The following is a 52,286-nucleotide window of genomic DNA, read 5'->3' as shown; positions in this document are numbered from 1 at the left end:
GTACTGCAGGGGGGACCCTGTGGGAGAGTAGGACACCGCCGAACAATTTTTGGGGAAACCCCCGCACCTTCGGGTGCGGGGGTTTTCTGCGTTATAGCCCCCCGCGGCACGTCCCAAAAGAACGTGGCGGGAAAAGCCCTCAGAGCCGGCCCGCCGCTTTCAACGCCAGATACGCGTCCGCAAGCGCCGGCGCGAGATCCTCCGGAGTCGCGTCCACCACCGTCACCCCATGACGTCGGAGCTGCTCCGCGGTGCGTCGGCGCTCGTCTTGGGCGCGAGCCGCCGCTGCCGCCTCGTACACGGCCTCCACATTCCCCCGCGCCCGCGCCATGCGAGCGATGTGCGGATCCGCCACCGACGCGACCAGAACCGTATGGCGCTGAGTGAGCTGCGGGAGCACGGGCAGCAAGCCCTGCTCCACCGGCGCCGCGTCCAGCGACGTGAGAAGCACGACCAGGGAACGCCGAGGCGCGGTGCGCAGAGCGGCGGCGCTGAGACCCCGCGCGTCGGTCTCGACCAGCTCCGGCTCAAGCGTGGCCATCGCGTCGACCAGAGAAGGCAGCACATCGCCGGCCGTACGGCCCTGGACCAGTGCGCGCACCCGGCGGTCGTAGGCCAGCAACGCCACCCGGTCGCCGGCGCGTGAGGCGAGGGCCGCCAGCAGCAGGGCCGCGTCCATGGAAGCGTCCAGGCGCGGCGCGTCGCCCACCCGGCCGGCCGAGGTGCGACCGGTGTCCAGCACCAGCAGGATGTGCCGGTCGCGTTCGGGGCGCCAGGTGCGCACGGCGACAGCGGACTGCCGGGCCGTGGCACGCCAGTCGATGGAGCGGGTGTCGTCCCCGGGGACGTACTCGCGCAGGCTGTCGAACTCCGTCCCCTCCCCCCGCGTCAGCACGCTGGTGCGGCCGTCGAGTTCGCGCAATCGGGCGAGCTTCGACGGGAGGTGCTTGCGGCTGGTGAACGGGGGCAGGACTCGTACGGTCCAGGGAACCTGGTGGGTTCCCTGGCGGGTGAACAGTCCGAGAGGGCCGTAGGAGCGAATGGTCACGCGGTCGGCCTCGCGGTCCCCCCGGCGGGTGGGGCGCAGTGTGGTCGTCACGCGTCGGCGCTCGCCCGGGGGCACGGTCAGCGGGTGCCGGGAAGCCCCGGTCTCGGTCCCCGGCTGCCAGGCGCTCGGTGGCCAGGCGTCACGGAGCCGGGCCCGAAGGGGCCGGCGGCTCGGGTTCGTGACCGTCAGGGTGACGCTGGCGGGGTCGCCGAGACGGACGGTGGTGTCGCCGGAGCGGGTCAGGCGCAGGTGACGCACCGGCGCGGCCAGTGCGTAGTCGCAGGCGCAGGCCAGGGCGAGAGAGCCGTTGACGGCGAGGATGCCCGTCCAGCCCGGCTCCAGGAGTCCTACGGGGAGGGAGCCGAGGGCCGCGAGGAGAGCGGCGCGTCCGGTGAGTGCCATCAGCGGGGGACCGGGACGTGGGCGAGGACGGCGTTGACGACCGAGTCGGCGGTCACGCCCTCCATCTCGGCCTCGGGGCGAAGTTGCACGCGGTGCCGCAGGGTCGGCAGGGCCAGGGCCTTCACATCGTCGGGGATGACGTAGTCGCGGCCCGTCAGCCAGGCCCAGGCGCGTGAGGTGGCGAGCAGGGCGGTGGCGCCGCGCGGGGAGACGCCCAGGGCGAGGGACGGCGACTCGCGGGTGGCGCGGCAGATGTCCACGACGTAGGCGGTGATCTCGGGAGACACGGTCGTCTTGGCGACCGCGGCGCGGGCCACCGCCAGATCGGCGGGGCCGGCGACCGGTCGTACGCCGGCGGCGCGCAGGTCGCGCGGGTCGAAGCCCGAGGCGTGCCGGGTCAGGACGTCGATCTCGTCCTGGCGGGAGGGCAGGGGGATGGTCAGCTTCAGCAGGAACCGGTCCAGCTGGGCTTCCGGGAGCGGGTAGGTGCCCTCGTACTCCACCGGGTTCTGGGTCGCGGCGACCAGGAACGGATCGGGGAGCGGGCGCGGGGTGCCGTCGACCGTGACCTGGCGTTCCTCCATGGCCTCCAGCAGCGAGGACTGGGTCTTGGGCGGAGTGCGGTTGATCTCGTCCGCGAGGAGGAGGTTGGTGAAGACCGGGCCGGGCTGGAAGGAGAACTCGGCGGTGCGGGCGTCGTAGACGAGGGAGCCGGTGACGTCACTCGGCATCAGGTCCGGCGTGAACTGAACGCGCTTGGTGTCGAGTTCCAGCGCGGATGCGAGGGCGCGGACGAGCAACGTTTTGGCGACCCCGGGGACTCCTTCCAGTAGGACGTGTCCGCGGCAGAGGAGGGCGACGACGAGGCCGGTCACGGCGGGGTCCTGGCCGACCACGGCTTTGGCGATCTCGGCGCGCAGGGTTTCCAGCGCGGCGCGGGCGGTGGCCGCGTCCCCGCCCCGCCCGGCGTTGTCGGCGGTCGGTTCCATCATGAACGGCGTACCTCTCTTTCGAGGGCGTCGAGTTGATCGGTGAGGGCGATGAGGGCCGCGTCGTCGCCGGGCGGCGGTCCGAAGAGGAGGGGATGCAGCGTCCGTCCGTCGCCGGAGAGGCGGGCGGAAAGGGCCGGGAGCAGGGCTTCCGGCGTGTGCGCCTGGGTGGCGGGGACGCCGGCAAGGGAGGCGAGGCGGGCGCGGGTGGCGGAGCGCAGGGCGTCTGCCGCGCGGTCGCGGGCGTTCGCCTTGCGGTAGAGGCGGGCGCGGCCTTCGGTGGTCTCGGAGGCGCGGATGGCGACGGGGAGTTTCTCGGCCACGAGAGGGCCGAAGCGGCGGGCCCGCCAGAAGGCGGCGAGTGCCGCTGCGACGAGGAGTTGCAGGGTGGCCCAGAGCCACCCCGTGGGGAGCAGGTCGAAAAGGCCCTTCTGGTCGTCCGTCCGGGCACCGGAGGCGTCGGACAGCGAGGGGAGGTACCAGACCAGATGCGGGCGGGAGCCGAGGAGTTGAAGGGCCAGCGAGGCGTTGCCCTGCTCGTCGAGGCGGTCGTTGTAGAGGATGTCGGGCGCACCGAGCACGACGGTGTCGCCGCCCCCGGAGGGCGTGGGGACGCGCAGCAGGGTGGCGAGGCGCTCGCTGGGGTAGCAGGAGTCGGCGTCGAGGCGGGTGGTGGTGTAGCGGACGCCGCCGGTGTCGGCGGTGCCCGCGCGCCGGGCCTCGGGCAGCGCGCAGTGCGGGGTAAGCGCGGAGTCGCCGCTGGTGGCGGGGTCCGCGGTGACCCCGGGGGCGAGTCGCTCGACGGACCAGCTGCCGGCCGCGACCAGGACGGTGCGCCCGCCGGAGGTCGCCGTGGCCGTGCGCAGCCGCGTCTGCTGACCATGGGTCAGCCGGTCGGGCACGGCGACCAGCAGGGTGGTGTCGGGGCCGGTGGCGGAGCGTGCCGCTTCGAGGGTGGTCACCACGCGCGTCGAGACGCCCCGCCGGCCGATGAGTTCGGCGACGGCGCGACTGCCGTGGGGATCGGCGGAGCGCGGGTCCAGTTCGCCGTGATGGGCGGTGGAGCGTACGGCGGCCATGGCGACGGCCGCGGCCAGGATCAGGACGGCGGCGAGCGCGAGGCCGCGCGTGCGGGTCCACACCTGGCGGCCGGTGGGTGCGGTGGAGGTGGTGGCCGGCGGGGCGTCGGTGGTCACTCGGCTGCCCCCTGGCGGGTGCTGTGGGCCGTGCTGGTGGCGCTGTCCGCGAGGACGGGCCGGGTGTTCGCCAGGTCGTGGTCGAGGCCGGCGAGACGGCGGTACGACTGTTCGCCGGCGCCGCGCCCGCCGTATGTGACGTCGTCGAACTCGCGGGCCGCGGTGCGCAGCCGGTCCGCGTGCGCGGGCAGGGTGCGGCCGGCCTCGGCGGCGGCTTCGTCGGCGGTGCGGCCGGGGCGTACGTCGAGCAGGGCGCGTTCCTCCAGGGACCGGACCACGGCGCGCATGCGCTCCTGGACGGCCTGGTTCCAGTGGCCCTGGGCCGCGTGTGCCTCGGCGGCCGCGCGGTGTTCGGCGGCGCTGCGGACGTGCTCGTCGAACAGGACCGCCGCGGTGGCGGGCCGGCGGCGGGGGGTGCCGAGGCGCCACCAGAGGGCGGCCAGGACGGCGACGACGACCAGGATGACGACGACCAGGCCGACCACACCGCCCGGCGTGGCGGACGCGGCCGTGCCGAACAGCCGGCCGAGCCAGTCCCAGAACGCGTTCAGGGCGCGCTGGAACAGGCTGGGGTCGTTCTCGTGGTACATCCCCTTGGACAGCTCGCGCCGGGCCGCCTCCCGAGCGGGATCGCGCGGGACGGTCACCGGCGGCTCGTCGCCCGAGCCGCCGGCCGCCAGGACCGCACGGCCTGGCGCGCGTGACAGGCGAGCGATCGTGGCGGCGCCCGATGGGAGCGCCGCCGTGAGAACTCCCCCCGCGAGGCTCACCGCATCAGCTCCCGGGGACGGGGCCGGGGGCGCCGTTGCCGAAGCCCTGGACACCGGCGGCGCGGGCCAGCTCGAGGTCGAGGGCCTCGCGGCGGATGCGCTGGTCGATGTAGAGGAGCGCGGTGACGCCGGCGCTGATCGGAAGGGTGAGCGTGGTGCCGACCAGGGAGCCGATGCCCCGGATGATCAGGAAGGCCCAGCCGACGTCGCCGCTGTTGGTGGCGAGGAAGTCGGCCATGCCGTCGCCGCCCGCCGCCGCGCCGATGACGGCGAAGGGGATGGTCACGATCGCCGAGACGATGTTCGTGATCAGTCCGGCCAGCAGCTGGATGCCGAAGACGCGCCACCAGGAGCCCCGCACCAGCTTGACGGAACGGCTCATGGACTTCTTGATGCCCTGCCGCTCCAGCATGAGGGCGGGAGCGGCCAGGTAGAAGCGGACGCTCAGCCACACCGCGACGACGATGGCGGCGAGGATGCCGAGGACCAGCAGCGCGGCCCCCGCGGCATCGCTGCCGCCGCCGGCCAGGACCAGGATGCCGGGCAGTGCCCCGACGGCGAGGACGCCGAAGACGATCAGGCCGAGCAGGATGAGCAGACCGCACAGCCTGAGCAGTTGCGGGCGGGACTCACGCCACGCCTCGCCGGTGCTGACCGGTTTGCCCAGTACGGCACGGCTGGTGATGGTGGTGAGCAGGGCGGTCGCGACGAGCATGGCCGCCGCGGAGACCACCGTGAGGAGTCCGGTGCCGATCACGGTGTCGCGCAGGCTGCGGAGGACCTCGCCGGGGGTGGCGGTCCGGCTGTCGAGCGTGGTGTCGGTGAGGGCGTCGTTCAGGACGAAGCCCTGCAGGAGGACCAGGCCGACCTCGGTGAGCAGGGCGACCGCCAGCGAGATGCCGAGGACCGAGCGCCAGTAGGTGCGCATCGTGGAGACGGCGCCGTCGAGGATCTCGCCGACGCCGAGCGGGCGCAGCGGGATGACACCGGGCTTGGCGGCGGGGGGCGGTCCGCCCCAGCCGCCGCCCCAGGCCGGATAACCGCCGTAGCCGCCGGGAGGGCCGCCGTAGCCGCCACCGCCCTGGCCTCCGTGGCCGCCGGGGGGCTGTCCGCCCCAGCCGGGGCCGGGCGGCGGGGGCGGTGGGGCCTGGTGCGGGCCGGGGGCACCGGTGGGCGCCGACCACTGCCCGGGTGGCGGCTGCTCCTTGGACCATGTGCCGCCTGGGCCCTGCGGGTCCGGGCCCGGCTGCGGCGCGGGCTCGGCGGGGCCGGGGCGGCCGGCGGGCTCGGCGGGGCCGGACGCACCGGGTTCCCGCCCCTCGGACGACGGGGCGGATCCGGGCGAGGCCCAGCCCGGAGTGTCAGTCATCGAAACTCCTTCTCGGTGCCCGTCCGCGGTCGCGGCGGCGGGTTGGCAGCCATCGTGCCATGGGCCGGTCATCGGGGTACGGGCCGCAGTGGGGGCGGGACTTCTTCAATTGTCCGCCGGATCCGGGGCAGACTGACGGCATGGCTGAGCAGCAGGCGCGAACCGGCGTGGACAAACGGCCGACGGGGATACCGGCGATCCGATGGGAGGAACCACCAGAGGGCCCCGTACTGGTCCTCCTCGATCAGACGAGGCTTCCGGCCGAAGAGGTCGAATTGGTGTGCACGGACGCGTCGGCGCTGGTGGAGGCGATCCGCTCGCTCGCCGTGCGCGGTGCGCCGTTGCTCGGGATCGCGGGTGCGTACGGTGTCGCGCTCGCCGCCGCGCGCGGCTTCGACGTGCCCGAGGCGGCGCGCGTGCTGGAAGGGGCCAGGCCCACCGCGGTGAACCTGTCCGTCGGCGTGCGCCGGGCCGAGACCGCTCACCAGGCGGCGCTGGCCCGGACCGGTGACCCGACCGCGGCGGCCGTGGCGGCCCTGGCGGCGGCGCGGGCGCTGCACCGGGAGGACGCCGAGGCCAGCGCCCGGATGGCGGCCCACGGGCTGGCACTGCTGGACGAGCTGCTGCCGGCCGGCGGGCACCGGATCCTGACCCATTGCAACACCGGCTCGCTCGTGTCGGGCGGGGAGGGCACGGCCTTCGCGGTGGCGCTCGGTGCGCACCGGGCGGGGCGGCTGCGGCGGCTGTGGGTGGACGAGACGCGGCCGTTGCTCCAGGGCGCGCGTCTGACGGCGTACGAGGCGGCCCGCAGCGGTATGGCGTACACCCTGCTCACCGACAACGCGGCGGGCTCGCTGTTCGCGGCGGGCGAGGTGGACGCGGTGCTGATCGGGGCGGACCGGATCGCGGCCGACGGCTCGGTGGCGAACAAGGTCGGCAGCTATCCGCTGGCCGTGCTCGCCCGCTACCACCACGTGCCGTTCATCGTGGTGGCGCCGGTGACGACGGTCGACCGGGACACCCCCGACGGGGCGTCCATCGAGGTCGAGCAGCGCCCGGGCTTCGAGGTCACCGAGGTCATGGCACCGCAGGTGGCGGCGGCCGGGGCGGCGGCCGGGATCGCGGTGGCACCGCTGGGGACACAGGCGTACAACCCGGCGTTCGACGTGACGCCCCCCGAACTGGTGACGGCCATCGTCACCGAGGAGGGGGTCGTCTCCCCGGTGACCGCGGAGTCCCTCGCCGAGGTCTGCGCCCGTTCACGCCGCACCGCGGATCCCGCATGATCAAGCCGCTCCCGGCGGCCGGGGGCAGACAGTGACGGCCCGGTACGACTAGGGTCACCGGCCAGTGACCTGCCTCACCAGCGCGCCTGTCACTGTTACGAGAATGGGATGATGTCGTTTATGAAGGGACGAGTCCTTGTCGTCGACGACGACACCGCACTGGCCGAGATGCTCGGCATCGTGCTGCGTGGTGAAGGTTTTGAGCCGTCTTTCGTAGCCGACGGCGACAAGGCGCTGGCCGCTTTCCGTGAGAGCAAGCCCGATCTGGTGCTGCTCGACCTGATGCTGCCCGGGCGGGACGGCATCGAGGTGTGCCGGCTGATCCGGGCGGAGTCCGGGGTGCCGATCGTGATGCTCACGGCCAAGAGCGACACCGTCGATGTGGTGGTGGGCCTGGAGTCGGGGGCCGACGACTACATCGTCAAGCCGTTCAAGCCGAAGGAGCTGGTGGCGCGGATCCGGGCGCGGCTGCGCAGGTCTGAGGAGCCGGCGCCGGAGCAGCTCACCATCGGTGACCTGGTCATCGATGTCGCCGGGCACTCGGTGAAGCGGGACGGGCAGTCGATCGCGCTGACCCCGCTGGAGTTCGACCTGCTGGTCGCGCTCGCGCGCAAGCCGTGGCAGGTGTTCACGCGTGAGGTGCTGCTCGAGCAGGTCTGGGGCTACCGGCACGCGGCCGACACGCGGCTCGTCAACGTGCACGTCCAGCGGCTGCGGTCCAAGGTCGAGAAGGACCCGGAGCGGCCGGAGATCGTGGTGACCGTCCGTGGTGTCGGTTACAAGGCCGGGCCGAGCTGACATGTCCGGGGACAGTGCCGCTTCGGCTCCCGGCGGGCCCGGGAACCGTCCGGGGCGGCCTGTCGGCCGGACGGCGGTGGGTGCGCGCCTGAGGAGGCTGTTCGAGGGCGGGTTGGTGCGGGGCGGGGTGCAGGGCAGCCCGGTCGTGCGGCTGTTCCCGCGCTGGGTGCGCCGTCCACTGCTGCCCGTGATGCGGCTGTGGCGGCGCAACATCCAGCTCAGGGTCGTCGCCACGACCCTGGTGATGTCGCTGGGCGTCGTCCTGCTGCTGGGCTTCGTCGTCATCGGGCAGGTCCGCAACGGACTGCTGGACGCGAAGGTGAAGGCGTCGCAGAGCCAGGCCACCGGCGGATTCGCGGTGGCCAGGCAGAAGGCCGACGAGGCGGCGGGCGGCACGGGCGCCGGCGGGACGGCCGGTACCGGTGACGGGACGGCGACCGCGGACGGACGGCAGTCGCAGAATGTCATCCAGTGGATGAGCGACCTCGTGGAGTCGCTGTCCAGCGGTGGCGCGGGCGCCTTCGACGTGGTGACGCTGCCCGTCGGCGACGACAGCGGCGGCGGACGCAGCCCGCGCGGCTCCGGGAACGTCAACCCGACGTCCAGCGTGCCCGTCGAGCTGCGCGAGCGGGTCAACGGCGGTACGACGGCCGTACAGAGCAACACGCGGATCGTCTACTTCGGCGGCAAGGAGTCGCAGCCGGGCCTGGCCATCGGCAAGCAGGTCAACGACCCCAACGGCCGCCCGTACGAGCTGTACTACCTCTTCCCGCTCACGCAGGAGGAGAAGTCCCTGAGCCTGGTCAAGGGCACCCTGGCCACGGCGGGGCTGTTCGTCGTCGTCCTGCTCGGCGCCATCGCCTGGCTGGTGGTGCGGCAGGTCGTCACGCCGGTGCGGATGGCGGCCGGGATCGCGGAGCGGCTGTCCGCCGGGCGGTTGCAGGAGCGGATGAAGGTCACCGGCGAGGACGACATCGCGCGCCTGGGCGAGGCCTTCAACAAGATGGCGCAGAACCTCCAGGTCAAGATCCAGCAGCTGGAGGATCTGTCGCGGATGCAGCGGCGGTTCGTCTCCGACGTCTCGCACGAGCTGCGCACCCCGCTGACCACGGTCCGGATGGCCGCGGACGTCATCCACGAGGCGCGCGAGGACTTCGACCCGGTGACGGCGCGGTCCGCCGAGCTGCTCGCCGACCAGCTGGACCGGTTCGAGTCGCTGCTCGCGGACCTGCTGGAGATCAGCCGGTTCGACGCCGGCGCCGCCGCGCTGGAGGCCGAGCCGATAGACCTCAGGGAGGTCGTCCGGCGGGTGGTGAGCGGCGCCGAGCCGCTCGCCGAGCGCAAGGGCACGCGCATACGGGTGGTCGGTGACCAGCAGCCCGTCGTCGCCGAGGCGGACGCCCGGCGCGTGGAGCGCGTCCTGCGCAACCTGGTCGTCAACGCGGTCGAGCACGGCGAGGGCAGGGACGTCGTCGTCAGGCTCGCCGCGGCGGGCGGGGCGGTGGCCGTCGCCGTACGCGACTACGGCGTGGGTCTGAAGCCGGGCGAGGCCACCCGGGTCTTCAGCCGCTTCTGGCGGGCCGACCCGGCACGCGCGCGGACCACCGGCGGTACGGGTCTCGGGCTGTCGATCGCGCTGGAGGACGCGCGGTTGCACGGCGGCTGGCTGCAGGCCTGGGGCGAGCCCGGTGGCGGCTCCCAGTTCCGGCTGACGCTGCCGAGGACCGCGGACGAGCCGCTGCGGGGCTCGCCGATACCGCTGGAGCCGAAGGACTCCCGCCGCAACCGCGGCCTCGACGAGGCCGGCCGGGCGCGCGGGAGCGAGGAGAAACGGGCGACCGTTCCGGTGCAGCAGGCCGCCCAGGCGTCCGCGCTGCCGCCGCGGGCGCCGATCGCGCCGGGGCTGGGCGGCGGTGCCCCGGCCGCCGACCCGACCGCCCTGCCCGGCAACGGCGCACGCGTGGTGCCCCGGCCCACCGGCGGCGCACGGCGTCCCGCCGACGGCCCGGCCGCGCGTCCGGCGCCCGGCGCGGGACCGGTCCGGCCGGAGGCCGCGCCGCAGGACTCGACCGAGCCAGGGGAGGCATTTCGTGGCCGCTGACCGCGAGGGGGGCGCACGGCGGCGGCCGTGGCGCGCGGTGGCGTACGCCGCCTTGGGCGTGGTCCTGCTGGCCGGGTGTGCCTCGATGCCCGACAGCGGGGACCTGCGGGATGTGGAGTCCACGCCGCGGCGGGACACCGGGGTTCGGGTCTTCGCCATGCCGCCGGCCGACGGCGCCGGGCCGGGCGAGATCATGCAGGGCTTCCTGGAGGCGCTGACCAGCGACGACCCTGAGTACGACACGGCGCGCAAGTACCTGACGGCCGAGACGGCGGGCAGCTGGCGGCCGGAGCGGTCGACCACCGTCCTGGCGAACGGGCCGAGCATCGAGACCGACTGCAGCCCGGGCGGCCGGGAGGAGACCAACAGCGTCACCTGCGTGCTGACCGGCACCCGGGTCGCCACGGTCGACGCACAGCAGGCCTACCAGCCCGCCGGCGGCCCCTACCGCACGAAGCTGCACCTCACGAAGGACCCCGAGAACAGGCAGTGGCGCATCGACGGGCTGCCCGACGGCGTCGTCATGGGCAAGTCGGACTTCCAGCGCAACTACACGTCCGTCGACAAGTACTACTTCGCCTCCCACACGTCGGTCGGGGCGGGCGGGCAGCCGGTGGCGGTCGCCGATCCGGTGTTCGTGCGCAGCAAGGTGGACCCGATGACGCAGATGGTCCGGTCGCTGCTGAACGGGCCCACGGACTGGCTCGGGCCGGTGGCCAGGTCCAGCTTCCCGACCGGTACGGAGCTGCGGAAGGGCGCGTCCGGGCTGGCCCCCGACGACCAGAACAAGCTGACCGTGCCGCTGAACCTCAAGGCGTCCCGGGTCACGTCCGGCAAGTGCACCGAGATGGCGGCACAGGTGCTGTTCACCCTGCGGAACCTGGCGCCGACGCTGGAGTCCGTCGAGCTGCGCGGCACCGGCGGCGACCGGCTGTGCGAACTGTCCAAGGAACGCGCCGAGTCCGCCGCCTGGCACGGATCGTCCAAGCGCCCCGAGTACGTGTACTTCATCGACGGCAGGCACCGGGCGGTGCGGATGCCGACCGGGAGCACCGGTACGGGCTCGGTCCCGGTGCCCGGTCCGCTCGGCGAGGGCGGCAAGGAGCTGCGGTCGGTTGCGGTGTCGCGCGACGAGCACACCGCGGCCGGGGTCGCCGACGACGGCGGGTCGCTGTACGTCGCCTCGCTGGCGTCGGGCGGTTCGCTCGACGCGCCGCTGGTCACCAGCGGCGGCGCCACCCCCGACGAGCGGCTGACCACCCCGAGCTGGGACGCCCGGGGCGACCTGTGGGTGGCCGACCGCGACCACCGCCGGCCCGGTCTGTACGTCCTGGAAGAGGGGGAGAAGGAAGCGGTGCGCGTCGCCGTCCCCGACCTTCCCGGGCGGATCACGGACGCCCGGGTGGCCGCCGACGGAGTGCGGATCGCGCTGGTCGTGGCCAAGGACGGCAAGCAGTCCCTGTACATCGGCCGGATCCAGCGCGACGACGGCACCGGGCAGGGCATCTCGGTGGACGGGCTGCGCTCGGCGACCCCGGACCTGGAGCAGGTCAGCGCCATCTCCTGGGCCGGGGACAGCAGGCTGCTCGTCGTCGGCCAGGAGCAGGGGGGCGTGCAGCAGATGCGGTACGTCCAGGTCGACGGGTCCACGCTGGACGGCCCGGCCCCGGGCGCGCTCACCAGCGTCAAGGCGGTCGCCGCGTCCGAGGACGAGCGGGTGCCGCTGGTGGCCTACTCGGAGGACGGGATCGTCCGGCTGCCGTCCGGGGCGCAGTGGCAGAAAGTCGACAAGGACGGGTCGGCGCCGGTCTACCCGGGTTGATGACACTTGCTCTGACCAGCTGGTTCCGAGTTTTCCACAGGGGTGGCGGGCCGGTGGCGGCGCGGGCACAGTGGGGGCATGCGGGGCTGGTGGCAGGACCTCACCGACCTGGTGCTGCCGGCCGACTGCGCGGGCTGCGGGGCACCTCGAACGGCACTGTGCCCGCGGTGCCGGGCCACACTGGACGGGGGTGTGCCGCGGCGGGCGCGGCCGGATCCGGAGCCGGCCGGGCTGCCGGCCGTGCACGCGGTGGCTCCCTACGCGACGGAGGTGCGGGCGCTGCTCCTCGCCCACAAGGAGCGCGGCGCGCTGGCCCTCGCGGCAACGCTGGGCGCGGCGCTGGCGCGGGCCGTGCGGGCGGGCCTCGGCACGGACGCGATGGCGGCCGAGGGCGGGTCGCACGCGGGCGGCCGCGGTGCGGAGACCGTCGACGCGCGCGGCCCCGGTACGGGCGGCGGTCACGGGGGAGTCCGCTTCGGTGCCGACGGCAGGAATGCCGCTGCCGGTGCCGCTGTAGGTCCCGGCGGCGCTGGTGGCGGCGGTGAAGGTGGCGGACCGGCGGCGCCCTCCTGGCGGGAGCCCGTGCTGCTGGTTCCCGTGCCCTCCGCCCGGTGGGCCGTGCGGGCGCGTGGGCACGATCCGGTGCGGCGGATGACGCTCGCGGCGGCGCGGGAGCTGCGGCGCACCGGGACGCCGGCCCGGGTGGCGGCCGTGCTGCGGCAGCGGCGGGCCGTGGCCGACCAGGCGGGGCTGGACGCGTCGCGGCGGCTGGCGAACCTCGCCGGGGCGCTGGAGGTGACCGCGGGCGGGGACCGGCTGCTCGGCGACGGTCGGCACGTCGTGCTCGTCGACGACCTCATGACGACGGGCGCCAGTCTCGCGGAGGCGGCGCGTGCCCTGCGGGAGGCCGGGGTGTCCCGCGCCAATGGCGGAACGGCCGTGTATCGGGCCATAACCCGGGAAGGTAGGGAGGAACGACGGATCGGTGTACGGCAGGAGAGGACGGAGCCGGTGCACGGTGCAGCGGAAAAGGTGGTGCCGATCGCCCTCGGGCCGATGTTGCGCGCCGCTGTGGTCGCCGCTCCCGCCGATTCTTTCGAAATGAACAGGAACTGATCGTCAACGTGCATCGTTGCAGGTAGTGAGAGCCTCAATTCAGCTGAACGGAGGTGCGGCGTCAGAGAGGGTGACGACATCGCTCCGGGCGAGATATGTTCGGTTGTGAGGAAAGGCGCAGGCCACGCCTCGCATATCCGAATGCCGTGCCGCAGGTATTCCGTAATCACCCGCGGCGATGGGGTGGAGATCTCGCCCATGGGGGAGGTGGAAGTCACCGAGTCCGAAGGTCCGGTGATCACCGGACCTGGTGCGAAAGGGAGACGCTCCGCCGACGCGGTGGAGCGATCCGGGAACGGAGTTCTGCGTGGACATCGTCGTCAAAGGCCGCAAGACCGAGGTGCCCGACCGGTTCCGCAAGCACGTGGCCGAGAAGCTGAAGCTGGAGAAGATCCAGAGGCTCGATGCCAAGGTGATCAGCCTCGACGTCGAGGTGTCCAAGGAGCCCAACCCCCGACAGGCCGACCGCTGTGACCGGGTGGAGATCACGCTCCGCTCCCGCGGTCCGGTGATCCGGGCGGAGGCGGCGGCCAGCGACCCGTACGCGGCACTCGACCTGGCGGCCGAGAAGCTGGACGCGCGGTTGCGCAAGCAGCACGACAAGCGGTTCTCGCGCCGAGGCGCGCGCCGGATCTCGGCGGCCGAGGTCCCCGACCACGTCCCGGGCGCGGCGACCCTGAACGGCAACGGCTTCGCCACCCCGGAGGAGGAGTCCGACGGCGTGCCGACGAAGAAGATCGGCTCCCTGGAGGTCAAGGGCGAAGGCCCCCTCGTCGTCCGCGAGAAGACCCATGTCGCCGCCCCGATGACCCTCGACCAGGCCCTCTACGAGATGGAGCTGGTCGGCCACGACTTCTACTTGTTCGTCGACTCCGAGACGAAGGAACCGAGCGTCGTCTACCGGCGGCACGCCTATGACTACGGCGTGATCCATCTCAGCACGGACCCGATGGTCGCCGAGGCGCAGGCCCCCACGGCGGGGGGCACGCTGGGCGGCTGACCCACCCGGCTGAAGCCGAGCCGGTGCCCCTGGATCGCGTGTGCGCCCCCAGGGGCACCGGCGTGCGACCAGTTCGCGCCCCGCACGTCACCTCGGTGCCGTCCGGGCATGAAATCATGGCCGCACCGGCCCAACCGGTGGGCCGTTGCCTTGGGTTGGCGATGGCACAGGACCACAGGCCACAGCCTTCAGGGGGAGGAACGATGGCGGACACCTTCGGACCGATGCGGGACGGGGACGCCGACGACGAAGTCATCGGCAGGGACCCGGGCGTGGACGTGCCGCGCAAGGAGCCGATCAGAGTCCTGGTCGTGGACGACCACGCCCTCTTCCGGCGCGGCCTGGAGATCGTGCTCGCGGCCGAGGAGGACATCCAGGTCGTCGGCGAGGCGGGCGACGGGGCCGAGGCCGTCGACAAGGCCGCCGACCTGCTCCCCGACATCGTGCTGATGGACGTCCGCATGCCCAAGCGCGGCGGGATCGAGGCCTGCACCTCCATCAAGGAGGTCGCCCCCAGCGCGAAGATCATCATGCTGACGATCAGCGACGAGGAGGCCGACCTCTACGACGCGATCAAGGCGGGCGCGACCGGATATCTCCTCAAGGAGATCTCCACCGACGAGGTGGCCACCGCCATTCGCGCGGTCGCCGACGGGCAGTCGCAGATCAGCCCGTCGATGGCGTCCAAACTCCTCACCGAGTTCAAGTCGATGATCCAGCGCACCGACGAGCGCCGGCTGGTGCCCGCGCCCCGGCTCACCGACCGGGAACTGGAAGTCCTCAAACTCGTCGCCACGGGCATGAACAACCGGGACATCGCCAAGGAGTTGTTCATCTCCGAGAACACCGTGAAGAACCACGTCCGCAACATCCTGGAGAAGCTCCAGCTGCACTCCAGGATGGAGGCCGTGGTCTACGCGATGCGGGAGAAGATCCTGGAGATCCGCTGACGCCCGCGAGCGCCTAACCGAGCAGCGCGGCGAGTTCCCTGGTGAGGGGCTCGCGCAGCTCCGGCCGGGCGGTGCGCTCGACGCGGACGTCGGTGCAGTCCACCCACGACGCCGCCTCGGCCAGGGCACGGGCCACCGCCGGGACCGCCTTCGGGCCGTCCAGGGTGACCTGCTTGGCCACCAGCGTGCGCCCCTGCCGCGCCGGGTCGACCCGGCCGACCAGCCGGCCGCCGGACAGCACCGGCATCGCGAAGTACCCGTACACCCGCTTGGGCCTCGGCACGTACGCCTCCAGCCGGTGGGTGAAGCCGAAGATCCGCTCCGTGCGCGCCCGCTCCCAGATCAGGGAGTCGAACGGCGAGAGCAGCGTGGTGCGGTGCCGGCCGCGCGGTGGCGTCGCCAGGGCCGCCGGATCGGCCCACGCCGCCCGGCCCCAGCCCTCCACCTCGACCGGCACCAGACCCGAGTCCGCGATCACCGAGTCCACCTGCTCGCCCTTGAGCCGGTGGTAGTCGGCGATGTCCGCGCGCGTGCCCACGCCGAGCGCCTCGCCCGCCAGCCGCACCAGACGCCGCAGGCACTCGGCGTCGTCCAGCTCGTCGTGCAGCAGGGCGGCCGGGACCGCGCGCTCGGCGAGGTCGTACACCCGCTTCCAGCCGCGCCGCTCCACGCAGACCACCTCGCCGTACATCAAGGCCCGCTCCACGGCGACCTTCGTACCGGACCAGTCCCACCAGTCGTTCGTCTTCTTCGCGCCGCCCAGCTCCGTCGCGGTCAGCGGGCCCTCCGCGCGCAGTTGCTTGATGACCTGGTCGTAGACGCCGTCGGGGAGGTCGTGGTGCCAGTGCGGGCGGTCGCGGTAGGCGCGGCGGCGGAAGGCGAAGTGGGGCCACTCCTCGACGGGCAGCAGGCAGGCCGCGTGCGACCAGTACTCGAAGGCGTGCGTGTCCGTCCAGTACGCGTCCTCCACCGTCCTGCGGCCGACCGCGCCGAGCCGGGCGTACGGCACGAGTTCGTGGGAACGGGCCAGGACCGAGATCGTGTCGAGCTGGACCGCGCCGAGACGGCGCAGCACCCCGCGGACCCCCGCGCGCCGGTCGGGCGCGCCGAGCAGGCCCTGGGCCCGCAGGACTATCCGGCGGGCGTCGTCCGCGGAGAGGGTGGCGAGGGGACGCGGAAGGGTCGTCATGCCCCGGACGATAGAGGGTGGCACCGACAGTCCGCGACGAGCGGCGCGTCCGCCTCCCGGAGCGCCTCAGGGGCGCGCGGGCAGGTACGGGGCCGTGGACGGCAGACCGAGGTCCGAGGGGAGCAGCGAGCCGACCCAGCAGTCCCGGCGCACCCCCTTGTTGACGACGCCGGAGCGCAGGACGCCCTCGACGGTGAAACCCGCGCGCTCGGCCACCGCGCGGGAGGCGTGGTTGCCGACCTCGGCGCGCCACTCGACCCGGTCCGCGCCGGTCTCGGCGAAGCCCCACCGGCAGGCGGCGCACGCGGCCTCCACCACATAGCCCCGGCCGCGGTGCTCCCTGGCCGCCCAGAACCCGATCTCGGCCGTACCCGGCGAGCGCGCCGTCAGGGCGAGCATGCCGGCCAGCTCCCCGCCGGCGAGGAACACGCCGAAGGTGAACATCGTGCCCTGCGCCCACCCGTCGGGGACGATCCGCTCCGTGAAGCCGACCGCGTGCTCGGGCAGATAGGGCGAGGGAACCGTCGTCCAGCGCTGGATGTCGGGATCCTGCGCGGCCGCGTACACCGCGTCGGTGTCCCCGGGGCCGACCGGGCGCAGCAGCAGACGGTCCGTGGTGAGCGTGACAGGGTCCATCACCCGATTCTGCTCGGGGCACCCGGCCGGGGCCACGGATTTCCGCGCCGCGTGAGCGCGTGATCACAATTCGCGTAATTCCCGGCACCGGCGCGGCACCATCCGGACGCCCCGGCCGTTGTCCTCGGTGAAGCAGCCACCGGGCCGCCAGGCCTCCCGGCGCGGCCGGGTCCTCGCATACGATGGCCGTTGCTCAGTACGTCAGAAGGAAAACCGACCGTCCCAGGCCCGACCGGCAAGGAGACCAGCCCCCGTGTCCGTCCTCTCGAAGATCATGCGTGCAGGCGAAGGCAAGATCCTGCGCAAGCTGCACCGCATCGCGGACCAGGTCAACTCCATCGAAGAGGACTTCGTCGACCTCTCCGACGCCGAGCTGCGCGCCCTCACCGAGGAGTACAAGCAGCGGTACGCCGACGGTGAGAGCCTGGACGACCTGCTCCCCGAGGCGTTCGCCACGGTCCGCGAGGCCGCCAAGCGCGTCCTCGGCCAGCGTCACTACGACGTGCAGATGATGGGCGGCGCCGCGCTCCACCTCGGCTATGTCGCCGAGATGAAGACCGGTGAGGGCAAGACCCTCGTCGGCACCCTGCCCGCGTATCTGAACGCCCTGTCCGGGGACGGCGTCCACCTCATCACGGTCAACGACTACCTGGCCGAGCGCGACTCCGAGATGATGGGCCGCGTCCACAAGTTCCTGGGCCTGAGCGTCGGCTGCATCCTCGCCAACATGACGCCGGCCCAGCGCCGCGAGCAGTACGCGTGCGACATCACCTACGGCACGAACAACGAGTTCGGCTTCGACTACCTGCGCGACAACATGGCGTGGTCGAAGGACGAGCTGGTGCAGCGCGGCCACAACTTCGCCATCGTGGACGAGGTCGACTCCATCCTCATCGACGAGGCCCGCACCCCGCTGATCATCTCCGGTCCGGCCGACCAGGCCACCAAGTGGTACGGCGACTTCGCCAAGCTGGTCACCCGCCTCAAGCGCGGCGAGGCCGGCAACCCGCTCAAGGGCATGGAGGAGACCGGGGACTACGACGTCGACGAGAAGAAGCGCACGGTCGCCATCCACGAGTCCGGCGTCGGCAAGGTCGAGGACTGGCTGGGCATCGACAACCTCTACGAGTCGGTGAACACCCCGCTCGTGGGCTATCTGAACAACGCCATCAAGGCCAAGGAACTGTTCAAGCGCGACAAGGACTACGTCGTCATCGACGGCGAAGTCATGATCGTCGACGAGCACACCGGCCGTATCCTCGCCGGCCGCCGCTACAACGAGGGCATGCACCAGGCGATCGAGGCGAAGGAAGGGGTGGAGATCAAGGACGAGAACCAGACGCTCGCCACGATCACCCTGCAGAACTTCTTCCGCCTCTACAAGAAGCTGTCCGGCATGACCGGTACGGCGATGACCGAGGCCGCCGAGTTCCACCAGATCTACAAGCTCGGCGTGGTCCCGATCCCGACCAACAGGCCGATGGTCCGCAAGGACCAGTCGGACCTGATCTACCGCACCGAGGTGGCCAAGTTCGAGGCGGTCGTGGACGACATCGCCGAGAAGAACGAGAAGGGCCAGCCGATCCTCGTCGGCACGACCTCCGTCGAGAAGTCGGAGTACCTCTCGCAGCAGCTCAGCAAGCGCGGCATCCAGCACGAGGTGCTGAACGCCAAGCACCACGAGCGCGAGGCGCAGATCGTCGCCCAGGCGGGCCGCAAGGGCGCGGTGACGGTGGCCACCAACATGGCCGGCCGTGGTACGGACATCAAGCTCGGCGGCAACCCCGAGGACCTCGCCGAGGCGGAGCTGCGCCAGCGCGGCCTCGACCCCGAGGAGCACATCGAGGAGTGGGCCGCGGCCCTGCCCGCCGCCCTGCAGAAGGCCGAGCAGGCCGTCAAGGCGGAGAAGGAGGAGGTCGAGGCGCTCGGCGGTCTCTACGTCCTCGGCACCGAGCGGCACGAGTCGCGGCGCATCGACAACCAGCTGCGCGGCCGTTCCGGCCGTCAGGGCGACCCGGGCGAGTCCCGCTTCTACCTCTCGCTGGGCGACGACCTGATGCGCCTGTTCAAGGCCCAGATGGTCGAGCGCGTGATGTCCATGGCGAACGTGCCGGACGACGTGCCGATCGAGAACAAGATGGTCACCCGCGCGATCGCGTCCGCGCAGGCCCAGGTCGAGACGCAGAACTTCGAGACCCGTAAGAACGTCCTGAAGTACGACGAGGTGCTCAACCGGCAGCGCGAGGTCATCTACGGCGAGCGCCGCCGCGTCCTGGAGGGCGAGGACCTGCACGAGCAGATCCGGCACTTCATGGACGACACGATCGAGGCGTACGTCACCGCGGAGACCTCCGAGGGCTTCCCCGAGGACTGGGACCTGGACCGGCTGTGGGGCGCGTTCAGGCAGCTGTACCCGGTGAAGGTCACCATCGAGGAGCTGGAGGAGGCGGCCGGCGACCGCGCCGGTCTGACCGCCGAGTTCATCACCGAGTCCATCAAGGAAGACATCCACGAGCAGTACGAGGCCCGCGAGGCGCAGCTCGGCTCCGAGATCATGCGCGAGCTGGAGCGCCGGGTCGTGCTGTCGGTCCTGGACCGCAAGTGGCGCGAGCACCTCTACGAGATGGACTACCTCCAGGAGGGCATCGGCCTGCGCGCGATGGCGCAGAAGGACCCGCTGGTCGAGTACCAGCGCGAGGGCTTCGACATGTTCACCGCGATGATGGACGGCATCAAGGAGGAGTCCGTCGGCTACCTGTTCAACCTGGAGGTCCAGGTCGAGCAGCAGGTCGAGGAGGTCCCCGTCGAGGCGCAGGCCGCCGGCGAGGGCGTACAGGACACCGTGCCGGCGCAGGCGGGCGGGCGCCCGGAGATCCGCGCGAAGGGTCTGGACGTGCCGCAGCGCCGGGAACTGCACTTCTCCGCGCCGACGGTCGACGGCGAGGGCGGCATCGTCGAGCGGGACCTGGAGGACGAGGAGCCGGTGCGGTCGGAGTCGGACGGGCTGACCCGCGCGGAGCGGCGGCGGCAGGCCAAGGGCGGCCGGCGTCGCAAGAAGTAGCGCGCAGGCCCGGGAAGGGCCGACGTTCTCGGAAGGGCCGGGTCTCCGTTTTCGGAGCCCGGCCCTTCCGGCGTCCGGGGGTGGTGGGCCGGCGGGGGAGTCACCTGGGGCCCGTTTCCACCGCCGTGCAGCGCCAGCGGAGGTCCCGGCCCCGCTCCAGGCGGAAGGCCATGGCGCGCAGGCGGTCGCCGGTGGCGATGCGGGCGAAGACCTCCAGGGAGCCCTCGCCGGCGACGTAGTAGCCGATGTCGTGGACGACCGGGCGGGTGCCGCGGGTGCGCAGCGGGCTGCGTTCGGCCAGGCGGGCCAGGTCGTCGTAGGCGCGGCCGGCCGTGTGGCGGAGCATCCAGTGGACGGGCCGCTGGCCGCTCAGGACGGCGAGCAGGCGGTCGGCGAAGACGTCGGTGGGGCGGGGCTGCCGTACGGCCGTCTCCGGCGCCGGACGGGGGCTCTCGGCGCGGGTGGCCGCCGGGCGGCTGGGCGTGCGGGGCGGGGCGCCGCCGGGGCGGCGGGTGTCCCGGCGGGTCGGCGGACGGTGGCGCGGGCGGGGCTGGACGGCACGGCTCATGACCTTGTTCATGGGGAACCCCGTTCGGCGGGCCCGGGGGATACCGGGCGGTAACCAGGTGGTGGGGATCTTGTACGGGGTGCGGGTGGCGCGGGCAAGCGGGGCACGGCCGGCGGGCGGGGCCCGGAAAGTTCACCTATCAGGGTGAGAGGAGCGGCACGGAGCCCGTGGGGAAGCGGGCGGAGGGGGTGAATCGGGGGCCGGGAGGTGACGGTTCGGCGGGGGTGGGGAGGGGCTCGAAAGGGGACGGGCGCACGTATCCTGAAGGCCCGCCGGGAGACGCGCCCGCCGCTCTCCCCGGGGCCCCAGCGGAGCCTTTGACCAGGAAAGGCGGCCAGCATGCGCGTCTACGTCCCCCTGACCCTCACCGCTCTCGCCGAGGCGCACAGGACGGGCGGGCTGGGGAACGCCCCCTTCGTCGCGTACGCCGTCACGCCCGCCCTGCGCGAGTGGTACGTCTCCGAGGACATCGAGGAACTGGAGTACGCGGCGCTCGGCCGGGCCGCGCTGGCCTCCCTGCGGCTGCTGGCGGCGGACCCGGACGCGGTACGGCGCCGGGTCGTGGTCGCGGTGGACGTGGCCGACGGCGCCGCGAGCGCCGACCCGGACCGCGGGCTCGAACCGGCCGCCCTCGGCGAGGTGACCGTGCGGGTCCCGGTGCCGCTGGCCAAGGCGGCCTCCGTGCACGTCGACGCCGAGGACGCGGAGCCGGACGTGGCCGCGGCGGCGCGGGCGCTCCCGGCGGCGGACGGCGGGGACGACGACGCGCGGTTCGTCGTGGACGGGGCGGACGACCACGAGCTGCTCTGGTACGCCACGCAGGAGATCCCCCACCTGGTCGGACAGGGCTGACCCGGGGCGACTCCCCGGTTGTCGGTGGCGGCGGGTACGGTCTCGGGCATGGGGACGCAGGCTGTGCACATCGTCTGGGACTGGAACGGAACGCTCTTCCACGACACCGACGCGATCATCGGGGCGACGAACGCCGCCTTCGCCGAGCTGGGGCTCGCGCCGATCACACTGGAGCAGTACCGCTCGCTGTACTGCGTGCCGGTGCCGAAGTTCTACGAGCGGCTGCTCGGCCGGCTGCCGAGCGACGCCGAGTGGGAGCTGATGGACACCACCTTCCACCGGCACTACACCGAGCACCGGGTGCGGTGCGGGCTGACCGAGGGGGCCAGGGAGCTGCTCTCCGGGTGGCGGTCGGACGGGCACAGCCAGTCGCTGCTGAGCATGTACGGGCACGAGGAGCTGCTGCCGCTGGTGCGCGGCTTCGGCATCGAGACGCACTTCCTGCGGGTCGACGGGCGTACCGGGCCGTCCGGCGGCAGCAAGGCCGAGCACATGGCGCGGCACCTGGAGGCGCTGGCGGGGGTGGCGGAGCCGGAGCGGACCGTGGTGATCGGGGACGCGGCGGACGACGCGGTCGCGGCGCGGCACGTGGGGGCGCGGGCCGTGCTGTACAGCGGCGGGTCGCACAGCCGGGCCAGCCTGGAGGCGGCCGGGGTGCCGGTGGTGGACACGCTGGCCGAGGCGGTCGCGCAGGCGCGGCGGACAGCGGCGTAACCGGGGCGGCGCGGCGTGCCCCGCGCGCGGGCGCGGCAACCCGTGCGGATCGGCCGCGACGCGTTCGCCGTCTCCGCGGCGCTCCCGCCGCCTCGCGACGGCCGAGGCCCCGTGGCGGGAGCGGAGCGGTCACGCCGGGTCAGTTCGCCGGTGCGGCCGTTCGCAGCACCTTCAGGAACTCCCGCATCCACGCCGGGTGATCCGGCCAGGCGCGGGAGGAGACCAGGGTGCCGTCGACGACCGCCTCGGTGTCCTGGAAGTCCGCGCCGGCCGCCTGCATGTCGGGTTCCAGTGCCGGGTAGGCCGTCACCCGGCGGCCGCGCAGGGAGTCGACCGCGGCGGTGAGCAGCGGGCCGTGGCAGATCTGGGCGACGGGCTTGTCCGCGTCGAAGAACGCCTTGAGGATCTTGCGCAGTTCGGCGTCGTTGCGCAGGTACTCGGGCGCCCGCCCGCCGGGGATCACCAGGGCCGCGTACGCGCCGGGGTCCACCTCGGCGAACGCCAGGTCGGCGGGCCAGGTGTAACCGGGCTTCTCGGTGTAGGTGTCGTAGCCGGGCTCGAAGTCGTGGACGACGAAGCGGAGCGTCTTGCGGGTGGGGGCCGCGATGTGGACCTCGTAGCCTTCCTCGCGCAGCCGCTGGTAGGGGTAGAGCACCTCCAAGGACTCCGCCGCGTCTCCGGTGACGATGAGGATCTTCGTGGGCATGTCGGCTCCTCGCAGACTCCGTGCGTGAGGGGGACCCCAGGGCTCCGCGGCGGGGCGCCGGGCTCCGCGGCGGACTCTGGCACCCTGCCCCCGCCGGGCGCGCTTGCCAAGAGGGCCGGGTGCTCTTCAGGGTGCGGCGGCGGACGCGGGGACGCGACCGGATGGCCCGGCCCGGACCGGACGACCGGCCGCCGGCGGATGGCCGGATACGTCACCCGTACCCACCCCGCCGCTGTGCAGAACGTCAAACTTCACCGTTCGGTTTTGTACACATGCGGCTCATGACGCGCCCCGGGGCAAGAGCGATAGCCTTGTGGCGTGATCAGCGCGATATCTCGCGGGGGCGATCCTGCCCCTGCCCCGCGCCCGGGTTGCACGGCCTACCTCCGTGACCGGGCGGCGGTCGCTGGTCCTCGCGGGCGGGACGGGGGCGCCGATGCCCCCGGGGCGCCGAGGACGGTCCGGATACCGACGGTGCCGAGAGCAGCGTCACACCCGGACGGCGTCATGAAATTGGCCGAATTCTCCCCGCTCATCTCACCTCGCGGCATACCGTCGGAAGCGACCGGACACCCCGGGACGTGGCGTTGTGTCGCAAGGGAAGAGACAGAACTTCCTTCTACGTCACGCAACGGCGCGCGACAGGAGTCAGAGGACAATGCAGACCAAGCTGGACGAAGCCAAGGCCGAGCTGCTCGAGAGGGCCGCCCGGGTAGCTGAGAACAGCCCGGTCGGGGGGCACCTACCGACCGGGACGACGAGCGAGGGCACCCCCGGCACCCCGGACAGCGAATCCGTGCTCGCGTTCCTCCAGCGCTACTACCTGCACACCGCCCCGGAAGACCTCGCCGACCGCGACCCGGTCGATGTCTTCGGCGCCGCGGTCTCGCACTACCGGCTCGCCGAGACCCGCCCGCAGGGCACCGCCAACGTGCGGGTGCACACCCCGACCGTGGAAGAGAACGGGTGGACGTGCAGCCACACCGTCGTGGAGGTCGTCACCGACGACATGCCCTTCCTCGTGGACTCGGTCACCAACGAGCTGACGCGGCAGGGGCGGGGCATCCACGTCGTCATCCACCCGCAGTTCGTGGTCCGCCGGGACCTGACCGGCAAGCTGATCGAGACGCTGCCGGCCCCGCCCGTCGGCGAGGACCTCCCGCACGACGCGCACATCGAGTCCTGGATCCACGTCGAGATCGACCGGGAGACCGACCGCGCCGACCTGAAGCAGATCTCCGCCGACCTGGTGCGCGTGCTGTCCGACGTGCGCGAGGCCGTCGAGGACTGGGAGAAGATGCGGGAGGCGGCGACCCGGATCGCCGACGGCCTGGGCGGCGAGCCCGTCCCCGCCGACCTGCCCCGCCCCGAGGTCGAGGAGGCCCGCGAGCTGCTGCGCTGGCTGTCCGCGGACCACTTCACCTTCCTCGGCTACCGCGAGTACCAGCTGCGCGACGACGACACGCTCGCCGCCGTTCCCGGCACCGGTCTCGGCATACTGCGCGCGGACCCGCACCACGCCAAGGAGGACCAGCACCCGGTCAGCCCCTCCTTCGAGCGCCTGCCGGCCGACGCCCGCGCCAAGGCCCGCGAGCACAAGCTGCTGGTGCTGACGAAGGCCAACAGCCGGGCCACCGTGCACCGGCCGTCGTACCTGGACTACATCGGCGTCAAGAAGTTCGACGCGGACGGCAACGTCGTCGGCGAACGCCGCTTCCTCGGCCTGTTCTCCTCCGCCGCGTACACCGAGTCCGTGCGCCGGGTGCCGGTGATCCGCCGCAAGGTGGACGAGGTCCTGGCCCGGGCCGGCTTCTCGCCGCACAGCCACGACGGCCGCGACCTGCTCCAGATCATGGAGACCTACCCGCGCGACGAGCTGTTCCAGACGCCGGTCGCCGAGCTCCAGTCCATCGTCACCAGCGTGCTCTACCTCCAGGAGCGCCGCCGGCTGCGGCTGTACCTGCGCCAGGACGAGTACGGGCGCTACTACTCGGCCCTCGTCTACCTCCCGCGCGACCGCTACACCACCGGCGTGCGCCTGCGGATCATCGACATCCTGAAGGAGGAGCTGGGCGGCACCAGCGTCGACTTCACCGCCTGGAACACCGAGTCGATCCTCTCCCGGCTGCACTTCGTGGTCCGCGTCCCGCAGGGCACCGAGCTGCCCGAGCTGTCGGACGCCGACAAGGAGCGCATCGAGGCCCGCCTGGTCGAGGCGGCCCGCTCCTGGGCCGACGCGTTCGCCGAGGCGCTGACCGCCGAGTGCGGCGAGGAGCGCGCGGCCGAGGTGCTGCGCCGCTACAACCACGCCTTCCCCGAGGGCTACAAGGCCGACCACAGCCCGCGGGCCGCCGTCGCCGACCTGGTCCACCTGGAGCAGCTCAGCGAGGACAAGGCCTTCTCGCTGAGCCTGTACGAGCCGGTGGGCGCCGCGCCGGACGAGCGCCGCTTCAAGATCTACCAGAAGGGCGGCACGGTCTCCCTGTCCAAGGTGCTGCCGGTGCTGAGCCGCCTCGGCGTCGAGGTCACCGACGAGCGGCCGTACGAGCTGCGCTGCGCCGACCGCAGCACCGCCTGGATCTACGACTTCGGTCTGCGCATGCCGAAGTCGCTCGGCGGCGGCAACGGCGACTACCTGGGCGCCGACGGCCGCGAGCGGTTCCAGGACGCGTTCGCCGCGACCTGGACCGGCAAGGCCGAGAACGACGGCTTCAACGCGCTCGTGCTGAGCGCGGGGCTGACCTGGCGGCAGGCGATGGTGCTGCGCGCCTACGCCAAGTACCTGCGGCAGGCCGGCTCGACCTTCTCGCAGGACTACATGGAGGACACCCTCCGCAACAACGTCCACACCACCCGGCTCCTGGTCTCCCTGTTCGAGGCCCGGATGTCCCCGGAGCGGCAGCAGGCCGGCGTGGAGATCACCGACGCCCTGCTGGAGGAGCTGGACGCGGCCCTGGAGCAGGTGGCCAGCCTGGACGAGGACCGCATCCTGCGGTCGTTCCTGACCGTCATCAAGGCGACCCTGCGCACGAACTTCTTCCAGGAGGGGCCGGGCGGCGAGCCGCACGACTACGTCTCCATGAAGTTCGACCCGCAGGCCGTCCCGGACCTGCCCGCGCCGCGCCCGGCGTTCGAGATCTGGGTGTACTCCCCGCGCGTGGAGGGCGTGCACCTGCGCTTCGGCAAGGTCGCGCGCGGCGGCCTGCGCTGGTCGGACCGGCGGGAGGACTTCCGTACGGAGATCCTCGGCCTGGTCAAGGCGCAGATGGTGAAGAACACCGTCATCGTGCCGGTCGGCGCCAAGGGCGGCTTCGTCGCCAAGCAGCTGCCCGACCCGGCCGTGGACCGCGACGCCTGGCTGGCCGAGGGCATCGCCAGCTACAAGACGTTCATCTCGGCGCTGCTCGACATCACCGACAACATGGTGGCCGGCGAGGTCGTGCCGCCGCGCGACGTGGTCCGGCACGACGGCGACGACACCTACCTGGTGGTCGCCGCCGACAAGGGCACCGCGACGTTCTCGGACATCGCCAACGGGGTCGCCGGGGAGTACGACTTCTGGCTGGGCGACGCCTTCGCCTCCGGCGGCTCGGCGGGCTACGACCACAAGGGCATGGGCATCACCGCGCGCGGCGCCTGGGAGTCCGTCAAGCGGCACTTCCGCGAGCTGGGCGTGGACACGCAGAGCCAGGACTTCACGGTCGTCGGCATCGGCGACATGTCCGGTGACGTCTTCGGCAACGGCATGCTGCTGTCGGAGCACATCCGCCTGGTCGCCGCCTTCGACCACCGGCACATCTTCATCGACCCCACCCCGGACGCGGCCACCTCCTACGCCGAGCGCCGCCGCCTGTTCGAGCTGCCCCGCTCCAGCTGGGCCGACTACGACACCGCGCTGCTGTCGGCGGGCGGCGGGATCTTCCCCCGCACCGCCAAGTCGATCCCGCTCAACGGCCACATCCGCGAGGCCCTCGGCATCGACGGCAAGGTCACCAAGATGACCCCGGCCGACCTGATGCGGACCATCCTCAGGGCGCCGGTGGACCTGCTGTGGAACGGCGGCATCGGCACGTACGTCAAGGCGTCGACGGAGTCCAACGCCGACGTCGGCGACAAGGCCAACGACGCCATCCGCGTCGACGGCAAGGACCTGCGGGCCAGGGTGGTCGGCGAGGGCGGCAACCTGGGCCTGACCCAGCTCGGCCGGATCGAGTTCGCCCTGCACGGCGGCAAGATCAACACCGACGCGATCGACAACAGCGCCGGCGTGGACACCTCCGACCACGAGGTGAACATCAAGATCCTGCTGAACGGCCTGGTCGCGGACGGCGACATGACCGTCAAGCAGCGCAACAAGCTGCTCGCCGAGATGACCGACGAGGTCGGCTCGCTGGTCCTGCGCAACAACTACGCGCAGAACACCGCCCTGGCCAACGCCCTGTCCCAGGCCAAGGACATGCTCCACGCCCAGCAGCGGTTCATCCGCCACCTGGTGCGCGAGGGCCACCTGGACCGGGCGCTGGAGTTCCTGCCGACCGACCGGCAGATCCGCGAGCGCCTGGCCCAGAACCAGGGCCTGACCAGCCCGGAGACGGCCGTCGTCCTGGCGTACACGAAGATCACGGTGGCCGAGGAGCTGCTGCACACCTCGCTGCCGGACGACCCGTACCTGCGCGGTCTGCTGCACGCCTACTTCCCGACGGCGCTGCGCGAGCGGTTCGCCGACGCCATCGACACCCACCCGCTGCGCCGCGAGATCACCACCACCGTGCTGGTCAACGACACGGTCAACACGGGCGGCACGACGTATCTGCACCGGCTGCGCGAGGAGACCGGCGCCTCCCTGGAGGAGATCGTCCGCGCCCAGACCGCGGCCCGCGCGATCTTCGGCTCGGCATCGGTGTGGGACGCCGTGGAGGCTCTGGACAACAAGGTCGACGCGGCCGTGCAGACCCGCATCCGGCTGCACTCGCGCCGTCTGGTCGAGCGCGGCACGCGCTGGCTGCTGAACAACCGGCCGCAGCCGCTCCAGCTCGCCGAGACGGTGGAGTTCTTCGCCGAGCGGGTCGAGCGGGTCTGGCAGGAGCTGCCGAAGCTGCTGCGCGGCGCGGACCTGGAGTGGTACCAGCACGTGTACGACGAGCTGTCCGCGGCCGGCGTCCCGGACGAGCTGGCCACCCACGTGGCCGGTTTCTCCTCCGCCTTCCCGACGCTCGACATCGTCTCGGTGGCCGACCGCACGGGCAAGGAGCCGCTGGACGTCGCCGAGGTGTACTACGACCTCGCCGACCGGCTGGACATCACCCAGCTCATGGACCGCATCATCGAACTGCCCCGCACCGACCGCTGGCAGTCGATGGCCCGCGCCTCCATCCGCGAGGACCTGTACGCGGCGCACGCGGCCCTCACCGCGGACGTCCTCGCGGTGGGCGACGGCACCTCGACGCCGGAGCAGCGGTTCGAGGCGTGGGAGCGGAAGAACGCGGCGATCCTGGGCCGGGCCCGCACCACGCTGGAGGAGATCCGCGGCTCGGACTCCTTCGACCTCGCCAACCTGTCGGTGGCGATGCGCACGATGCGGACGCTGCTGCGCACGCACTCGTAGCCGTCCGGTGGGAAAGGCGCCCCGGGCCCGTCGCGGCCCGGGGCGCCTTTCGCGTGTGCGGGCGGTGGGCGGCGTAGGGTCGGTGGACCATGCAGACCGCGCCGTCCGACACCGCACGGGAGCGCCGTACGGCGGCGGCGCACGGCCCGGTGGCCCGCGCCGGCCGGGTCGCGGCGCGGGCCGCCGCCGCGCTGGTCGTGGCGGGGCTGCTGCTGGTCGTCGTCCGGCTGCCGTGGGCGGGCGACCTGGGCATGCACGCGGCCACGCTCCAGCGGCTGCGGCACAGTCCGCTGCGTCCCGGCGATCCGCTGGTCGACGCCGCCACGCCGAGCCCGTACTACTCGCCGTGGACGCTGCCGCTCGGCATCGTCGCCAGGCTGACGGGCCTGTCCGTCTTCGTCGTGCTGCGCCTGGCCGCGCTCGCCGGCCTCGCCCTCCTGGTGACCGGGGTGCGGCGCTACGTCCGCACCCTCACCGCCGACCGCGCCGCCCCCGCCCTGGCCCTGCCGGCCCTGCTGTTCCTGTGGGGGCCGGCGCCGTTCGCCTGGAGCGGGTTCCTCGGCCTGGAGTCCCTGGCGCTGACGGTGTCGTACCCCAGCGTGTGCGCCCTCGGTCTCGCCTTCCACTTCTGGGCCTCGCTGACCCGGGCGGCGCGCGGACCGGCCGGGTGGGGCAAGGGGGCCGGCCCTGGGGCTGCTGTGGGCGCTGATCCTGCTGTGCCATCAGTTCACCGGGGTGGTGGCGACACTGGGCGGAGCGGCCGCGGTGATCGCGGCCCGCCCGGCCCGCGCGACCCTGCTCCGCCTCGGCGCCGGACTGCCGCTCGGGCTGCTGGTGCTGTGGCTGTGGCCGTACTACGGCTTCTTCGCGCTGTTCTCGGCGGGCGGGGACCTGGAGGCCGTCCACCGGCCGCTGTACCGGGACCCGGCCGGGCGGTACGGGTACGCGCTCCTCGGCGTGGCCGCCCTCGGGTTCCGCCTGCGCCGCGACCGCCGGGACCCGCTGGCCCTGTTCTTCCTCCTCGGTGTCCTGCCGGTGGCGGCGGGCGGCCTGACCGGTCACTGGTCCTGGGGCCGCGCCCTGCCCGCCGCACTCGTCCCGGCCCAGCTCGCCGCCGCGCTGGAGGTGGTGTCGGCGGGGCGGCGTGCGGTGCGCCGGGGGTGGGCGTGCGTGCTGCTCGCCGCGCTGGCGGCGGGGGCCTGGACGCAGGCGGGGACGCTCGGGTACGTGGTGCCGCCCGACGCGCTGCCCGGGGCGGTCGCGGCGAAGTACCGGGCGCCGTGGGCGGGGTACCAGTGGATCGTCCGGGCCGGGGTGCGGTACGGGGACGTGGTGATGGCCGGTACGTCCGCGGCCCGGCAGATCCCCGCGTACGGGGCGTACACGGTGGCGCCCGGGTATCCGGACGTGTTCCTGCGGGACGCGGGGGCGAGAGAGCGGGCGGTGGAGCGGTACTACGCGGAAGGGACGGGGGCGGCCGAACGGCGGGGGATCCTGCGGGCGTACGGGGTGCGGTGGGTCGTGGGCGGCCCCGCGGCCCCGTGGCTCCGCCGGGTGGCCGTGGGACCGGGGCACCAGACCCTGTACCGCGTGGTTCCCTGAGCCGGTGCCGGCCGGGCGATGAGAGCGCCCCGGAGGGGCTACCCCAGCACGCTCGCCACCAGCCGCGCGGCGCTCCGCACGCGGGGAGGGACCACCCGGCGGGCCGGGCCGAGGAGGCGGGCCGTCACCCCGACCGGGCGCCAGCGGAGCTGGAGGCGGCCGGGGACGCGGGGCTCCGGTTCGGTGGTGACCTCGTGGCGGTGGACGCGGAGCGTGTGGCGCGGGAAGCCGGGTGGCGCGAGGAGCGGGGCGGAGTTCGACAGGCCCTGCTGGTCCAGGCGGAGCACGGGGTGGCGGACGCCGTCGAACCCCTGGAGGGGGAGGGAGGCCGCGGCGAGGTCGAGGCGGACCGTGCCGGTGAAGACGCCGGGGCGTACGGGATCCAGGCGGAACGGGACCGTCACGCGGCGCCGGCCGGGGGTCAGCAGGAGGGACGCGCGCTGGGGGCCGACGGGCAGCCGCAGGCCGGGGTCGTAGGTGCGGACCGTGAGCGTGAGGACCGGACCGGGGCCGTGCGTCAGCTCCGTGATCTCGTGGCGGAACCACGCCGTGGGGAACGGCCGGGTGGCCGGCTCCAGTTCGGACAGGTCCAGCTCACGGCGGGCGCGCTCCGTCGCCGGCGGGGTGTCGCCCCAGTACGGCACGCCCGCGCCGTCGGTCGTCACCCGCCGCGGCGCCACCCCGTGCCCCAGCCCGCGCGCCGCCACCCGGACGTCCTCCGTGCGCCCCTGCCGCAGCAGCTCCAGCACCACCCGCTCGGCCCGCGGCAGCCTGCCGTACGCGCCGGGGGACAGCGTGTCCAGGTAGGGGTTCACGATCTCGGCGAAGGACGCGATCCACTCCTCGTCCCGGTAGGGCAGATCGCCGGCGTACATGCGGAAGTCGTGCTTGAGGAACTTGTAGTCCTTGTCCTCCCGCAGCCCCGCGTGCCCGCTGTCCTGGAGGAACTCGTCGACCAGCCGCTGGACGCGCACCCGGTCGCGGACGTTGGAGAGCCGGTGCCGCTGGTTGGAGAGGGAGGCGGAGTCCGCCGCGGCGAACGGCTCGATGTACCAGACGTACACCGGGTCCGGGACGATCGTGAACGCCTTCGCCAGGCAGTAGGCCTGCGCGGAGAAGAGCTGGTCCTCGTAGTGGATGCCCTCGGGGAAGCGCAGCCGGTGGCGGTCGAGGAAGGCGCGGGCGTACATCTTGCTCGTCGCCAGGTGCTCGAAGAACAGCCGGGGGTCCTCCTCGATGCCCTCCAGGGTGCGGTGCCGGGCGACCAGGTGCGGCATCCAGGCGGAGCGGTGCCCGTTGTCGGCCCGGACCCGGCGCACCGCGCCCATGGCGAAGTCCACCTCGCGTTCCCGGTGCGCGGCGAGCAGCACCTCCACGGCGCGCGGCGGGAGTTCGTCATCGCTGTCCAGGAACATCAGGTAGGGCGCCCGGGCGATCTCGATGGCCCGGTTGCGCGGGGCGCTGCACCCGCCGCTGTTCTCCGGCAGCCGGATGACACGGACGCGGTGGTCCCGGGCCGCGAGCCGCCGGGCCACCTCGGGGGTGCCGTCCGTGGAGTGGTCGTCGCTGATGACGATCTCGATGTTCGCGTGGGTCTGCGCGCGGACGGAGGCGACCGCGCGGGGCAGACGGGCCGCGTCGTCGTGCACGATGACCGTGACCGTGACGTCGGGGCGGGTCATGCCGTGGCCTCCTCGGGGGGCGGGGCGGGGGTGCGGTCCTCGATCCGGAGCACCGGGGGCAGCGCCTCCTCCGGCTCGCCGAGGAACACCCGCCGTACCACCCGTTCGGCGGCGCGCCCGTCGTCGAACTCGCAGAACCGGCGCCGGAACGCGGCCCGTGCCTTGGCCGCGTTCGCGTCGCGCCAGGCGCCGGAGCGGAAGATCTCCGCGAGTTCCTCCTGGGTGCGGGCGACCTGGCCGGGGTGGTCGGCCATCAGGTCGAAGTAGACGCCGCGGGTGGTGCGGTAGGTCTCCCAGTCGTCGGCGTAGATCACGATCGGGCGGTCCAGGTTGGCGTAGTCGAACATGATCGAGGAGTAGTCCGTGACCAGCGCGTCGGCGGCCAGGCACAGTTCCTCGACGGGGTCGTAGGCGGAGACGTCGACGATCCGGCCCAAGCGGCGCAGGCCGGTCAGCGGGGAGGCGGCGCCGCCGTAGAAGTAGTGGGCGCGGACGAGGAGGACGGTGTGCTCGCCGAGGCGGTCGGCGAGGGCGGCCAGGTCGAGGCGGGGGGTGAAGCCGGCCTCGTAGTCGCGGTGCGTGGGGGCGTACAGCACGGCCGTCCGGCCGGGGGCGATGCCGAGGCGTGCGCGGGCGGCGCGGACGTCGGCGGCACCGGCCGTGTAGTAGACGTCGTTGCGCGGATAGCCGTGGTCCAGCGAGGTGTAGCGGGACGGGTAGGCGCGCTCCCACATGCGGGTGGTGTGGCTGTTGGCGCTGAGGCTGTAGTCCCATTTGTCGACGCGGGCCAGCAGGGCGGCGAAGTCCATGCCCTGGGCGGCGGCGGGGTGTTCGCGCTGGTCCAGGCCCATGCGTTTGAGCGGGGTGCCGTGGTGGGTCTGGAGGTGGATCGCGTCGGGGCGTTTGACCACGGCGTTCGGGAAGTTGACGTTGTTCGTCAGGTACTTCGCGGTGGCCAGGGTCTCCCAGTAGCGGCGGGTGCCGGGGATCACGTGGTCGGTGCCGGGCGGCAGCAGGGCCGCGTTCCGCGGGGTCACCACCCACACGGGGTGGACGTGGGGGGCGAGTTCGGCGAGCTTCGCGGCGATCGCGGCCGGGTTGCAGGCCACCCCCCGGTTCCAGTAGGCCGCGAACACGGCGAGGTCCGGGTCCACCGGGCGGCCGAGCGCACGCCGGTACTGGTGGTCGCGGACCTTGGCGCCGAGCCGCCGCTTGCGGGCGCGTACGGCCGTACGGGCGGCGCGGCGGGTGCGGTTGGCGGCTTGCAGCGCGCGGTAGCGGGTGTAGGCGCCCTCCTCCAGCAGCGCGTGCCGTACGCCGTCCAGGCCGGGCGGGCGGCGGTGGCCCGCGGGGCGCCAGTGGACCGCGGCCAGCGAGGCGCGGCGGAAGAACGCGCGGGCCACGTCCTCGGGGAGGTCCTCGCGGGCGAAGGTGGTGACCAGGTCGCGGACCATCAGGTCGTACAGCACCGCGTGGGCGGCGGGGCGGTCCCGGGCGAGCGGGAGCAGCGACTCGTAGCGGTCGACGAGCGCGAGCCGGTCCTCGGGGGTGCGGGGCGGCAGGCTCTGAGGGCGCAGGACGCGGTGGTCGTAGGCGGTCTGGTTCAGGCAGGCGACCCGGCCGGCGTACAGCAGGGCGGCGTGCGCGGCGCGCGGTTCGTCGTCGGTGGCGAGGAGTTCCCCGTGGGCGTGCCAGAAGGCGGCGCGCAGGGCGCGGTTGCCGAGCAGCGGGGCGAGCCGCAGCAGGTCGGCGGCCTCGTCCAGGGACCGGGCGGCACGGCCCGCGGCGGCGAGGCGGCGGCCGTCGGGGGAGGGCCGGGCGGCGGCCTGCCAGGTGGTGGTGACGTGGTCGAAGAGGAGGACGTCGACGGGGTCCGCGCCGTCCGCGCCGGCCGTGGCGTCCAGTTCGGCGGTCCGCTCGGCGATCAGCCGGGGTGCGCCGGCCGGCAGGCCGTCCTTGGCGTGGACGAAGTGCAGCCACCGGCCGGACGCCCGGGCGGCACCGGCCGCGCGGGCCGCCGCGTCACCGGTGCCCTCCGGCAGCGGTACGACGACCGTCTCGGGCGTGTGGCCCTCGGCGGTCTCCCGCGCCCAGTCGCCGACGGCGGCGACGATCACCTCGGCGTCGGGCAGGGGGTGGGCCGCCAGGGAGTCCAGCAGCGCGGCCAGGTGCCCCTGTGCGTTCGGCCCGTGGACGATCACGCTCAGCTGGGGCATCGCGGTGGACTCCTTCGGATCGACGTCTCCGGGCACACCTTTCACCACATGATGTCACCAAGCGCATAAAAGGGATAACGTGCTTACGCCTTCGTGGCGGCCGGCTTCTTCTCGCCGGTGAAGGCCTCGTACTCCTTCATGACCTCCTCCGTCGGCCCGTCCATGCGCAGCTCGCCGCGCTCCAGCCACAGGACCCGCTCGCAGGTGTCGCGGATCGACTTGTTGTTGTGACTGACCAGGAAGACCGTGCCGGCGTGCTGCCGCAGCTCGCGGATCCGCGCCTCCGAGCGCCGCTGGAAGGAGCGGTCGCCGGTGGCCAGCGCCTCGTCGATGAGCAGGACGTCGTGGTCCTTGGCGGCGGCGATGGAGAAGCGCAGCCGGGCGGCCATGCCGGAGGAGTAGGTGCGCATCGGCAGGGTGATGAAGTCGCCCTTCTCGTTGATGCCGGAGAAGTCGACGATGTCCTGGTAGCGCTCCTTGATCTGCTCCCGGGGCATGCCCATGGCCAGACCGCCGAGGAAGACGTTCCGCTCGCCGGTGAGGTCGTTCATCATGGCCGCGTTCACGCCCAGCAGGGACGGCTGGCCGTCGGTGTAGATGTGCCCGCTCTCCACCGGGAGCAGGCCCGCGACCGCCTTCAGCAGGGTCGACTTGCCCGAGCCGTTGGTGCCGATGAGCCCGATCGCCTCGCCCTTGTGGGCGACGAAGGACACCTTCTTCACCGCGTGCACCCGGCGCACGCCGGCCGCCTTCTCGGCCTGCCCCCGGCGCAGGATGCGGTTGAGGGCGGCGGTGGCGGAGCCGCGGCCCGCGCCGGTGCCGTTGACCCGGTAGACGATGTCGACGCGGTCGGCGACGACGGTGGGGACCTTCTCTGCGGTGTGCTCAGCCACGGCCGTACGTCTCCTCAGCCTTCCAGAAGTAGATGAAGCCGCCGACGCCGGCGAGCAGGGCCCAGCCGACCGCCGCCGCCCACACGTGCGGGGGCAGCTGGTGGGCGTGGAAGCTGTCGATCAGCGCGAACCGCATCAGGTCGATGTAGACGGCGGCCGGGTTGACCTGCAGCAGGACGGTGACGAGGTGCGGCAGGTCGTCGTGCTTGGCGATCTTGTCGATGCTCCACATCACGCCGGACACGTACATCCAGGTGCGCAGCACGAACGGCATCAGCTGGGCGATGTCCGGGGTCTTGGCGCCGAGTCGCGCCACGATCATGGAGACGCCCGCGTTGAAGGTGAACTGGAGCACGAGCGCGGGGACGGCCAGCAGCCAGGAGGCGGCGACCGGCACGCCGAAGCAGAGCAGGATGACGACCAGCGCGCACATCGAGAACAGCAGCTGCTGGAGCTGCTGGAGCGCGAAGGAGATCGGCAGGGCGGCGCGCGGGAAGTGCAGGGCGCGGACCAGGCCGAGGTTGCCGGAGATCGCCCGGGTGCCCGCCATGATCGAACTTTGGGTGAACGTCCAGACGAACACGCCGGTGACCAGGAACGGTACGTAGTCGGGCACGTTCGACTTGGTGCCGAGCAGTACGCCGAAGATGAAGTAGTAGACCGCCGCGTTCAGCAGCGGGGTCATGACCTGCCAGACCTGGCCGAGCTTCGCCTGGCTGTACTGCGCGGTGAGCTTGGCGGTGGCGAAGGCGCCGATGAAGTGGCGCCGGGCCCACAGTTGGCGGACGTACTCCGGCAGAGAGGGGCGGGCGCCGCTGACCGACAGGCCGTGCCGGGCCGCGAGCGCCGCGAGGTCGTCGCCGGCCGGGGCCCGGGTGGGGGGCGGTGTGTGGAGGACCTGGCTCACATCCGCTGCTTTCGCTCGGGGGAGGGGGTGCCGCGCCGACTCTCGCCGGAAGCCGCCGCGTCCGTCCCGTCGTCCGGCGTTTCCTTACGTTTCTCTTCACGTTCTCTTACGACGGGACGGGACCGTATCGTCGTGACGTGAGCGTAGGCCCCATGGACGTCGGAACGCAACCGTTTCGTCGTCGCGGCCTATGCTGTGCGGTATGACGACGAACGCCGCCGCCTCCGCCGACGAGCCGCCGGCGCGTCCGCGCCGCCGGGCGCCCGCCGGGGCGGCCGTGCTGCGCGAGGACGTGACCGAGGCCATCCGGACGGCGGTCTTCGAGGAACTGGCCGCCGTCGGCTACGCCCGCATGTCCATCGAGGGGATCGCGCGCCGGGCCGGCGTCGGCAAGACGGCGGTGTACCGGCGCTGGCGGTCGAAGCTCCACCTGGTCCTGGACGTGGTGTCCGCGCTGGCGGTGACCGGCTTCCCGGCGCCCGACACCGGCTCCCTGGAGGGCGACCTGCGCCTGCTGTACGAGGTCAGCTCGCGCGCCCTGCGCCACCCGGTCGCGTCCCAGATCATCCCCGACCTCCAGGCCGAGGCCGCCCGCAACCCCGATCTCGCCGAGGCGTTCCAGAAGGCGCTGCGGGACGGCCAGGAGGGCGTGGCCAGCCGGATCGTGGCGGCGGCGGAGCAGCGGGGCGAACTGCGCGCCGGGATCGACCCGGACCTGGCCCTGGACCTGATCTCGGGTCCGCTCTACTGGCGCTCGGTGGTGATCCGTGCCCCGAAGCCGCCGAAGGGCTACCTGGAGAAACTGGCCCGGGCCACGGCGGGCGCGCTCAGGGCGTTGTGAGGCGGGCTACGGCCGCGCCGCCCCGGGGTGCCGGCGGATCCAGCCCTCCCACGCCGACGTGATCATGTCCTGGACGTCGTACTTGGCCCGCCAGCCCAGTTCCGTGGTGACGCGGGTGGCGGAGGCGACGACCCGGGCGGGGTCGCCGGGGCGGCGCGGGGTGACGGTGGGGGGCCGGTCGTAGCCGGTGACCGCGTTGACGCGGTCGATCATCTCGCGCACGGAGACGCCCTCGCCGCGCCCGATGTTGAGGGTCAGGCGGGCGCCGGGGGAGGAGCGCAGCGCGCGGGCGACGGCCACATGGGCCTCGGCCAGGTCGACCACGTGGATGTAGTCACGCACACAGGTGCCGTCCGGCGTCGGGTAGTCGTCCCCGAAGACGCGCGGCGCCGCACCCTCGGTGAGCCGTTCGAAGACCATCGGGATCAGGTTGGACACCCCGGTGTCGGCCAGCTCGGGCGCCGCCGCCCCCGCCACGTTGAAGTAGCGCAGCGACGCCGTGGCGAGGCCGGTCGCCCGGGAGGCGGCGCGCACCAGCCATTCGCCGGCCAGCTTGGTCTCGCCGTAGGGGGACAGCGGGCGGCAGGGCGTCTCCTCGGTCACCAGGTCGACGTCGGGCATGCCGTAGACGGCGGCGGAGGAGGAGAAGACGAACGCGTCGATCCCCGCCCGCGTCACCGCCTCCAGCAGGACGCGCAGGCCCTCCACGTTCTCCCGGTAGTAGTGCAGCGGGCGGTCCACCGACTCGCCCACCTGCTTCTTCCCCGCGAGGTGGACGACTCCGGTGATCCGGTGCCGGTCCAGGGCGGCGGCCAGCAGGTCCGCGTCCAGGACCGAGCCGCGCACCAGCGGGACCTCGGCCGGTACCCGCTCGGCGACGCCCGTGGACAGGTCGTCGTAGACGACCGCGCGCTCCCCCGCCGCGGTCATCGCCCGTACGACGTGCGCCCCGATGTATCCGGCACCGCCGGTGATCAGCCAGGTCATGTGCGGCCGTCCCCTCGTCAGCTCGTCTCGGCTCGTCCGTCGGCCGCCGTCCCGCGACGTCGGCCGGCCCTCAGTCAAGCAGGCGCTGCAGCCGGGCGCGGGCCACCCGGAGCACTCCGCGCGGGCCGGCCGCCACGCGTACGGCCAGGGCACCGGAGTGGGTGGCGTACGGCCGGACCAGGAGCACGCCGTGCGCGGCGCTCGGGACGGCGTGCCGGCGCAGGGTGCCCGGCAGGGCGTGCGCCGTCACCTCCCGCCGGGAGCCGTCCGCGAAACGGAGGGTCAGGCGCAGGTCCCAGGTGCCGGAACCGAGTCCGGCCAGGTCCACGGGCACCCGTGCCGCCCAGGTGTCCGCGCCGGAGGGCGTGAACGGAACGGTCGTGCGCCCCCGCGTGCGGTCGTCCTCGCGCGCCCGCCACTCCACGTCCGCCGCGCAGCCGCCCGCCCCGGCCACCCTCCCGTACAGCTCGTGCAGCCGCAGGCACAGCAGCGAGGCACGCGCGCGGGGGCGCAGCGCGGCGTCCACCGCGAGCGGGAGCGCCGGGACGGGCCGGGTCAGCAGCGGGGCCAGGGAGACCTGGGGGAGGTCCGGGGCCCAGACCGGGGTCCCGTCGGGGGCGCGGGCGTAGGGCGGGAGCAGGCGGGCCGGGCGGGCGGCCAGTTCGCGCAGCCGGGGCAGGTCGCGGGGTCCGGCACAGGCCAGCACCACCCGCCCGATCAGCCGGCCGGGCGCGGTGGGGTCGGGCTCCCAGTCGGCGGCGTCGTAGCCCGCGAGGTGCTCCCGGGTGCGCGCCCACCACGCGCGCCGGTAGTGCGCGTCGCGCAGCGGCAGTTCGCGCGCGTACATCCGCAGCTCGTGGTCGAGGAACTTGGCACGGGCCGCCCGCGCCAGTTCCTTCTGCCCGGCGCCCAGCAGGATGTCGTACGCCAGCGCGCACGCCTCGACGCGCGCCGCCCAGTTGCCGATGTGCTCCCGGTCCAGCGAGAGCGACAGCCGCCCGGCCGACCGGCGCACCTGCCACACGTAGACCCGGTCGGGGACGATCGCGACGCGCGGGTTCGCGGCCAGGACGCGGGCGGTGAAGACGAAGTCCTCGTAGAGGAAGCGGCCCTCGGGGAAGCGGATGCCGTGCGTGCGCAGGAAGCCGGTGCGGTACAGCTTGTTGACGCACAGCGTGTCGTGGACCAGCCGGGGTTGCAGGGCGGGGCGCGCGAGGACCGCGGGCGCCGCGTACAGGGCCGCCTGCCAGGGCTGTTCGCGCCCCGACGGCAGCTCCCGGCGTACGCACAGACCGCCCGCCACCTCCGCGCTCCCTTCGGCCGCCGCCGTCAGCAGCGCGTCCGCCGCGCCGGGCGGCAGGACGTCGTCGCTGTCCAGGAACATCACGTACGGCGCCGTCGCCGCGTCGATCCCGGTGTTGCGCGGACTGCCGCAGCCGCCGCTGTTCGTGCCCCGGCGCACCACCCGCAGCCGGGGCTCACCGGCGGCCAGCCGGGCCAGCAGCCTGTCGCTGCCGTCCGTGGAGCGGTCGTCCACGGCGATCACCTCGGCGACCGCCGGTCCCTGCGCCAGCGCCGAGCGCACCGCGTCGGCGACATGGGCGCGGTCGTTGTAGCCGATGACGACGACGGCGACCCGGGGCGCCGGTGCCGGGGGCGGGTCGCGTGGTTCTGGGTGCATGGGTCCACGGGGGCGGAGAAGCGAGCCGGAAAGGAAGGTTTACCCCGTTAAGGGGTGCTTAGCGCGCGGTCCGGGAGACGGCCGGCACCGGGCCGGGGGCGCGTCGCGGGCGCGCTCCCGCCGGCCGGCGGACGGGCGGAGCGCCACAGCCGGACGAAGGACAGCACGGCGGCGCCCGCCAGCAGCCCGTTGCGGCCCAGCATCAGCAGGCAGCCCGCCCAGGTGCCGTCGATCACCTCGCGGTAGTACATCGGGAACGCCACGGTGCTCAGCGCGGACGCCGCCAGGACCAGCACCGCCACCGGCCGCTGACAGGTGTGCCGGGAGGTCAGGCAGACGGCGGCCAGCCCGATGAGCCAGATCATGTACTGCGGGCTGATGACCCGGCTGGTGACCGTGAACAGCAGCACCGCGCTCAGCGCCGCGTCGAACGGGGTGGCCTCGCTCCAGCGCCGCGCCCGCACCCGCCACAGCACCAGCAGCCCCAGGCAGAGCGCCGTCAGCGTCAGGGAGGCGACGGCGACCGCGCGCACGTGCGGGCCGACCATTTCCACCGCGCCGTACTGGTAGCGGGACCGTCCCGGCCAGCCCAGGCGCCGGGCCAGGTTGAGCGCCGTACCGCCGAGCGACTCGATCTGCACGCCCCGGCCGCCCTGCTCCCGCAGGAAGGACAGCGGATGGGTGAAGAACACCGCGAGCACGGCGAGACACCCGGCCCCGGTCCACGCCGCCGACAGCCACGCCCGGCGCGTCGGCCGGCCCCGGGGCGTGCCCAGCAGCACCAGCGCCGGCCACACCTTCACCAGCGCGCCCAGCGCCCCGAACACGCCCCCCGCGCGCGGGGAGCGCGCCGAGGCCAGCAGGGAGAGCACGGCCAGGGCGGTGACCTGGACGTCGTAGCGGGCGAGCGGCAGGTGCAGCAGCAGCGGCAGGCCGCCCGTCCACACGGCCGCGCCGAGCGGGCTGCGGCCGGGCCGGGTGCCGGCGCGCAGCAGCGCCGCCACCGTCAGCGCGTCCACGGCCAGGGTGAGCAGGACGAACGCCTGGAAGTAGGTCAGGCCCGGCAGCAGGCCCGGCGCCAGCAGCACCGCGCCCGCGCCCGGCGGGTACTGCCACAGCGTGTCGTGCACCGGGAAGGAGCCGTGCGCGAGCACGCCGTACCAGTGGAAGTACAGCCGCCACACCTCCCGGGTCACCGCGCCCCCGCCCAGCGGCCAGGAGCCGCTGTGGGCGGTCAGCCACAGCATCAGGGCGCGGGTGACGAGCCACAGGGCGGTGAGGGTGACGAGCGGTCCGGGGGTGACACGGAGACGGTTCATCACATGGGAGCCTAAGCGGTGCGGGTGGTATATCTCTGCTGATACGCCGTCAATAGTCGCAAATGTTGGCTAATCGCAAGAGATCGGGCCATGGTGAACGTCGGGCTTCCTGCGAAACCGCAGTCGCGTCGAGCGGTCGGCACGCCCACGGGCGCTCCGACCGGTGCAACGAGCCGGCCGCCCGCCCGGGAACGGCTGCGGCGGGCCGCCGTCTGGGGCGTGCCCGCGCTGGTGATGCTGGTCCTCGGGCTGTGGCGGCTGGACCGGGACGGCATGTGGCGCGACGAGGCCGTCAGCTTCCAGGTGGGACGGCGTACGGTGCCGCAGATCTGGCGCCTGCTGCACGACGTGGACGCGGTGCACGGCCTGTACTACCTGCTGGTGCACGCCGTCCTCGCCGTCCACCCCGGGGAGGTCGTGCTGCGGCTGCCGTCGGTGTGCGCGGCGGCCGGCACGGCGGCGCTGGTGGCCGCGCTCGGCCGCCGGCTGGTCCGGCCGCGGGTAGGGCTGTGGGCCGGCCTGCTGTACGCCGTCACGCCGATGGCCGGGCACTACGCGCAGGAGGGCCGCTCCTACGCCCTGGTCGCGGCCGGCGCCACCGCGGCGACGCTGCTGTTCGTCCGGGCCGTGCGCGGCGGTTCCTGGTGGGCCTACGGCGCGGTCCTCGCGCTCACCTGCTGGCTGCACGAGTTCGCCGTGCTGCTGCTGCTCGCCCACGCGGCGTCGCTGGCGCTGGCCCGGGCCGGGGGGCGGGTGTGGCGCGGGTGGGGGTGCGCGGCGGCGGCGGTCGTCGTCGCGCTGCTGCCGATGGCGCTGGTGTCGCGGGGGCAGTCGGCGCAGCTCGCGTGGTTGCGGGCGCCCACGGCGGAGACGGCCGGGGGGCTGCTGCGGAAGTTCCTGGGGCCGGCCGATTCGGTGTTCTGGGTGTGCTGCGCGCTGGGTTGCCTCGGGCTGCTGCGCCTGGTCGGCCGGCGGGGGGAGCTGACCTGCGCGGGGGTGGCGCTGCCGGTGATGGTGGTGCCGCCGGCGGTGCTGATGCTGGTGTCCCAGGCGTCGCCGCTGTACGTCGACCGCTATGTGCTGTACGCCCTGTCGGGAGCCCCGTTGCTGGTGGCGTGCGGGGCGGAGCGGGTGGCGGGCCTGGCCGGGCGGGTGCGGCGCGACGGCGGGCCGGGTGGGCGCTCCCTCCTGAACCCCTCCCTCACCCTCCTCGGCGTCACCGCCGTCACGCTCGCGCTGTGCCACCAGTTCCCCCTCCTCCGGCAGGACCGGGACCCCGCCGGCCGGGCGGACGACCTGGGGGCGATCTCACGGGCCGCCGCCCGGGAGCTGGCGGCCGGGGACGCGGTGGTGTACCTGCCGGCCGCCATGCGGAACGTGGCGCTCGCCTATCCGGGGCCGTTCCGGGGCACCCGGGACGTGCTGCGGGTGGCGGGGGCCGCGGAGTCCGGGACGCTGTACGGGCGGGAGGCCCCGGTGGCGGAGCTGCGGCGCCGGCTGGGGCGGCTGGACCGGGTGTGGGTCGTCGGGGACCGCCGGGTGCTCGGCGGCCGCTGGGTGCCGCGCGACCCCGTGGAGCGGGCGAAGGTCTCGGTGCTGTGGCAGGAGTTCGCCGGCCGTGCGGAGGCCGTGCGGGGCGTGGCGACCGTACGGCTCTACGTCCGGCCGGTCAGCGCGTGGCCTCCGCCACCGCCGCCGCGTCCAGGGCGGCGGTGAGCCGGTCGAGCCGCTCGCGCAGCTCGCCGATCTCCGCCAGGTCGAAGCCGGTCGCCGACATGATCCGGCGCGGCACCCCGGCGGCCCGCTCGCGCAGCGCCGCGCCCTCCCCGGTGAGGCGGACCAGGACCGACCGCTCGTCCTCGGCGCTGCGCTCACGCCGTACCAGGCCGGCCGACTCCAGCCGCTTGACCAGCGGGGACAGCGTGCCGGAGTCGAGCCGCAGCCGCTCGCCGAGCTTCTTGACGGGCAGGTCGCCCTCGTCCCACAGCACCAGCATCACCAGGTACTGGGGGTAGGTGAGCCCGAGGTCCGCGAGGAGCACGCGGTAGACGCCGTTGAAGGCGCGCGAGGCCGCGTGCAGGGAGAAGCAGATCTGGCGGTCCAGGCGGAGCCACTCCGTGTCGGTCATGCCTCCAGGGTAGCTCTTGCGGGACATTTGATTGTGTACAACTTAATTGTGTGCTCTACTTATGGCCGTAACGAACCCCGCACCCGAGAGGGATGGTCCCCATGGACGCGCTCTACACCGCCGTCGCCACCGCGACCCACGGCCGCGAGGGCCGTGCCGTCTCCTCCGACGGCCGGATCGACCTCCCCCTGGCCATGCCGGTCGAGCTGGGCGGGGACGGCCAGGGCAGCAACCCCGAGCAGCTCTTCGCCGCCGGGTACGCGGCCTGCTTCGGCAGCGCCCTCGGCCTGGTCGGCCGGCAGGCGAAGGCCGACGTCAGCGACGCCGCGGTGACCGCCGAGGTGGGCATCGGCAAGCAGGGCGAGGGCTTCGGGCTGAAGGTCACCCTGCGCATAGAGCTGCCCGACACCGTGGACGAGGCGACCGGCCGCGAGCTGGTCGAGGCCGCCCACCAGGTCTGCCCCTACTCCAACGCCACCCGCGGCAACATCGACGTCGAGCTCGTCGTCGAGTAACGGCCGCTACGCCGGCGACAGCGCGTCCCGGGGCCCGGACTGGCCCGGGATCCGGGACGCCGGTCCGGGCAGCGGCTCGCCCAGCAGCAGGGCCCGCACCACCCGTTCGGCGGCCCGCCCGTCCTCGAACTCGCAGAACCGGTCCCGGAACGCGGCGCGCAGCCGCGCGGACTCCTCGTCCCGCCAGTCACCGGAGCCGAACAGCCGGGCCAGCTCCGGATAGGCGCGGGCGACCCGGCCCGGCGGCTCGGCGGTGATGTCGAGATAGGCGCCCCGGCTCGCGGTGAACACCGGCCAGTCGTCGGCGAACACGACGACCGGCCGGTCCAGGACGGCGTAGTCGAACATCACGGACGAGTAGTCGGTGACCAGCGCGTCCGCCGCGAGCAGGACGTCCGCCAGGTGCGGTTCGTCGGTCGCGTCGACCACGATCCGGCGCCGGGCCAGTTCCGCCAGGCCCATGCCCCGCGCGGAGCCGTTCGCCAGCGACGGGTGCAGCCGCACCACGAGCGTGTGCCCCTCGCCGAGGTCGGCGGCGAACCGGGCCAGGTCGATCCGGTCCACATGGCCGCCGCGGCGGTAGTCCCGGCAGGTCGGCGCGTACAGCACCACCGTGTGGTCCGCCGGGATGCCGTGCCGCTCCCGGAAGCCGCTGGGCGCGCCGTCGACCAGCACGTCGTTGCGCGGGCTGCCGGTGCGCACCGAGGTGAAGTGACAGGGGTAGGCCCGCTCCCACACCAGTTCGGCGTGGCGGCAGGCGACCAGGCTGTAGTCCCAGCGGTCGGCCCGGCGCAGCATCCGCGGCACGTCGAAGCCGAGCCGGGCACCCGGCTTGTCCCGCAGATCGGCGCCCAGGTACTTCAGCGGGGTGCCCTGGTGGGTGTGGATGTGCACGCTGCCGGGCCGCTTGGCCAGGGTGCCGGGCCAGTTGACGTCGTTGACGAAGAACTTCGCCCGCGCGGTGACCTCCAGATAGCGCCGCGAGCCGACGATCACGTGCTCGACGCCGTCCGGCAGCGTCGCGGCCGTCTCCCGGTCCCGCACCACCCACACCCCGCGCAGCTCCGGCGCGATCTGCCGGGCCGCGTGGTAGACCGCCGCCGGATCGCCCAGCACGCCCCGGTGCGAGGACGCCGAGTACACCACGAGGTTCTCGTCCAGCGGGCGGCGGGCGTGCAGCGCGGCCCAGCCGGTGCCGGCCCGCGCGGCGGCGGCCCGGCGCGCCCGGCCCGCCCGCCGGGCCGCCTCCCGCCCGGCCCGCGCCGTCTGCCGCCGCAGCCGGTACCCGGTCCAGGAACCGGTCAGCACGGCCACCTCGCCGTCCACCCGCGCGCCCGGGGGCCGGTGGGCGCGGAACATCCGGGCGGTACGCCGGAAGAACTCGGCCTTGTCGGCGGGCGGCAGCCGGTCCGGCTTGGCCAGGATGTCCAGGCAGTGCTCGCCCATCTTGCGGTGCAGGTACGGCCGCCAGGACGCCAGCTCCGGCCGCTCGGCCACGAACGCGAAGACCCGCTCGTACTGGTCGTGGATGTCGAAGTGCCTGCGGCTGGTGGTGGACAGGATGTTGCCCTGGCGGCGCTGCCGGTAGTGCAGGCAGATCCGGTCCAGGGCGGCGATCCGGCGGGCGCTGAGCATCACCGGGAACGTCCAGGGGGTGTCCTCGTAGTAGCCCGGCGGGAAGACGAAGCCGTGCTCCGTGACGAAGTCCCGGCGGTAGGCCTTGTTCCAGACCACCATCAGCAGGTCCAGGATCGCCGGGTACTCCGCGGCGGTGAACACCTCCTGCCGGGCCAGGAGGTGCGCGAGGACGTTGCGCCGGGTGCCGCCCCACCAGTAGGCGCGCGCGTAGTCGAAGACCAGCACGTCCGGGTCGGCGCTCTCCGCGAGCCGGTCGGCCACGGCCCGCAGCGCGCCCGGGGTGAGGGTGTCGTCGCTGTCCAGGAAGAGCAGGTAGTCCCCGGTGGCGTGCGGGAGCCCGGCGTTGCGGGCCAGGCCCAGGCCCACGTTCTCCGGCAGGTGCAGCACCTTCACGCGCGGGTCCCGGCCGGCGTACTCGTCCAGGATCGCGCCGCAGCCGTCCGGGGAGCGGTCGTCCACGGCGATCAGCTCGAAGTCCCCGAAGCACTGCCCGAGCACCGAGTCCAGGCACTCGCGCAGGAAGCCCTGCACCTTGTAGCAGGGCACGATCACACTGAAGCGGGGCACGGCGGGTCAGCTCCTCACGAGGGTCGCGGCGGCGGGGGCGGGAACGCGCTGCGCGAGCGGGAGCACGGGCGGCAGTGCCTCCGGCGGTTCGCCGAGCAGCACCCGGCGCACCACCCGCTCGGCGGCCCGCCCGTCGTCGAACTGGCAGAACCGCTCCCGGAACGCGGCCCGCAGCGCCCGGGCCGCGGGGCCGGCGTACGAGCCGTCGCGGAACACGGCGGCCAGCTCCCCGGGGGTCCGGGCGACCGGGCCGGGCGGCCCGGCCATCAGGTCGAAGTAGACGCCCCGGGTCTCCCGGTACACCTCCCAGTCGTCGGCGTAGACCACGATCGGCCGGTCCAGGTTGGCGTAGTCGAACATGATGGACGAGTAGTCGGTGATCAGCGCGTCGGCGGCCAGGCACACGTCCTCCGCCGAGCCGTGCGCGGTGACGTCGATGACCCGGTCCGAGCCGCGCGAGCCGCCCCGGTCGTAGAAGTAGTGGGCGCGCAGCAGCACGACGACGTCCTCCCCGGCCGCCCGGCAGAACGCCTCCAGGTCCAGGCCGGGCTCGAAACCGGTGTGGTGGTCGCGGTGGGTCGGCGCGTACAGCACGGCCGTGCGGCCCTCCGGGACGCCCAGCTCGCGGCGGATCCGGGCCACGTCACGGGCGGTCGCCGTGTAGTAGACGTCGTTGCGCGGATAGCCGTACTCCAGGTGTTCGTAGGAGCCGGGGAAGGCGCGCTCCCACATCTGGGTGGAGTGGCGGTTGGACGACAGGTTGAAGTCCCAGCGGTCGACCCGGCCCAGCAGTCTGCCGAAGCTCCCGGACCGCGCGGCCACCACCGGGTACGTCGACTGGTCCACGCCCATCGTCTTCAGCGGGGTGCCGTGCTGGGTCTGCAGGTGCACGCTGCCCGGCCGTTTGACGACGCCCTCGGCGAAGTTCGCGTTGTTGACCAGGTACGCGGCCCGGGCCAGCACCTCCCAGGAGCGGCGCGAGCCGATCACCGCGTACTCGATGCCGCCCGGCAGGGTGTGTTCCCGGCCGGCCTCGACCAGGAACACCGAGCGCAGGTGCGGGGCGAGTTCCCGGGCCTTGGCGTGGATCGCGGCCGGGTTGCAGGTGTAGCCCCGGCCCCAGTAGGCGCAGTACACGACGAGGTTCGCGTCGAGCGGGCGGCGCAGGTCGCGGGCGTAGCGCAGCCGGGTGCGGGCCATGCGCGGGCGCGGCAGCCGCGCGACGGCGCCGCCGGCCGCGCGGCGGGCGCCGCGCAGCGCGCGGAACGCGCCGTACGCGCCCAGCGCCAGCAGCCGGTGCTGCACACCGAGGCGGCCGTCCGGCACCCGGTGGCCGGCCGGCCGGTGCAGCCGGTACAGCCGGGCCGCGCGGCGGAAGAACGCCCGGTGCCCGGAGGGCAGCCGCTCCGGGCAGGACACCGTCTTCAGCACCACGGCGAACACCTGGTCGAACAGCGGTCCGGTCCGCTCGGCCCCCAGCTCCCGCTCGGCCGCCCGGGTCAGCACCCGCTCCACCTGGTCCAGCAGGGTGTGCTGGTGCGGGCCGGGCAGCCGGAGCCGGCTGCCCTGACGGCGCGGCCGGTGCCGCACGACGGCCCGGCGCAGCACCGCGATCCGCCCGGCCGCGACGGTCACCAGCCCGCCCCAGCCGAGGTCGGTGAAGTGCCCGTCGGGAAAGGAGAGGCCCCCCTCGGCGAGGAAGGCCCCGCGGTACACGGCGCTCCACGCGGGCAGCCCGACGCCGGTCAGTTCGGGCAGCTCGGCGGGGGCGAAGGCGCCGCCCGGGACCTTCGCCGGCAGCGATCCGGCCGGGCCGACCGGCTCGCCCTCCCACCAGGGGGCGCGCTCGTGCCCGCAGTACAGCACGTCCACCCCGGCGACCTCCGACAGCCGGGCGTCCACCGCCGCCAGCGCTCCCGGCAGCAGCAGGTCGTCGCCGTCCAGGAACAGCACATAGGTGCCGGTCGCCGCCCGCATCCCGGCGTTGCGCGCCCCGCTGAGCCCGGCGGAGGGCGGCGAGTGCACGGGGGTCACCCGAAGGTCGCGCCCGGCGTATCCGGCGGCGACCTCGGCGGCGGGGGCGTCGGGGCCGTCGCAGACCGGGATCAGCTGGAGGTCGCCGAAGGACTGGCCGAGGACCGAGTCCAGCGCCTGGGACAGCCGGCCGGCGACTCCGTGGGAGGGGACGATGATGCTGAAGCGGGGCATTCCGTTCTTTCTGTCGTCATGTCTTTCCGGCGTCGTCCGGCACGGCGGGGCCGTCCCGCCGGACGCCGGGTGGACGGCCGGCCCGGAGCGGGTCGGGTCGGACCGAGGGGCATGGGAACTCCCGGAGGGGCCAACGGTGTTCAGCGGCTCCCGGTGACGGGGAGCGGACCGGCGGGTCGTGGCACGGCGGCCGGGCCCTGGCGCGCCGGGGCGAACGCGCCGGCCGGTGACGCGGGTGCGCGCTCCCCGGGGGGATGCGCCCGGACCGGGTACGCGGGGACGGTGGGACGGAACCGGGGCACGGGACATCCAGGGGTCGCTCGGCGCGGGCGTGGTGGTCCGGGAACGGCCGAAGGAGTGAATCGGTTACGGCGGTTACGGCATCCGGGCTACACCGGCCGACGCGAAGGGGGCGGGCCGCGACGGGCCCGCCCCCTGAAGTGACGCGTGGATACGGTTACTTCACCGCGCCCGCCATCACACCGGTCACGAACTGCCGCTGGAACGCGAAGAACACGGCCAGCGGGATCACCATCGAGAGGAACGCGCCGGGCGCCAGCACGTCGATGTTGTTGCCGAACTGCCGCACCTGTGTCTGCAGGGCGACCGTGATCGGCTGGGTGCCCGACTTGGTGAACACCAGCGCGACCAGCATGTCGTTCCACACCCACAGGAACTGGAAGATGCCGAGGCTCGCGATCGCGGGACCGCCCAGCGGCATCACCACCCGTGCGAACAGGCGGAGTTCACCGGCGCCGTCCAGGCGGGCCGCCTCCAGCAGTTCGCGCGGGATCTCCGCGAAGAAGTTCCGCAGCAGGAACACCGCGAACGGCAGCCCGAACCCGGTGTGGAACAGGATCACCCCGAGGATCGACCCGAACAGACCGATGTTCCCGAAGAGTTCCGCGATCGGGATCAGCGCCACCTGCACGGGTACCACCAGCAGGCTCACCACGCCCAGGAACCACCAGTCCCGGCCCGGGAACTCCATCCACGCGAAGGCGTATCCGGCCAGCGCCCCGATCACCACGACCAGGAGCGTCGCCGGGACCGTGATCAGCACGGTGTTCACCAGCGAGCCGGTGATGTCGGGATTCTCCAGCAGCTTCCGGTAGCTGTCCACGGTGAGCTGGGACGGCTCGGTGAACACCGTCCACCAGCCGCTCGCGCTCATGTCCTGCGGCGAGCGCAGCGAGGAGACGAGCAGGCCGATGGTGGGCACCAGCCAGAACAGGCCCACGACGATCAGCACCACGCGGACCAGGCCGCCGCTCAGCTTCTCCGCGATCCGGGAGCCGACCGACCGCCGGGCGGGAACCGCCCGGACCGGCCCGGCCTTCCGGACGCGTGAGGCGGTCACCGTCATCGCCGCACCTCCCGCCGCAGCCTGCGGATGTTGAACAGCATCACCGGGATCACCAGCAGCAGCAGGAACACCGAGATCGCGCTCGCGACGCCCGGCCGCCCTTCCGAGAAGCCCTTGCGGTACAGCTCCAGCGCCAGCACGTTCGCGTCGTCCTGGGAGGAGCCGGGCGCGATGATGAACACCAGGTCGAACACCTTCAGCACATTGATCATCAGCGTGACGACGACGACCGCCAGCACCGGGGCCAGCAGCGGCACGGTGACCTTGCGGAACACCTGCCACTCGGAGGCGCCGTCCACCCGTGCCGCCTCCAGCAGCTCCCGGGGCACGCCCGCGAGTCCGGCCGCGATCAGCACCATGGCGAAGCCGGCCCACATCCACACGTACGCCCCGATGATCGCCGGGGTGACCAGCGCCGGACCGAGCCAGCCGACCCCGTTGTACGGCTCGCGGAAGTTGTCCGCCGGCAGCCGGAGCCGGGCCCCGTCGGCGGCGGCGGGCAGGGTGAACGTGCCGTCACCGGACGCCTTGGCGGAGGCCACCACCTTGCCGTCCTTCACCGCCTCGATCCGCATCCCGGCGTACCCCACCTCGGACGGATCGGGCGCGCCGAGCCTGCCGACGCCCTTGCCCCGGGTGAAGTCCTGCCAGGCGGTGCCGGTGACCCTGCCGGGCTCAGGCCGCGCGGCGGCGGCCTTCCGCACGCCGTCCGGGAGCCGGTCGGGGGCCACGCCGACCAGCGGCAGGGCGACCGGCTGCCCGGCGTGCACGGCGTCCTTGGTGAGGAAGCCCCCGCCGTCCGCCACGAGCGGCGACCGGCGGCCCGGATGCGCCTTGGGGAACGCCGACGACTGCGCGAACGTGTCGTGCACGCCCACCCAGACCGCGTTGGCGACCCCCTTGTCCGGATCCTGGTCGTACACCAGCCGGAAGATGATCCCGGCGGCCAGCATCGAGATCGCCATCGGCATGAAGACGACCAGTTTGAACGCCGTTCCCCAGCGCACCCGTTCGGTCAGCACCGCGAAGACCAGGCCGAGCGCGGTGGCGACCGTCGGCGCGAACACCACCCAGACGACGTTGTTCTTCAGCGCGGTCCGGATGCCGTCGTCGGTGAACAGCGTCGTGTAGTTGTCGAAGCCGACGAAGCCCTCACCGGAGGAGCCCGAGAAGCTGCGGACGATCGAGTACCCGATCGGGTAGACCACGAGCGCGCCGAGCAGCACCAGCGCGGGCAGCAGGAACAGCGCTGCCACGGTCTTGCGGGTGCCGGTCACGCTCTTGCGACCGCGGGGCGCGGCGGGGCCCGGTGGGGCCCCGGCCGCCGCTGCCGACGCCATGCGCGGATCAGCCCCCGTTCCCGTAGGCCGCCGCCGCGTCCCGCTCCAGCCTCGCCTGGGCGCCCGCGACGTCCGACGGGTTCTTCAGGAAGTCCTGGAGGTCCTTCCACTCGCCCTTGCCGGGGGTGCCGCCGAAGGCCTGCGGGGCCTGGTCGGACATGTCGAAGCGGAAGTCGTCGCCGGCCTCGACCAGCGCCTCGGCGATCTTCCGCTGCACCGCGTTCGGGTACGCGGAGGACGGCACGTTCTTGTTCGGGGAGAGGTAACCGCCCAGCGCGGCCTGGATGGCGGCCGCGTCCGGGGAGGCGAGGAAGGTGACCAGGGCCTGCGCCGCCTTGGAGTCCTTCAGGATCACCGCCGCGTCACCGCCGGAGACCACCGGCGCGTCGTCGCCGACCGCCGGGAAGGGGAACACCTTCGCGTCCGTGCCCACCTTCGCCTTGGTCTCGCCGATGTTCACCTGCACGAAGTCGCCTTCGTAGACCATCGCGGACTTCGGCTGGTCGCCGCCGGTGAAGGTCTGGGTGACCGACTGCGGGAACTCGGTCTGCAGCGCGCCGTTCTGTCCGCCCGCCAGGTACTCCTTCTTCCCCCAGAGCTGGGCGAGGGTGGTCAGCGCCCGCTTCACCGAGGGATCGGTCCACTTGATCTTGTGCTGGGCCAGCTGGTCGTACTTCTCCGGCCCCGCCTGGGACAGGTAGATGTTCTCGAACCAGTCGGTCAGCGGCCAGCCGTCCGCGCCGGCCACGGAGAACGGCGTGACCCCGGAGTCGTACACGGCCCGCGAGGCGGTCAGCAGGTCCTGCCAGGTCTTCGGTTCCTTCGCTCCCGCGTTCTCGAAGACCTGGGCGTTGTACCAGATCAGCGACTTGTTGGCGGCCTTGTAATAGACGCCGTACTGCTTGCCGCCGACCTTGCCGATGTCCTGCCAGCCCTGGGAGTAGTTCTTCGCCAGCTCCTTCTGCGCCTCGGCGCCCAGCGGCTTGGCCCAGCCCTTCCGCACGGCCTGCTTGATGGCGCCCGGCTGCGGCAGCAGCGCGACGTCCGGCGGCTGACCACCCGCGATCTTCGAACCGAGGAAGTTGATGATCGGGTCCTGCGCGGGCACGAAGGTGACCGACGCGCCGGTCCGCTTCTCGAACTCGGCCAGGACCTTCTTGAAGTTGGCCTGCTCGCCGCCCGTCCAGACGGCGGACACCTCCAGCTTCGCGCCGTCCAGCTTCGGCAGGCCGACGGTGGAGCCGGTGGCCGCGCCGGACCTCTCCCCGGTGTCCTTCTTCTCGTCGTCACCGCTGGAGCACGCGGAGAGCGCGAGGGCCCCCGCGAGCAGGGCGGCGAGCGCGATGACGGCCCTGGGGGCCCGGAATGTGCTGCTCTTGCTGTGCATCACTTCCCCGTTCGTCGTTCTTCGTTGAACGCTCGTTGAACGTAAGAACTCTGTCCCGTGCGGTCCGGTGTACGCCGGGCCGCTCGGCACGGGCAAGAGCGCCTGCGGCACCGACCGGCGTATCGTGATCGGCTCGTGACCGGGGCCGTATGCCGGGGAGTCGACAGGGGCTAGAGGAGCGAGGGGACCTCCGTCGCCGCGACCTCGCGGGCCGCCCGCTCCACCGCGCTCGCCAGCAGCGCCAGGTCGGTCGGGCCGTTGCCCAGCTCCCGTACGGGCCGGCGGGCCGGCGGGTCGCCCATGCGCTGCCAGTCCAGCGGGACCACCGTGGGCCGCTGGGTCGCGGTGCGCGGGATGCGGCCGGTGACCCGCCCGCCCTGGAAGCCCACGGCCGGGCCGTCCGCGTACGCCAGCCGGCCCCGCCCCGGCGCCGGCTGCTCCGGCCCCGGCTGCGGCGCGTCCAGCTCGACCCGCAGGGCCGCCCGGCGGGCCGGCTCCGACTCCGCCGTACGGCCGTCGGCCCCGGCCGCCGCCACCAGGTGCACCCCGAGCCGGTCGCCGTCGCGGGCCACCGCCTCCAGCGCCCGGACCACCGAACCGGCGGCGGGCCGGCCCGGCGAGCCGAGCGCCGGGGAGACCAGGGCGTCCAGGTCGTCCACGACCACCACCAGGCGAGGCAGCGGCGGTACGGCGGCGGGGGGGGGGGGGGGGGGGGGGGGGGGGGAGAAGAGGGGGGGGGGGGTGGGGGGGGGGGGGGGGGGGGGAGGGGGGGGGGGGGGAGAGCGGCGCGGCCTAGAGGGAGAGGCGTGGGGGGGGGGGGGGTGGCGTAGG

36 protein-coding genes and 2 pseudogenes are annotated in these 52,286 nt (G+C 73.4%); 15 read left to right on the top strand and 23 right to left on the bottom strand.

The window, feature by feature from the left end; genetic code table 11:
- Positions 1-139: 139 nt before the first annotated feature.
- Genes ACZ4W9_RS36185 through ACZ4W9_RS36165 form a run of 5 tightly spaced genes read right to left on the bottom strand, consistent with a single transcriptional unit; the run spans position 140 to position 5,774 of the window.
- Complete coding sequence (locus ACZ4W9_RS36185) at positions 140-1,450, bottom strand: DUF58 domain-containing protein (protein ID WP_467943003.1); 1,311 nt, start codon at positions 1,448-1,450, stop codon at positions 140-142.
- Positions 1,450-2,439 carry an AAA family ATPase gene (locus ACZ4W9_RS36180; protein ID WP_467943005.1) on the bottom strand — a complete coding sequence of 330 codons (990 nt, stop codon included), beginning with the start codon at positions 2,437-2,439 and terminating at the stop codon, positions 1,450-1,452. Before ACZ4W9_RS36180 ends, ACZ4W9_RS36185 begins: the two co-directional genes overlap by 1 nt.
- Positions 2,439-3,635 (bottom strand): DUF4350 domain-containing protein, encoded by a 1,197-nt coding sequence (locus ACZ4W9_RS36175; RefSeq protein WP_467943001.1) that lies wholly within the window; start codon positions 3,633-3,635, stop codon positions 2,439-2,441. The genes ACZ4W9_RS36180 and ACZ4W9_RS36175 overlap by 1 nt, the downstream gene beginning before the upstream one ends.
- Complete coding sequence (locus tag ACZ4W9_RS36170; protein ID WP_467942999.1) at positions 3,632-4,405, bottom strand: DUF4129 domain-containing protein; 774 nt, start codon at positions 4,403-4,405, stop codon at positions 3,632-3,634. The genes ACZ4W9_RS36175 and ACZ4W9_RS36170 overlap by 4 nt, the downstream gene beginning before the upstream one ends.
- Positions 4,406-4,409: 4 nt before the next feature.
- Entirely contained in the window at positions 4,410-5,774 is a 1,365-nt protein-coding gene (locus tag ACZ4W9_RS36165; RefSeq protein ID WP_467942996.1) for a DUF7847 domain-containing protein, read from the bottom strand.
- 140 nt (positions 5,775-5,914) lie between these two features.
- On the opposite strand from ACZ4W9_RS36165, the gene mtnA reads away from it, so the two are divergent.
- From mtnA to ACZ4W9_RS36130, 7 genes are all read left to right on the top strand, one after another.
- Entirely contained in the window at positions 5,915-7,060 is a 1,146-nt protein-coding gene (gene mtnA, locus ACZ4W9_RS36160) for an S-methyl-5-thioribose-1-phosphate isomerase (RefSeq protein WP_467942994.1), read from the top strand.
- 108 nt (positions 7,061-7,168) lie between these two features.
- Entirely contained in the window at positions 7,169-7,858 is a 690-nt protein-coding gene (mtrA, locus tag ACZ4W9_RS36155) for a two-component system response regulator MtrA (protein WP_187279108.1), read from the top strand.
- Between the two features lies 1 nt (position 7,859).
- Positions 7,860-9,959: an MtrAB system histidine kinase MtrB gene (gene mtrB / locus ACZ4W9_RS36150; RefSeq protein ID WP_467942992.1), complete on the top strand. Its 2,100-nt coding sequence runs from the start codon at positions 7,860-7,862 to the stop codon at positions 9,957-9,959.
- Positions 9,949-11,781, top strand: coding sequence for an LpqB family beta-propeller domain-containing protein (locus tag ACZ4W9_RS36145; RefSeq protein WP_467942990.1), 1,833 nt, complete (start codon positions 9,949-9,951; stop codon positions 11,779-11,781). Before mtrB ends, ACZ4W9_RS36145 begins: the two co-directional genes overlap by 11 nt.
- 78 nt (positions 11,782-11,859) lie before the next feature.
- Positions 11,860-12,897 carry a ComF family protein gene (locus tag ACZ4W9_RS36140; RefSeq protein WP_467942988.1) on the top strand — a complete coding sequence of 346 codons (1,038 nt, stop codon included), beginning with the start codon at positions 11,860-11,862 and terminating at the stop codon, positions 12,895-12,897.
- Between the two features lie 307 nt (positions 12,898-13,204).
- Positions 13,205-13,897 carry a ribosome hibernation-promoting factor, HPF/YfiA family gene (gene hpf, locus ACZ4W9_RS36135; protein ID WP_467942986.1) on the top strand — a complete coding sequence of 231 codons (693 nt, stop codon included), beginning with the start codon at positions 13,205-13,207 and terminating at the stop codon, positions 13,895-13,897.
- Positions 13,898-14,100: 203 nt separating this feature from the next.
- The gene (locus ACZ4W9_RS36130; RefSeq protein ID WP_467942984.1) at positions 14,101-14,847 is read left to right on the top strand and encodes a response regulator; all 747 of its coding nucleotides are present in this window, start codon (positions 14,101-14,103) and stop codon (positions 14,845-14,847) included.
- 13 nt (positions 14,848-14,860) lie between these two features.
- Here ACZ4W9_RS36130 and ACZ4W9_RS36125 read toward each other — a convergent pair whose 3' ends face one another.
- Together ACZ4W9_RS36125 and ACZ4W9_RS36120 are read right to left on the bottom strand one after the other, a co-directional pair.
- On the bottom strand, positions 14,861-16,036 hold the full coding sequence (locus ACZ4W9_RS36125) for a winged helix-turn-helix domain-containing protein (protein WP_467942982.1): 1,176 nt from the start codon (positions 16,034-16,036) through the stop codon (positions 14,861-14,863).
- A gap of 66 nt (positions 16,037-16,102) precedes the next feature.
- Positions 16,103-16,672, bottom strand: coding sequence for a GNAT family N-acetyltransferase (locus tag ACZ4W9_RS36120; protein ID WP_467942980.1), 570 nt, complete (start codon positions 16,670-16,672; stop codon positions 16,103-16,105).
- 253 nt (positions 16,673-16,925) lie between these two features.
- Between ACZ4W9_RS36120 and secA the strand changes: the two genes are divergently transcribed.
- A complete protein-coding gene (gene secA, locus ACZ4W9_RS36115) occupies positions 16,926-19,733 on the top strand; it encodes a preprotein translocase subunit SecA (RefSeq protein WP_467942978.1) in 2,808 nt (935 codons plus the stop codon).
- 100 nt (positions 19,734-19,833) lie between these two features.
- Here secA and ACZ4W9_RS36110 read toward each other — a convergent pair whose 3' ends face one another.
- The gene (locus tag ACZ4W9_RS36110; RefSeq protein WP_467942977.1) at positions 19,834-20,313 is read right to left on the bottom strand and encodes an Rv3235 family protein; all 480 of its coding nucleotides are present in this window, start codon (positions 20,311-20,313) and stop codon (positions 19,834-19,836) included.
- A 327-nt stretch (positions 20,314-20,640) separates the two neighbouring features.
- Between ACZ4W9_RS36110 and ACZ4W9_RS36105 the strand changes: the two genes are divergently transcribed.
- Together ACZ4W9_RS36105 and ACZ4W9_RS36100 are read left to right on the top strand one after the other, a co-directional pair.
- Positions 20,641-21,153, top strand: coding sequence for a DUF6912 family protein (locus ACZ4W9_RS36105; RefSeq protein ID WP_467942975.1), 513 nt, complete (start codon positions 20,641-20,643; stop codon positions 21,151-21,153).
- Between the two features lie 48 nt (positions 21,154-21,201).
- On the top strand, positions 21,202-21,867 hold the full coding sequence (locus ACZ4W9_RS36100) for an HAD family hydrolase (protein ID WP_467942973.1): 666 nt from the start codon (positions 21,202-21,204) through the stop codon (positions 21,865-21,867).
- 139 nt (positions 21,868-22,006) lie between these two features.
- On the opposite strand, the gene ACZ4W9_RS36095 is transcribed toward ACZ4W9_RS36100, so the two are convergent.
- A complete protein-coding gene (locus tag ACZ4W9_RS36095) occupies positions 22,007-22,573 on the bottom strand; it encodes a DJ-1/PfpI family protein (RefSeq protein WP_467942971.1) in 567 nt (188 codons plus the stop codon).
- A gap of 658 nt (positions 22,574-23,231) precedes the next feature.
- Here ACZ4W9_RS36095 and ACZ4W9_RS36090 point away from each other — a divergent pair.
- Positions 23,232-28,178 carry an NAD-glutamate dehydrogenase gene (locus tag ACZ4W9_RS36090; RefSeq protein WP_467942969.1) on the top strand — a complete coding sequence of 1,649 codons (4,947 nt, stop codon included), beginning with the start codon at positions 23,232-23,234 and terminating at the stop codon, positions 28,176-28,178.
- 89 nt (positions 28,179-28,267) lie between these two features.
- Positions 28,268-29,780 (top strand): annotated as a pseudogene (locus tag ACZ4W9_RS36085) (hypothetical protein).
- A gap of 38 nt (positions 29,781-29,818) precedes the next feature.
- On the opposite strand, the gene ACZ4W9_RS36080 reads toward ACZ4W9_RS36085, so the two are convergent.
- From ACZ4W9_RS36080 to ACZ4W9_RS36065, 4 genes are all read right to left on the bottom strand, one after another.
- Positions 29,819-31,462 carry a glycosyltransferase family 2 protein gene (locus ACZ4W9_RS36080; protein WP_467942967.1) on the bottom strand — a complete coding sequence of 548 codons (1,644 nt, stop codon included), beginning with the start codon at positions 31,460-31,462 and terminating at the stop codon, positions 29,819-29,821.
- The gene (locus tag ACZ4W9_RS36075; protein WP_467942965.1) at positions 31,459-33,678 is read right to left on the bottom strand and encodes a CDP-glycerol glycerophosphotransferase family protein; all 2,220 of its coding nucleotides are present in this window, start codon (positions 33,676-33,678) and stop codon (positions 31,459-31,461) included. The genes ACZ4W9_RS36080 and ACZ4W9_RS36075 overlap by 4 nt, the downstream gene beginning before the upstream one ends.
- Before the next feature lie 83 nt (positions 33,679-33,761).
- On the bottom strand, positions 33,762-34,571 hold the full coding sequence (locus ACZ4W9_RS36070) for an ABC transporter ATP-binding protein (RefSeq protein ID WP_467942963.1): 810 nt from the start codon (positions 34,569-34,571) through the stop codon (positions 33,762-33,764).
- Positions 34,564-35,478: an ABC transporter permease gene (locus ACZ4W9_RS36065; protein ID WP_467942961.1), complete on the bottom strand. Its 915-nt coding sequence runs from the start codon at positions 35,476-35,478 to the stop codon at positions 34,564-34,566. The genes ACZ4W9_RS36070 and ACZ4W9_RS36065 overlap by 8 nt, the downstream gene beginning before the upstream one ends.
- A gap of 202 nt (positions 35,479-35,680) precedes the next feature.
- Here ACZ4W9_RS36065 and ACZ4W9_RS36060 point away from each other — a divergent pair, with 202 nt between their 5' ends.
- Positions 35,681-36,319 carry a TetR/AcrR family transcriptional regulator gene (locus tag ACZ4W9_RS36060; RefSeq protein WP_467942959.1) on the top strand — a complete coding sequence of 213 codons (639 nt, stop codon included), beginning with the start codon at positions 35,681-35,683 and terminating at the stop codon, positions 36,317-36,319.
- 6 nt (positions 36,320-36,325) lie between these two features.
- On the opposite strand, the gene galE is transcribed toward ACZ4W9_RS36060, so the two are convergent.
- The 3 genes from galE to ACZ4W9_RS36045 all read right to left on the bottom strand — a co-directional run bounded on the left by galE (position 36,326) and on the right by ACZ4W9_RS36045 (position 40,306).
- A complete protein-coding gene (gene galE, locus ACZ4W9_RS36055; protein ID WP_467942957.1) occupies positions 36,326-37,306 on the bottom strand; it encodes a UDP-glucose 4-epimerase GalE in 981 nt (326 codons plus the stop codon).
- Between the two features lie 70 nt (positions 37,307-37,376).
- A complete protein-coding gene (locus tag ACZ4W9_RS36050) occupies positions 37,377-38,987 on the bottom strand; it encodes a glycosyltransferase (protein ID WP_467942955.1) in 1,611 nt (536 codons plus the stop codon).
- 47 nt (positions 38,988-39,034) lie between these two features.
- Positions 39,035-40,306: a glycosyltransferase 87 family protein gene (locus ACZ4W9_RS36045; RefSeq protein ID WP_467942953.1), complete on the bottom strand. Its 1,272-nt coding sequence runs from the start codon at positions 40,304-40,306 to the stop codon at positions 39,035-39,037.
- Positions 40,307-40,525: 219 nt separating this feature from the next.
- On the opposite strand from ACZ4W9_RS36045, the gene ACZ4W9_RS36040 reads away from it, so the two are divergent.
- Positions 40,526-42,022: a glycosyltransferase family 39 protein gene (locus ACZ4W9_RS36040; protein WP_467942951.1), complete on the top strand. Its 1,497-nt coding sequence runs from the start codon at positions 40,526-40,528 to the stop codon at positions 42,020-42,022.
- Here the strand turns inward: ACZ4W9_RS36040 and ACZ4W9_RS36035 are convergent.
- Positions 41,976-42,461: a MarR family winged helix-turn-helix transcriptional regulator gene (locus ACZ4W9_RS36035; RefSeq protein WP_467942949.1), complete on the bottom strand. Its 486-nt coding sequence runs from the start codon at positions 42,459-42,461 to the stop codon at positions 41,976-41,978. The genes ACZ4W9_RS36040 and ACZ4W9_RS36035 overlap by 47 nt on opposite strands.
- 74 nt (positions 42,462-42,535) lie before the next feature.
- On the opposite strand from ACZ4W9_RS36035, the gene ACZ4W9_RS36030 reads away from it, so the two are divergent.
- Positions 42,536-42,949, top strand: coding sequence for an organic hydroperoxide resistance protein (locus ACZ4W9_RS36030; RefSeq protein ID WP_467942947.1), 414 nt, complete (start codon positions 42,536-42,538; stop codon positions 42,947-42,949).
- A gap of 6 nt (positions 42,950-42,955) precedes the next feature.
- Here the strand turns inward: ACZ4W9_RS36030 and ACZ4W9_RS36025 are convergent, their stop codons facing one another.
- From ACZ4W9_RS36025 to ACZ4W9_RS36000, 6 genes and pseudogenes are all read right to left on the bottom strand, one after another.
- Positions 42,956-45,154 (bottom strand): bifunctional glycosyltransferase/CDP-glycerol:glycerophosphate glycerophosphotransferase, encoded by a 2,199-nt coding sequence (locus ACZ4W9_RS36025; protein ID WP_467942945.1) that lies wholly within the window; start codon positions 45,152-45,154, stop codon positions 42,956-42,958.
- A gap of 6 nt (positions 45,155-45,160) precedes the next feature.
- Positions 45,161-47,362: a bifunctional glycosyltransferase/CDP-glycerol:glycerophosphate glycerophosphotransferase gene (locus tag ACZ4W9_RS36020; RefSeq protein WP_467942943.1), complete on the bottom strand. Its 2,202-nt coding sequence runs from the start codon at positions 47,360-47,362 to the stop codon at positions 45,161-45,163.
- Positions 47,363-47,819: 457 nt separating this feature from the next.
- Positions 47,820-48,728 (bottom strand): carbohydrate ABC transporter permease, encoded by a 909-nt coding sequence (locus ACZ4W9_RS36015; RefSeq protein WP_467942941.1) that lies wholly within the window; start codon positions 48,726-48,728, stop codon positions 47,820-47,822.
- Entirely contained in the window at positions 48,725-50,005 is a 1,281-nt protein-coding gene (locus ACZ4W9_RS36010; protein WP_467942939.1) for a carbohydrate ABC transporter permease, read from the bottom strand. Before ACZ4W9_RS36010 ends, ACZ4W9_RS36015 begins: the two co-directional genes overlap by 4 nt.
- 70 nt (positions 50,006-50,075) lie before the next feature.
- On the bottom strand, positions 50,076-51,455 hold the full coding sequence (locus ACZ4W9_RS36005) for an ABC transporter substrate-binding protein (RefSeq protein WP_467942937.1): 1,380 nt from the start codon (positions 51,453-51,455) through the stop codon (positions 50,076-50,078).
- 170 nt (positions 51,456-51,625) lie between these two features.
- Positions 51,626-52,286 (bottom strand): annotated as a pseudogene (locus tag ACZ4W9_RS36000) (hypothetical protein); the annotation flags it as partial.

The sequence above is a fragment of the Streptomyces sp. NPDC029296 genome, assembly GCF_055569255.1.
The sequence above is the reverse complement of the archived record's forward strand: the minus strand, read 5'-3'. Positions and strand labels throughout refer to the sequence as shown.

Bases quoted from the DNA above. Each gene is read 5' to 3' on its own strand.
- ACZ4W9_RS36030 (WP_467942947.1), top strand. From the start codon at position 42,536: ATGGACGCGCTCTACACCGCCGTCGCCACCGCGACCCACGGCCGCGAG.
- mtrB (WP_467942992.1), top strand. From the start codon at position 7,860: ATGTCCGGGGACAGTGCCGCTTCGGCTCCCGGCGGGCCCGGGAACCGT.
- ACZ4W9_RS36005 (WP_467942937.1), bottom strand. From the start codon at position 51,455: ATGCACAGCAAGAGCAGCACATTCCGGGCCCCCAGGGCCGTCATCGCG.
- ACZ4W9_RS36045 (WP_467942953.1), bottom strand. From the start codon at position 40,306: ATGAACCGTCTCCGTGTCACCCCCGGACCGCTCGTCACCCTCACCGCC.
- ACZ4W9_RS36185 (WP_467943003.1), bottom strand. From the start codon at position 1,450: ATGGCACTCACCGGACGCGCCGCTCTCCTCGCGGCCCTCGGCTCCCTC.
- ACZ4W9_RS36080 (WP_467942967.1), bottom strand. From the start codon at position 31,462: ATGACCCGCCCCGACGTCACGGTCACGGTCATCGTGCACGACGACGCG.
- galE (WP_467942957.1), bottom strand. From the start codon at position 37,306: ATGACCTGGCTGATCACCGGCGGTGCCGGATACATCGGGGCGCACGTC.
- ACZ4W9_RS36165 (WP_467942996.1), bottom strand. From the start codon at position 5,774: ATGACTGACACTCCGGGCTGGGCCTCGCCCGGATCCGCCCCGTCGTCC.
- ACZ4W9_RS36075 (WP_467942965.1), bottom strand. From the start codon at position 33,678: ATGCCCCAGCTGAGCGTGATCGTCCACGGGCCGAACGCACAGGGGCAC.
- ACZ4W9_RS36020 (WP_467942943.1), bottom strand. From the start codon at position 47,362: ATGCCCCGCTTCAGCATCATCGTCCCCTCCCACGGAGTCGCCGGCCGG.
- ACZ4W9_RS36050 (WP_467942955.1), bottom strand. From the start codon at position 38,987: ATGCACCCAGAACCACGCGACCCGCCCCCGGCACCGGCGCCCCGGGTC.
- ACZ4W9_RS36095 (WP_467942971.1), bottom strand. From the start codon at position 22,573: ATGCCCACGAAGATCCTCATCGTCACCGGAGACGCGGCGGAGTCCTTG.
- ACZ4W9_RS36125 (WP_467942982.1), bottom strand. From the start codon at position 16,036: ATGACGACCCTTCCGCGTCCCCTCGCCACCCTCTCCGCGGACGACGCC.
- mtrA (WP_187279108.1), top strand. From the start codon at position 7,169: ATGATGTCGTTTATGAAGGGACGAGTCCTTGTCGTCGACGACGACACC.
- ACZ4W9_RS36060 (WP_467942959.1), top strand. From the start codon at position 35,681: ATGACGACGAACGCCGCCGCCTCCGCCGACGAGCCGCCGGCGCGTCCG.
- mtnA (WP_467942994.1), top strand. From the start codon at position 5,915: ATGGCTGAGCAGCAGGCGCGAACCGGCGTGGACAAACGGCCGACGGGG.
- ACZ4W9_RS36110 (WP_467942977.1), bottom strand. From the start codon at position 20,313: ATGAACAAGGTCATGAGCCGTGCCGTCCAGCCCCGCCCGCGCCACCGT.
- ACZ4W9_RS36100 (WP_467942973.1), top strand. From the start codon at position 21,202: ATGGGGACGCAGGCTGTGCACATCGTCTGGGACTGGAACGGAACGCTC.
- ACZ4W9_RS36180 (WP_467943005.1), bottom strand. From the start codon at position 2,439: ATGGAACCGACCGCCGACAACGCCGGGCGGGGCGGGGACGCGGCCACC.
- ACZ4W9_RS36140 (WP_467942988.1), top strand. From the start codon at position 11,860: ATGCGGGGCTGGTGGCAGGACCTCACCGACCTGGTGCTGCCGGCCGAC.
- ACZ4W9_RS36015 (WP_467942941.1), bottom strand. From the start codon at position 48,728: ATGACGGTGACCGCCTCACGCGTCCGGAAGGCCGGGCCGGTCCGGGCG.
- ACZ4W9_RS36035 (WP_467942949.1), bottom strand. From the start codon at position 42,461: ATGTCCCGCAAGAGCTACCCTGGAGGCATGACCGACACGGAGTGGCTC.
- ACZ4W9_RS36105 (WP_467942975.1), top strand. From the start codon at position 20,641: ATGCGCGTCTACGTCCCCCTGACCCTCACCGCTCTCGCCGAGGCGCAC.
- ACZ4W9_RS36090 (WP_467942969.1), top strand. From the start codon at position 23,232: ATGCAGACCAAGCTGGACGAAGCCAAGGCCGAGCTGCTCGAGAGGGCC.
- ACZ4W9_RS36130 (WP_467942984.1), top strand. From the start codon at position 14,101: ATGGCGGACACCTTCGGACCGATGCGGGACGGGGACGCCGACGACGAA.
- ACZ4W9_RS36120 (WP_467942980.1), bottom strand. From the start codon at position 16,672: ATGGACCCTGTCACGCTCACCACGGACCGTCTGCTGCTGCGCCCGGTC.